The following is a 56,155-nucleotide window of genomic DNA, read 5'->3' on the forward strand; positions in this document are numbered from 1 at the left end:
CATGCCGATCCCGGAATCAGCGCGCGCCATCTGCAGCAGTTTTTCCGTCAGTCGGCTGAGATTGGCGAGCGAAGCCTCAACCTCTCTCGCCCGTGTCTTGACGGGTCCTTCAGACAGTTCGCGAACAAGCCGCTGTGTCTGCGCGAGCGCACCGGCGATCGGCGTGCGCAGTTCGTGGGCGCTGTTGGCGGCAAATTCACGCTCGCTTTCAAGCGCCGCGCGCAGTCGGTCGAGCAGGCGATCGACCGAGCTTTCCATGTCACGAAGTTCTGCCGGAAGGCCGGCAAGCGCGACCGGTGCGAGATTGCCTCCATCTCGCGTACTGATCGCCTCCCGAAACCGATCGAGCGGCGCGAGCGTACGGCGTACTATCCACCAGATCGCCAGCACACTCAAAGGAACGAGAGGTACCAGTGGCAGGAATAGCGCCGCTGCAGTCTCGGCCATCGCTTCGCGGCGATGGAAGAGCGGATCGGCAACCTGCAGAAAGAGCGAGCCGCTGACAGATTCGGTTGTCAGAACGCGATGATTGGGGGTGGTAAAATAGCCCGCTTGCAGCGGCACATCGAATGGCTCGGCTGGCGCATCGTGGGAGTGAACGAGCACTTGGCCGCTTTGATCACGAAGCTGATAGGTTAAGTAGCTTTCGCTGCCCGCACTGCTTGCCAATGTTTGGCGTGGCCCGCCGTCTGATGTCTGGGACATCAGATCCTCTACCAGAAGCGGCATCAATCGATCTGATGTTTGCTGCAGAGCGCTGTCGAAAACTTCGTCAAACTCGCCGCGCATGACAAGCGCACCGGCGGCGACGGCAGCGATCCAGAACAACATTGTCGCGACTGTCAGCCCGACAATGAGGCGGCGGGTCATGCTGGAAGGCTTTGCTCTCATGTTGCCAGCCTGTATCCGAGCCCACGCAATGTCGCGATTGCTTCCGGCCCGAGCTTCTTGCGCAGCCGGCTGACATAGACCTCAACCGCATTGCTCTCGATCTCGGCGCCGAACTCGTAAAGGGCGTCTTCGATCGTGGATTTCGAAACGACCGCCCCGGGGCGGCTTGTCAGGGCATCGAGCACGGCCCATTCCCTTGCCGTCAGTTCGACGGTGGCTCCGTTCAGCTTTGCGATCCGCTCGGCGGCAAGGAGCTCGACCGGGCCAATTTTCACTGCAAGGTCGGGACCGATAGCCCCTGCACGCCGTCCGACGGCATGGATGCGCGCCGACAGTTCGCCGAGATCGAAAGGCTTGACCAGATAGTCGTCGGCGCCGGCATTGAGACCGGCGATACGGTCGGTAATCTGGTCGCGTGCGGTTACGATGATGACGGGAGTTCGATCGGCGCGCGCCCGCATATCACGAAGATGGCCGACGCCTTGGCCGTCAGGCAACTGCAGGTCGAGAAGCACCAAACCGTAGCTGGCGACTTTGGCGAAAGCCCGTGCCTGTTCCAGCGTCTCGGCCCAATCGACGGCATGGCCGTCCGCGGCAATATGATCGCGAACCGCGCTGCCTATCCTTCGATCATCTTCCACCAGCAATATTCGCATGTACGTCCTGTTCGGAGGCGAAATGATCCTAGGCGACGATCCTGACAGCGCGCTGATTATCAAGCTGCTTTCAGCCTGGTGTCAGGTTGATCCGCCAACAAGGCGAAGTCATCCACTGTTTTTGGAGATCGCATGAAAACCGTCGCAGCCACCACATTGGTCGCCGGCATGACCTTGCCAGCGTTCGCGAAAGCCGCGTGCGACGTCCCCGTCGCTGAATGGCTACCGCGCGAAGCGAGGCCTACATCGATGAAAATGAACCTGAGCTGGCTCCATATTTGCCTGCTGCTGGCCCCTCTCGTCGGTGCCGTCTGCCTGATGGCGATCGCGTCCGGCTCGGTCGTGGCGCACGCACCCAGAGCGCTGTCCAGCCACGCATCAGCGGGCCAGCATCGTTTTGCCCCTGACCACATCAGCCGGCAGCGTCACCTTTGACGATCTCGAACAGCGCCGGCACATGACCATGACGCATTCACCACCGCTTGACCGAGGCTTTGCACAGCGGCTTGTGCCGCTCCGGTCGCTGTTGCTCACCTATCCAACCATACTGGCCGCCTGCGCGCTGGCGATCTTCGTCGCAACCCGGCTTGGGCTCTCGATCTATAGCAGTCGCGACATCGGCCTGTCGGACATGCCTTTCGTGCTTGTCCGTGGTCTCTGGTTCGATCTCGTCACACTGGGGGCTCTGCTGTCGCCGTTCCTTCTGGTGAACGCCGTTCTCCCGGATCGGCTTCGTCGCAGTCGGATATTTGCCTGGCTCAGTAGGGTAACTGTATGGCTCGTGGTCGCTCTTCTGCTATTTTCGGCGGTTGGAGAGTTCCTGTTCTGGGAAGAGTTCTCGGTCAGGTACAATTTTATCGCGGTCGACTACCTCGTCTATACGCAGGAAGTCATTGCCAACATTTTCGAGTCCTATCCTGTGACGCCCCTGCTGATTTCGATAGCCGGGACGGCGGCTGTGATCGTTTGGTGCCTTCGTCACTGGTTCCGCGCCGCCGAGACGATGCCCTATAGCGCGCGTACACGTCTCACGATGCTAGCGCTCGCTGTTGTCGGGCCGATGTTGTCGCTTGTAGCCAGTATCGACCAGACGCGGGGATCGGGCAACGCCTATGCGGACGAACTCTCCGGCAACGGCTTGTTCAGCCTCGTGTCAGCATTCTTCCTGAACGAGCTGGACTACGACCGGTTCTACGCGACGCTGCCGAACAAACAGGCTACCGAGATTCTTGCTGGCCTCGGCATGCCGCGCGCCACCCCAAAACCGGCCGATTCTGATGGCCAGCAGCAGGCCGAATTCCCCGCATACCTGACACGCCGGCCTAAGAATGTCGTCTTGATCACGGTAGAGAGCCTTTCGGCCGAATTTCTCGGCAGTTACGGCAATGCGAAGGGACTGACCCCCAACCTCGACCGCATCGCCTCCCAGGGGCTGGTGTTCGACCGCCTCTTTGCTACCGGCACACGCACGGTGCGCGGTCTCGAAGCAACATCGCTCGGGACACCACCGGTGCCAGGTCAGGCGATCGTGCGGCGACCCAAGAGCGACCACCTGACGACGCTCGGCGAAATCCTCCATCATGCGGGGTTCGCGACAACATTCGTCTACGGCGGCAACGCCTACTTCGACAACATGGCGGCCTATTTTGGTGGCAACGACTACACGGTTCTGGACCGCGGCGATTTTCCGGTCGAAACGGTCGCTTTCGAGAACGCGTGGGGAGCGGCCGACGAAAGCCTGTTCGACAATGCGGCGAAACGGCTCGACGATCACACCGCGGATGGCACGCCATTCTTCATGCATATCATGACGTCGTCGAACCATCGGCCGTACACCTATCCCGACGGGCGCATCGATATTGCCTCACCGGGAGGGCGTGATGGAGCGGTCAAATACACCGACTACGCGATCGGCCACTTTCTTGAGACGGCATCGACTAGGCCGTGGTTCGCCGACACGCTTTTCGTGATCACGGCCGACCACTGTGCATCGGTGGCGGGCAAGACCGAGCTCCCCATCGGCAGCTACCTGATCCCGATGATCTTCTACGCGCCGGGTATCGTAAAACCGGGACGCATCACGGCGATGACGAGCCAGATCGACATCCCGCCGACACTCCTTCGCGTACTTGATGCGCCGGGAGAGGAGATGTTTTTCGGTCGCGCCATCACCGGCGGGACACCTATCGACGAACGAGCCTTTATCAGCAATTATCAGTCACTTGGTTATCTGAAGAACGGCCTGTTGACCGTGCTGCGCCCGAAAGGCCTGGTGCAAAGCTTCGCAATCGATCCCGCCACTTTGGCTTCACGGCCGGCGCCCATCGATAAGCGTCTGCGCGACGAAGCCATCGCCTACTACCAGACGGCGTCACGCAGTTTCAAAACGGGAGCCTTGCGTGCGGCGTGGCCAGAAGAAGACGTCCGCGTCAAAACGGAGATCGAGCAGTGAACGAGGCAGCGCCAGCCGGACTCGGCTGCCGAAAGTTCGTGACGATGGTTTCAAGCCACCCCTACCCGACGACCCACAATCCGCTCCATTTTCGGCGGCACCGGCTTCTTCGAACTCATAGAGAAGGCCGGAAATCTGGCATGATCCCGGTACCATTTCGTGCGTTCTCAACGGATATCTCAAACGTCACCCGTAAGATCGAGGATTCCAATTATGCAAAGACATAAACGTGGATATTCCGGTTTGCAGATATCGCTGCACTGGATCTTGGCAGCGCTCGTGCTGTTCCAGTTGATCTTCGGCGAGAGCATGACAGCGGTCGTCGACGCCGCGGAGGACCGTCTGCAAGCTAGCGGGGCCGACCTCGCACTCGGCTCAGCGCATTACTGGATCGGAATCGCAATCCTCGTGTTCGTCGGCTTACGCATACTACTTCGATTGACGAGCGGCGTGCCCCGGCCAGCCGACAGTGGGCCGGTATGGATGAGTGCGGCTGCTCGTGCTTCGCATATTCTGTTCTATATTCTTCTGGCGGCGACACCGATCCTGGGGCTTCTGGCGTACTATGTTGGCGATCCCTTCGGCGAGATCCACTCGCTCGCCAAGCCTGTGTTCATCTTGCTCATCGTGCTCCACGCAGCGGCTGCCCTGCTCCATCATTTCTGGCTCAAGGACGATACGTTGAAGCGGATTTTCATACCCGGTGTCTAACGGCGGACGATAAACCGCCTACGCCAGATCTCTTCGAATGCGGCGGGACACCGAACCTGCAGACATTCAGGGATCTCGCTATCTGCGTTGATCGCCCCGGCATGCGATTGAGTGGATCGACGCGGCGACACATCCCCCTCGGTTTGCGCCACAGTTTTGGCATCATCTCATCTCTCCCAATCAGCTTGTCCGCGCGCCGCAATGATCCCGGGCGGATGATCCGATTGCTATCGTTGCTCGGCCTACTTGCGATCCGGTTCGACAAAAAACTCCAGGCCGACCAGCCGCTCGAGAAGAATGACCAGCAGCAGCGTCATCACGACGAGCACCGTCGAAATCGCGGCAACCACCGGCGTCCCGCTCTCCTGGATAAAGGAGTAGGTCTCGACAGGCAGGGTTGTTATGAACGGGCCGACGAGAAACATGGTCACTGTCACCTCATCGAAGGACAGGATGAAGCTGAACAGCAGCGCGGTGATGATCCCCGGGCGCACCAGCGGCAGGGTCACGTGGCGGAACGTATACCAGTTCCGTGCTCCCATGCTCATGGACGCCTCTTCCAGTTCCCTGTCCAGCTTGCGCAGGCTCACGGAAATGGGCCGGTAGGCATACGGCAAGGTGATGATGCAGTGGACGAGAAGCAGCCCGGCAAAAGTGCCGTAGCCGCCGATCATCATCAAGAGCGACAGCATGGCGACGCCCAGTGCTGCGTGCGGAAAAAGAAGCGGCGTCATCACCGCGACTTCGAAGTAGCGCGTGAAGGCAGTCTGACGACGCGAGACGGCCAGCGCAGCGAGGAAGGCCACCGTGGTACTCAATAAGGCGCCGGCGATCGCCAACCCCAGGCTCACCACCAGAGCGCGCAGCCAGCGTGCATCCGTCAGGAACTCCTGGTACCAGCGTAGCGACAGTTCACCTGGCGGGAATTGGATGTAGCCGTCATGGCTGAAGGACGCCGCAGCGACGATAATAATCGGCGCGGGCATGAACAGCAGGACCGCCCAGATGCCGATCGTATCCCATCTCTGCTTCAGCATCGCCTAGCTCCCCTTCTGATCCATGAAGCGCGACAGCTTGCGTTCGAGTGCCTGCAACGGGAGCACAACGGCCAGTCCGGCGAGCAGGAGAAGGAAGGCAAGCATGGAGGCTTTCGGGAAATTGAAGGTCTGGATGACCTCCTGATACATTTGTGTTCCCATCATCCTGTCGCGTACGCCGCCAAGCAGAATCGGCGTCACGATGGCACCGGTCGACATGAGATAGACGAGCATCGTTCCCGTGATGATCCCCGGAACGGTCAAAGGCAGGGTGACACGAAAGAAAGTGTGGTAGCTGCGCGCGCCCAGACTGGCGCTCGCTTCCTCCAGACGGCGGTCGAGATGCAGCATGACCGACAGGATGGAGATGATCATGAACGGGATCAGAATGTGAACCAGTCCGATGACGACACCCGTGGTGTTGAACATCATCCGTACCGGCCGTTCGATAAGCCCGGCCCAGGCAAGAAACTCGTTGATCAGGCCTTTGGGACCGAGGATGACCATCCAGCCGTAAGTGCGAACAACAATCGATACCAACCACGGCAGGATGATCAATATCATCAGGTGGCTGCGGTTGCCCTTGTAGCGCCACATCGCGTAGGCGATCGGATATCCAATCACGACGCACAGCGCGGCTACCAGCAGCGACACGCGAATTGTCCTGAAGAGGATGTCCCGGTAGTCGGCACGGGAAAAGAAGTCGGTATAGAGCGCCAGGCTCAGCCGGCCCTCATCGACGAAAGACGAGGCGATGAGCTGCACCACGCTCACGCCAAACAGGCCAAGCAACAAAACAGCGGGCGCTAGCAGCAACAACCTGCCCCACGCCTCGCGTCCGGGGCCGCGCAGCTTCTGCCTGAACGCCAAATCCGTTGAAGACATCCGCCCTCCTCCCGAGCCGACCGGCCCAATTCCATTTCAAAGACGCAGGAAACGCTTTGCGTTCTCGTACAGCCATTTGCGCTTTACCGTTTCGTCCAGCGGCAGGGCGTTGATTTCGTCCACGCACCATTCGACCGGCATCAGCGGAAACGAGGAGCCGAAAATGATGCGGTCCTGCAGGATGGATTTGCCGTAGGCCAAGAGCCCCTCATAGCCCGAACCCGGCGTGTTGAGATATTTGGGTCGAACCGCAACCAGGCCGATATGGACGTTGGCATGGCGCCAGGCGACACCGATCAGCTCATGGACCCACGGGAAGCCGGGAGGCCCGGCGCAGACGCGAAGCTCGGGAAAATGCACCATGACCTCGTCCAGCAGCGCCGGCCGGCCATACTCCATGAGTGTGGAGGTGGCGAAGTTGATCGACGTGTGGAGATTGACCGGAATGTCGAGCTCGATGCACTTGGCATAGAGCGGATACATACGCGGATCGTTGATCGCCAGCTTGTGCTCGAAACACTGTAGATTAAGGCCCTTGAGCCCGAGATCGCGCACCGCATGCTCAAGCTCACGAACCGCGGCTATCCCCTTGTGCGGATCGACACCCGCAAAGCCGATGAAACGCTCTCCCTGCTTGCGACAGAAGGCAGCGACGTCCTCGTTGGAAATCTTCCAGCCGAAGGTCGATTCGAGATCGCGCGCTTTGACCACGACATGCTGCGCGCCCGCGGCGTCATAGGCCGACAGATAATCTTCCAGCGTCGCCGGACGGGACTGTGCCGCATTCTCACTCGCGCCGTACACCGTTCTGTACCGGTGCAGATGACCTGTCGCAGTTTGCGTGAATTCTGGCACCGGCGGCCGGCTTGCGTAGTCGATGATCATTGCGGGTTTCCTTCAACGGCAAGAGCCGGCCAGCGGTCCGCCCAGGGCGAAAGCGACTCGATCGCAGCGGCGATCGACAAAAGAAGTGGTTCGGAATGCCACGGTCCGACGATCTGCAGTCCGACGGGCAGGCCCGCGCCGGAAAAACCGCATGGCACCGAGATGGCCGGGTTACCGGAGGGATTGAACGGGATTGTGTAGCAATACCAGGTTTCACGAAGTGGACCGAGCGTATTGCCGTCGATCACCAGCGGCTCGTTGGAGCATTGCTCGATGTCGAGCGAAGGTACGGAGACCGTCGGCGTGACAAGGACATCGGCATCCGCGAAAAGCGATTGCATGCTGCGGTAGTGCCGCGTGCGATCGGCGATGGCATGGGCGACTTCCTCACCGCTGAATGCGCGCCCCTGCTCCAGCCCTTCGACAAGGGCCGGATCCATCCTGTCGCGCCATCGATCAAGCAGATGGCCGAACCGGGCGGCCTGATAGGCGCGCATCAGCTTCAAGGCGGCAGCAAGGTTCCAGTCCCCGATCGGATCGTCGCCCCTAATCTCGGCACCTTCGCCTTCAAGGCGCGCCACCATACTGGCGCACAGCCGTTCGACCTCCGGGTCGAGATAGCTGTTTTGCGTCCTTGGAAGATAGCGGATGCGAAGTCCCTTCAGGACATTGATCGGATCGGACGGCAGATTTACGGGCCCGGCATTGCCCGCCAGAGACCAGGGGTCACGCGGGTCGGGCCCGTGCATGACGGAGTACAACAGGGCCGTATCCGACACCGAGCGCGCCATCGCGCCAATGCAGGTCAGCGAGCCGAAGAGATCGGAATTGGTCTCGTGCGGCACCGCGCCGATAGTTGGCTTCAATCCGACGATGCCACAGCAAGATGCCGGGATGCGGCCAGAGCCTGCACCGTCCGTTGAGACAGCAAGCGGCGAAAAGCCCATAGCCGCGCTGACAGCCGCGCCGCCGCTGGAACCGCCGGGGCTCTTCGACACATCCCAGGGATTGCGCGTGTAGCCGTAGGCGGGGCTGTCCGTCAAAACCTTGTGCCCGAGCTCCGGCGTCGTCGTCTTGCCAATAATGATGGCTCCCGCCGCCCGCAGTCGCGCCACCGCTTCCGCATCCTCGGCGGGAACATTGTCGGCAAATGCGTGCGAGCCGAAGGCCGTGACCATGCCTCTCGTCGCCACGAGGTCCTTTACCGATACGGGAACCCCGTGCAGCGATCCCACTGCGGCTCCCGACGCGAGCGCATTGTCCGCCGCATCGGCAGCCTTCAACGCCCCTTCTGCATCCAGCAGTGCGAACGCATTGACCTGGCCATCCAGTGCCTGGATGCGCGTCAAGAAGGCCTCGACGACATCACGGGAGGACACTTCCCGGGCGCGAATTCGCGATGCAAGTTCACCCGCCGGAAGGCGCCATATGCTGGTCATTGCGGTCTCTCCTTCAGCGCCACACCTTGTCGACGCGATCGAACGAACCCGTTCGAAGATCTTCCCTGGCCTTGATGAGTTCTCCCTTGGCAATTTTCTCCGATGGCGTTCGGGGAAGACTCTCGACGATCTCGTAATAACGCGGCACCTTGAACGCGGCGAGGTTGGCGGCACAATGCGCGATCGCGGCCTCCACAACCGCGTCGGCCTTGTCCTGGGGAACGGCCGGGACGATGTAGGCTTTCACCTCCTGACCGCGAAGATCGTCCGGAACGCCCACCACGGCGGCATCGAGAACGCCCGGCCCGTCGCGCAAAACCGCCTCGACCTCTCTCGCGGCAACGTTTTCGCCCGCACGCCGCACCATGTCCTTCTTGCGGCCGACGATGTAGAAAAAGCCCTTTTCATCCTGCCGGAAAAGATCGCCGGTGCGGAACCACTCGCCGAAGAAGCTCTCCTTGTTGGCCTCGGGCTTCTTGTAATAGCCCTGCATGATGCCGAGGCCCCGGACCACCAGTTCGCCCTCTTCCCCTCGCGCGACGTCGATACCCTCATCATCGACGATCCGGCACTCGCGAAACGGCGCGGGAAGGCCACATGAGCCGGAGCCGACCATCTCCGTGTGTTCAAGCGGCATATAAAGCGTCGGTCCGACTTCGGTCATGCCGAAGGCCTCCATAGCAGGCAGATTGAACCGGCGACGGAGATCGGCATGAATCTGCTTTCGCACCCCATAGATGTTGGCGCGACGCACGACCAGTTCGCCGTCCTGCGGTGATGGCGGCTGCTTGTAGGCGATCTCGGGAAACAGGCAAAAATGGATCCTGTGCTCGCGAAGCCAGCCCGCGAAGCGGCTGGAGCTTTGCCTGTTCGCCACGAACAGCGTCGCGCGCTGGTGAAAGGCCAGCAGCATCAGCCATTGAGGATCGAGATAGAAGAAGGGGGTCGACGCGAACACGCGCTCATAGCGGCGGCCGTCACGCAAACCGTTGACGAAACTTGCCATCACCCAATAGCGGTGCGTGAGCATGCAGCCCTTGGGAAAGCCGGTGGTGCCGGATGTGTACTGGATATTCATCAGGTCGTCCGGATCGACCTCGTAGTCGAGCGAGACGGCGATAGACTGGCCAGCCCCCAAATCGCTCCAGGAGCGATATGTTTCGGCCGCGCCGACGACGGCAATCCTGTCGGCCGTGACCTTGATCTCGCCAAATGAGGAAAGGTGCCCGGCCAGAGCAGCGTGGTCGGCGTGAACGATCAGGAATTCGGCTTCGGAGTCCGTGACCACGTAATGAAGCTCGCGCGCCGTATAGCGCGTGTTGACCGGCGCCATCACCGCCCCGATCCGGGCAAGCGCCAGCCATATGATCGGCATCTCAGGGATATTGGGAAGCATGACGGCTACATGCGTTCCGCGCGTCACACCCCAGCTCAGCAAGGTATTGACCGCCTGCCCGACCTTTTCGACCAGTTCGGAATAGGTCAGCGTTTCTCCCAACTCGAAGAAATTCAGCGCGTCACGCCCGCCCGCCTCCGCCGCCGCCTGATCGAGAAGAGCGCCGATGTTTCTTGGGAGCTGCGCCCCTCAAGCGCGTCCCGCCGACCTTGCGGGTTCATTCGGGAAAGCGCGTCGATAAATGTTTCAACAGGCAAAGGGGCATCAATAACAGGGGACATCGTCGCGCTGTTCCTCAATCTGGGTAGGGTTCTGGTCTTGATAGACGGCCGCGCCACGTCGCCATGGCGCGGCAAGCCGTTATTCGACAGCGCCGATGAGCTGTTCGAGCATGTTGATGCGATCGCGTTCCTGTTCGGCGATGTACTGCCAGTCGGGCTGATAAACGCTTCCATCAGCTCCTTGAACGTCATGCCCATCTGTTCTTCAGCCTCTGGAGGGAGGACCGCGTTGGAGTTGAGCGGAAGGTAGCCACCCAGGATCGAGCCGCGAAGCTGGGGTTCGGCCCTAGACACGAAGTCCAGAAACTTCTTCGTGTCCTCCAGCCGCTTCGCCCCTTTCGGAACGACCAGCATGTACGGGATCATCAAAACGCCTTCCTTCGGCGCGACCATGGTGACGTTTTCAGCGCCTTGCTGGCGCAGGTGCCAGACCCGGCCGGAATAATATGGCCCGGCGGCTATTTCGCCGCGCGTCAGAAGATTGTTCATATGCGCGATCGAGCTGTAGGTCGTCAGCGTGTTGGCGGCCACCTTCTTCAGCAGTTCGAGGCCCGGCTCCGGGTTGCGCTCGTCGCCACCCATCGCCTTGGCCATGATCGGCAGATCATAGGATGACAGATAGATCGGGCGCGTGATCGCCAGAAGATCACGCCATTTCTCGTCGCCGGATTGCTCCACGAACTGAACTCTTCCGGCTTGGCGAGGTCGGTGTTGACCGCGATTCCGTAATACATGAAATACGGGCTGACGCCTGCCAGCTTCCCGTCTTCGCTGCGCATCAGATAGTCGGGATTGGTTTCTGCGGCAGTGGGAATATCGGCGGGATCGAACAACTCGATCATGCCGTCCTTCAGCAGGTTGGCACCCTGCGGATAGGTCACCATGACCGCATGATATTGCGGGTCGCCTGCCTGTGTGCGCAATTGTGCTTCCGGCGTGGGCACCGGCACGATACGCACGTCGAGACCCGTTTCCTCCTTGAAGGGTTTTGCGAAGGCTTCCTCCCACACGGCTTCAACACCGCCACCCCATGTTGCGATGAGCAACTCTTCCGACGCAGCGGGGCCGATACCTGTAGCCAGCGCGAGAAACGAAACCCCGGCAATGCATTTTGCTTTCAGTAATTTCGGCATATCTTCCTCTCCCATTGTTAAGCATCGTTGCGATGTAGCGGCTGCATCTGCGGCCTGCTCGCAGAGATTCAGGCAAGCGGGACCAGCGCCATGCTGTCGTCGCTCCAACCGACATAGACGTCCTGGCCGGTTTCGAATTGCTGCGTTCCAACCTGGGTGTTGGGCGTCAGGACGATGAGTTCGCCAATCGTCGGCGCCTCTTTCAGTGTGACCACGTAACGCGTGTTGGCGCCGACGTAGGAACACTCCGTAACCAGGCCTGGAAGCGCAGTTGCACCCGCGGTTTCGTGCGCAATGGAAACGTGTTCGGGGCGCACCGAAATGCCGACCCGCTCGCCCGCGCTCAGGGAATAAGGGGTTCGCAACCGCGCCTCCCGGCAAAGTTCCGGGATCGAAACCTGCAAACCGCCATCGAACGCCGAAGCCACACTTCCCTCGAAAAAATTCGTATCGCCCACGAACCGGGCGACAAAAGGCGTCATCGGGCTTGCGTAGATCGCCTGTGGCTCCCCCAGTTGCTCGACCTTCCCGTTATTCATCACGGCGATGCGGTCCGACATCGCCAGCGCTTCCTCCTGATCGTGCGTGACAAAAATGAAGGTCGTGCCGATGCGTCTCTGGATCTGCTTGAGTTCCTGCTGCATTTGCCGTCTCAGCTTGAGATCCAGGGCACTCAGAGGCTCATCCAGAAGCAGGACCTCCGGCCGGATTACAATCGCCCGCGCAAGCGCGACGCGCTGCTTCTGGCCTCCGCTGAGTTCATGAATCTTGCGGCTTTCGAACCCCTGGAGTCCGACGAGTTGCAGTGCCTCGTCCACACGCCTGACGATTTCCGCTTTGTCGACAGATCGAACCCGCAGCCCGTAGGCGACGTTTTCACCGACCGAGATGTGGGGAAACAGGGCGAGGTTCTGGAACACCATCCCTATGGGGCGGGCATAAGGAGGCCGCTCGTTGACACGAGAGCCAGCAATGCGGATTTCGCCAGATGTCGGCCTCTCGAAGCCGGCAATCATGCGCAGCAGTGTTGTCTTGCCGCATCCGCTGGGACCGAGAAGCGAGAGAAACTCCCCGCGCCGGACCGTGAACGAGACGCCGTCCACAGCCCGAAATCCTCCGAATGTTTTGTGAACATTCTCGATTTCAAGCGCAAAGCTTATATCTCCGCCCGACGATCTCAACAGCACTCCTCCCGCTGCATGGCCCTGAATTCGGTTCATAATCTGCCCTCAAAGCCACTTTCATCCAACAGAACACGCCGCAAGGGTGCCTGCAAATTTCAAGTGAGCGTATCTTCATAATCAAAAGTAATGTTAGATGCGACCTGACACTCGGGGACCCAGTCATGCCGATCACCCATCGTCAACTCGAAGCGTTTCGCATGTTCATGGAAACGGGCAGCGTTACCGCCGCGGCTGAAAGAATGCGGGTCACACAACCTGCGGTCAGCAAGATTCTCGCCGGCCTGGAGATGGACCTGAAACTGCAGCTTTTCATCCGCGAGAAGAAGCGGCTGGTACCAACCGACGAGGCCGAGCTTCTTCACCAGGAGGTTCTGCGCATTATGTCGTCGCTGGCCGAGGTCGAGAATTTCGCCGACGATCTGCGCAACCTGCGCGCCGGCGAGCTACGCATCGCGACGGCCGCCTCGGTCGGGCAAACGCTGATCGCCGATACGATCGCGCATTTCTCCGCTCAGCACCCCAAGACCCGAATGCTCTTCTACATCACCAGCGGCGTTGGCCATTCGGTGATGACCCAACAGGTGGATATCGGCTTTTCGTTCCTGAGGTTCCAGCACCCCCTCCTCCACACGCAGCCACTCTTCTATTCCCGCGCGGTGTGCATCGTTCCCGCCGGTCACCGTCTTGCGGAGAAGGAAGTGGTGAGCCCGGAAGACCTGAGGGATGAGCAGTTCATCTCCTTCATGCGTGACAGCCGGATGCGGCACATCATCGACGCGCTGTTTGAAAGCAGGGGCGTGGCACGCCAGACGCAATACGATGTCTATTCCTCCGGAGAGGCCTGCGCTCTCGTCGAGCGGGGCGTGGGTGTGAGCATCGTCGAGCCGCTTGGGGTTGCCTACCGGCAGCCACCTGGCATCACCGTTTGCAGGCTGGAGCCGGCCATCCACTTCACGTTCAACATGCTGCTGCCGCGGTTCAAAAGGCATCGCAGCTCACAAGCAAGTTTGTCGCTGACCTGAAGGGGCGTATCGTGCAGTTCGGTGCCCTTGAGGATCCAAGAGGACTGCGCGAAATCAAACTCGCGGAAGACACCGAAAAGTAGCGCTTACGATTGACGGGGACCACAAGCGGCCGAAAAGCCAACTCATCGCTGGGTACGCTCGCCCTTGCGCGGACCGCCGCAGGCTGCCAGATCGAGTATCTTCACCAACCCCTGGCCCTTCACCAACGGCGGATCAACGACCGCAGCTGGGTTCCGGCAATTCTTCTTTTAGGAGCACCTGCTCAGACCGAATGACTTGCACGGTGCCGACTGGAGAACCGTCAATACGGACTGTGCGGGAAGTTTGTCTTCGCCTCCGCCCGCCGCACTGGACGCATGAAAATGCAAACGCAATCCAAGGCGGTCGGGCAACGCTCCCATGTGCGCCTCAAGTCCCTCACAAAACGGGGATCACAATGATCACGGGCTTCAGCCGCCATCTTGAGCCCGGTGGCGGCACCCCGCATCAATCGGTTTGCTGACCGACAAATCCTCTTTTGCTCATGGACCCAAAGTCGCTGGTTCCGCGTTTTAGAAACTCGGATCTGGGCGCATGAGGAAATGATGGCCGGACTTCTTGCGAGCTACGAGGCTCCAATTGCCCTCGGGCTTGTTTTTTTGCTCTTTGTCATGTTCGTCTGGGAGAAGTATCCGGCCAACGTCACCGCATCCGCCGGCGCTGCCCTTTTCCTCGTCCTCGGCTTTGTGCCAACTGATAAGGCAATGGCGGTATTCTCTAATTCCGCACCTTTGACAATTGGTGCCATGTTCGTTCTCACCGGTGCCCTGGTGCGTACAGGCGTCCTGGAGAATGTCGCCGGAATGGTGCTCGACCGCTCCAAGAAGTACCCCAGGCTGGCGCTGGGTGTATTTTTGCTGGCCGCGCTCGCGGCCTCGGCCTTCATGAACAATACGCCCGTCGTCCTGGTGTTGATCCCGATCGTCATCCGTCTGGCCGCTGCGCTCGACATTGCATCAACACGGCTTCTGATACCCATATCATATGCGGCCATTCTCGGCGGAACGCTGACTTTGATCGGCACGTCGACCAATCTTCTGGTCGATGGCGTTGCCCGCGAACAGGGACTGGCGTCTTTCTCGATCTTTGAGATCACACCCGTCGGACTTGTCGCCGCCGCGACGGGCATTGTTACCATGCTTGTGCTCGGCAAATTCCTATTGCCGGACCGACGCGAAGAAAATGGAGACCTGTTCGCCGATGGCGACGGCGAATTTCTCTCGGAGGTTACGGTCCTAGCTGACGGCATCTATACCGAAAAGCCCATCGAGGAGATTGCAGACTTCAACCAGCCGGGCGTCCGCATCACGGGAGTTCGCACCGACGGCAACGTGGTGCGGAAAAATTACCAAGACATCGTCCTTAAAAGGGCGATCCCTCATAGTCGTCGCCAAGTCGCAGGAGCTGTTGACGCTAAACGAGCGCGAAGGCCTACGGGTAGGGCAACGTCGCGGCGCGGCGGGCGAAGGAGAGCGGATTGCTGTGGAGGCTGTGGTCGCGCCCGGCCGGATGAGCCAAGGCACGCCCCTTTCAAGCCTGACACTGGGTCGTCGCTTCGGCGTGCGGGTTCTGGGCGTCCACCGTCATAAGCATGTCGCCGGTCCCGATCTTGGCACTACGCGACTGCGGCCTGCGGACAAGCTGTTGCTCGAAGGCACGCCTGAAGCACTCGACGAGCTTTCAGACCAGAGCGAGCTCGTCTCCGTCACCCGCTCGACGGCACGTGCGTTCCGACGCACCAAGGCTCCTTTGGCGCTGCTGGCACTCGGTCTGGTCGTCGTCCTGGCAGCGTTCAATGTAATGGATATCGGGATTCTTGCGATGATCGCAGTAGCCGCTATTCTCGTGCTGCGCTGCATCGATGAAGACGAGGCATGGGGCTCGATCGACGGCGGGATCCTTATCCTCATTTTCGCAATGCTGATCGTCGGCCAAGGCCTGCAGGAGACCGGTGCCGTGATGCTTGTCGTCGAGACGGTCACGCCCCTCATGTCGATGGTCTCACCTTTCGTCGCCCTGCTCATTGTCTATGCGCTCGCCTCAACGTTGACCGAATGTGTGACGAACAACGCAGTCGCGGTCATCTTTACGCCCATCGTAATTGGGCTTGGCCAACAAACGGGGATCGAGCCAAGGGCGCTCGTTGTAGCCGTCATGTTTGGCGCAAGCGCGAGCTTTGCGACGCCCATTGGCTATCAGACCAACACGCTTGTCTACGGCGCGGGCAATTACAGGTTCAGCGACTTCGTGAAGATCGGACTGCCAATGAACATCGTCGTTGGACTGGCGTCATGTTACGCGATCTATCTTTACTATGGTATGTAAGGCCGCACGCCGCCCGGATAAGTCCATCGCGCCCGGCTTCGACCAAGCTTCCTGATATACCCGGCGTGGCTTCGGCTTTCGATGCGAAGCTGAAATGTCCTCAGCCGAAGGACAGCTTGGTCAGTCCTCAAGTCGGAAGCGGGTGGGCCGCTTCCGGTTCCTGCCCCGGGCCTGCATTAAATGCGCGCGAGCCAGCTTGCGACCACCAACGCGGTGACCGTTGCATCCTCAATATGCGGGCAGTGGCCCGAGCCGGATATTTCCACATAGTCGGAACGTCCAGGCAGCTTCGATAAGGCTTGCATCTCCGAGGCCGTGCGCGTCCTGTCGCGCGAACCTCTCAGCAGCAGAAGCGGGATTGCAGGAAAACGCGAAACCTCTCCCGACAGATCATGTTTGCGGATTGCTGCCAGCATGCCAGCAAAAGTCTCTGCGTTCACACGACCGGCATCGCGGATCAGAGGCTCCAGGTCGATATGTTGGGGTTCCGAAAACCAGCTTTCGACGATCGTGCGTACAGTTTGACCAACGGGTGGTGCGCTTAGGTCACCCACGATTGAACCTATCGAAACTTCACCCTGTGACTGACCGAGACCGCTGTCCATGACAACCATCCCGTTGAGCACTTCCCGCGGTCGCGAAGCATGGTGAGTGCGATGCCGCCTCCCATCGAGTGGCCAACGACAACCAGCTTCCCCGAAGCTGTGCGAAGCTGAGAGACGAGAGTCGCCAGCCGCTCCGCCATCTCCCCGTAGTCGTCCCATGGCTCGTCCGGCGCAAGCCCGAAACCGGGCAGGTCGACGGCTACAGTCGTCCACGATGGGGCATGGACACCCAATGCCTTCTGGAACGGTTCCCAGGAGGCCGCCGACAACATCGCGCCATGCACCAGCAAGGCGATATGCCTACCCTGACCGTAACGGCGCACGCGAAAGCCGGCGAGTATTTGCTCAACGGCCGCCGGAGACATCGAGCAATGCGCCAGTGACGTAGGACGCCGCATCACTCGCCAGCCAAAGGATCGAGGCAGCGACCTCTTGCGGATCCCCGGCGCGTTTCATGGGAATGTTCGGCGCCACCCTTTCCAGCCTGTCCACTAGGCCGGCGCGGGCATGGATCTCAGTGTCGATGAGGCCGGGCCGCACCGCGTTGACGCGGATGCCCTCGTGGGCAACCTCACGAGCGAGGCCGATAGCAAGCGTGTCGGTCGCACCTTTGCTGGCAGCGTAATGCACCCACTCCCCTGCCCCGCCGAGGGCTGCCGCGCGTGAGGAGACGATCACGATCGCCCCTCCCGGCCCGCCTCGCTCCGTGGACATGGCCCGTACCCCTGCCCGTGCGACCAGGAAAGCGCCGAGAATGTTGGTGTCGAACACATTTCTCAGGTCCGCCACAGTCGCATCGGCCAGCCGACCCACCCTCCCGCTTATGCCTGCGTTGACCACGACCGCACTCGGGGCGCCAAACATTGCGTCGGATGCGGCGAAAAGGTCTGCCACCCCGCTCTCGTCCGTCATGTCCGCCTTTACGGCAGTAGCGCGCCCGCCCGCCGCTTCGATTGCAGCCGCGACACGATCGGCAGCGCCTTGGTCTGAAGCGAAGGAAAAACACACATCATAGCCTGCCGCAGCGCCTGCTATGGCGGTAGCCGCCCCTATGCCACGGCTGCCGCCACTGATCACCAGTCCCTTGCGCGCCTCAGCCATCAATGCGTTCTCCCCTTTCGTCACCAAATACCGCCTTCTGGTCAACCCCGAGCGCCGCGTGGCGGAAAGATCGTTTCGTCCCGCTGTCGTCCAGCTGACGCAGCACATGCCCCGGAACGGCGATCTGCCGGCCCGACGGCAAGGTGGCTGGCTGCACATCACCACGGGCGCGAAAATAGGGATCGCGCGCAATGCTCAGTCCGTCGTGAACAGGTGCAACTTCCAAGCCCGACGCCCGTAGCGCCTCGCCAGCTTCATCGACGCTTCTGGCCGCGCCCCATGCACGCAGGGCGGAGAGCGGGTCGCCTTCCTCGCCCACGAGCTTCCCCAAGCGCTGACGCGCTTCATCATCGACTAGAACGGAAAGTTCCGTCCCGTCCGCGCAAGATACGCCAACCAGATGTGTCCCATCATCCGCTGCCCCCATCCGTAAGGGTTGTTGGTCCCGTTGCGAAGCGGCACCCTGCCTTCCTCTGCCAGCATCGCCGACTGCAGTTCGACCATTCGGTGCAACGGTTCGTAGAGCGCGATATCGATCTGGGCCCCCTCTGCGCCGTTGCAATCGCGCGCCCACAATGCCGTTGCCGCACCCAGCAGGCCGAAGAGGCTGGCGGACGCGTCGGCAAGGCTGAAGCCCACATGCAGCGGAATGTCGTCGGGGTCACCCGTCAGCGGCACGATCCCACTGAAGGCTTCGGCGATCTTCCCGAACCCGGGAATGGCGGCCATCGGGCCGGTCTGGCCGAACCCTGAGATGCTGACCATCACCAGCTCCGGATTGACCTGACGCAGGTCCCGCCAGCCGATCCCCAGCCGATCGAGCGCGCCGGGGCGGTTGTTCTCGATCAGTACGTCGGCATCACGGAGGAGTGTCAGCAGCCGCTCCCTATCATCCGCGTCCTTCAGGTCGAGGGTCACGCATTGCTTGTCGCGTACGCCGACGCCCCACCACACAGACAGCCCATCGACCTCAAGTCCGAGTTGGCGTCCCGCATCGCCGCCGTCCGGCCGCTCGATCTTCACGATGTCGGCGCCGAAATCGGCCAGAAGGCTGCCGCAGAGGGGTCCGGCGATGACGTTGCCGAGTTCGACGACCCGCAAGCCTTCGAACGGAAGGCCGTATCCGGTAGCATGGTCTGCGCTCATTGCGTGGTGACGCCGTTGCGGCGGCCCTCTTCCACCACCTCCCGCGCGAGCGGAAGCATGGCGTAGTCCACCATCGAGCCCCGATAGCTGACGGCTGCATCGCCACGCGCGAGTGCGTCTTCCATTGCCGCAATCATTCCTGCGAAGTAGCGAATCTCGTCTTCCGTGGGCCGGAAAACCTTCTGTGCGATCGCGACATGACTCGGATGGATCAGCACCGCGCCGGTGAAGCCGAGGCTCTTGGCTCGCTTTACGAGCATTTCGACCGCCGCATGGTCGTCGAGCTTCGTTCCGATGATGCTGGCCATTGGATACACCGCCCCGCCGGCCCGGCTGTCCAGCACCATCTTGGAGGCGAGATAAAGCTGTTCAGTACCCTCCAGCGACGGGCTGAACCCCACAGCACGCGCAACGTCGCCTGAGATCGGACCGCCGGTGACGCCGATTATACCGCGGCAGCGGTTGCTCGCCGCAGCGAGATCGCGCGCGGCCCACAGCCCTTCAGCCGTTTCCGGCAGTGGCATGATCGCGACCTGCCCGTGCGGCAGCCCCGCGCGTCCTTCCTCGTAGCCGAGAAGCCGGTCAAGCGCCCTGATTTCCTCGACCGTGCGTGACTTCGGCGGCATGATGCCCGCAAGGCCATCGCACACGATCGCCGAAACATCTTCAGCACCGGTTTCCGACATGGCATTGATGCGTACGAAGGCGGGAATGCCTTTCTCCTTCATAAGGCCGATCATGTCACGGGCCATCGCCCGCCCCTCGAACTTCAGCTCCAGCGGAAGCGCGTCCTCCAGGTCGATCACCACAGAATCCGGTGCGAAGCGATCGACCCGTTCTGCCCAGTCGCGCTTGTGTGCCGGGATGAAGAGCATGGTACGAAGTGGCCACATGGTTCAGCTTTCCTCTCGCGTCTTGGATTGTGAAGATCGTTCGCTCTCGCGCGCGGCGGCCACGAACTCCCAGCAGAGCAGCGCGGTAATCGCTGCCGCCGCGACGGCCACATACCCGAGAAAGAGCAGCGGCCGGATGAAGTGGAGGTTGGTACGGGCAGCCGTCCAGTAGAGGATGACGCACACGGCCACCGTTCCCACCCAGACGATCATATTGCGGGTTGAGCGCTTCATTGCGAACTCTCCGAAGATGCAGGTTGGGTACCACCCAAATCTCGCACGGCCTCGCTCGCGCCAGAGGTTTTTGCCCGCCGCCAAAGAACCGCAACTAGTGCAAGGGCGATTGCCAGCCCCGCCAGTTCGGTGACCCGGCTGCTCCAGATCATCATCAACGCCGCCACTGCCAAAAGTGCCCTCTCGTAATGTCGGGCGGTCACGAGGAACCAGCCTTCTATGGCGATCGCCAGCAGGAAGACTCCGCAAGCGGCGGTCGCCGTCGCGATCAGGATCTGCGGCCATGCGCCGTCAAGCAGGAGCGACGTGTCGTAGATGAAGCAGAACGGAACGATGAACCCGGCCATCGCCAGTTTGAAGGCTTGATAGCCGGTCCGGTTGAGATCCGCCTTCGCGATGCTTGCTGCCGCGTAGGCAGCTAAAGCTACCGGCGGTGTCACGTTGGCGAGGATACCAAAGTAGAATGCGAAGAGATGGCTGGCGAGTTCCGGGGCCCCCATCTGCACAAGGCCCGGCACGACCAGCACCGCGACCGTCAGGTAGACCGCCGGCGTCGGCAGACCCATGCCTAGAACCAGGGCAATGATGGCCGTCAGCACCAGTGCGACAGGAAGAACTCCGTTTGACGTCTGAACCACAAAATCCGCAAGCAGATTACCCGCCCCAGACACCCACACCGTCCCCATCAGGATGCCTGCACCGGCGACCGCCACCGCAACTGCGAGGTTGTTCGCGATGCCGTCCACGACCGACTCGACATATGAAACCATTGTCACGCGGGTACTGGCGCGCAGGAGTGAAAGCACAAGCAACGCACCCAGCCCGATCAGGGCCGATCGCTGCGGCGACATGCCGAAGAAGAACGGCGCAACAAGCGCGGCGATCGCAAGCAGGAAATGACCACCGCTGAGCAGAACCGGCCACAGGCGCGGCAGAGCACCCTCAACCTGGCTTAGTTTGTTGCGATGCGCGCGTAATCCGATCTGCGCGAAGATGGCGAAGAAGTAGAGCCCGGCAGGGATGATCGCCGCGATGACGATGTCCCAGTAATTTCGGCCGAGAAATCCCGCCATTAGGAATGCGGCCGAGCCGAGGATTGGCGGCATGATCTGGGCCCCGGAGGAGGCGACGGCCTCCACCGCACCGGCATATTCCGGACGGAAACCGGAGCGCTTCATCAGCGGGATGGTAAAGCTGCCAGTGCCCGCCACGTTGCCGACTACCGAGCCCGAGGCAGTGCCCAGCATGGCGCTCGACGCCACCGCAACATGGGCCGGTCCGCCGGGCCTTCGCCCCATGATGGCCAGCGAAAGATCCTGGAAGAACAAGACCGCGTTGGTGCGGACCAACATGGCTCCGAAGATCAGAAAGATCATAAGATAGGTGGCGGCCACCGCGGTGGTGGGGCCGAATATACCCTGGTCCTGCATGAACAGGATTTCCACCAATGTACGCCAGTTGACGTTCGGCGCGCTGAAGGCGCCGGGGAAATACTCTCCGAACAGGGCCTGTACGATGAAGAGCACAATGATCGCGATCATCGGCCAGCCGAGATAGCGCCGCGTGGCTTCCAGCACCGCCACGAGGTAAGTGACGCCGAAAAACATATCCGCGCCGTTGGGGAATCCGATCCTGCGCGCAAAGCTGGTATAGTCGCCGAAGACATAGATCATTCCGGCAAACATCAGCCCCATCAGGACCACATCCGGCAGAAGGCCTGCGATACCGCGTGCCTGCCAGTGCCGGCCGGTTGCCGACTTCGCAAGCAAGGCGAGCGAAATGGAAGCAAACACGAAGGCTATTCTCTGCAGATAGCCAGTGATGGTGCCGAAGGCCGCGGTGTAGATCAGCAGGATGGCAATCGACAGGCTGAAGAACATGATCGTCACGGCCAGCGCCCGCTGAAGCGGTGTTCCCGCGACAATCACAGTTCGCAGTGGCGCCGTGACCGCGTCGTCGCTTGCAAGCGCGGCCACCCTGTCCGGCACTTCATCCATGGTAGACGAAGACATGCGCAGTCCTCCCTTTCATGAAGGCGCGGCGGACGCCAGCCCGCCACGCCGTCATGTTTACGTCAGGGTGTGTCGTTGCCTGCGGCGATGTAGTTGATATCGATCCCGGCCTCCTCAAAGCAGCGCTTCGCACCGGGATGGAGTGGGATGAACACCGTTGCAGCCGCGCGCGGCGCCATCGTCTCGGCGCCGGCCCAGCCTGGCACCACATCGCCCCAAACCTTGGCGCCGTCGCCTACATAGAGCTGCTTGCACAGCTCGTAGACCGTCTCTTCCGGCACATCCTTGTGCACGATGTAACCGATCGAAAGCTGGATGCCGCTGACCTCTTCCTTCTGCCAGTCATAGGTTTGGGCGGGCATGTCGTTGCGCGAGAAAGTCGGATAGTTCTCCATCAAGGCGTTGAGCACCGGTTCGTCCATCGTGACGAGCCGTGGCGAGTTGTTGGCTGCGAACTGAGTAATGATCGGCCGGATGGTCACCAGTGAAGAAGACCGCGTCCAGCTGGCCATCGCCCATCATTTCGAACTGCTGATTCCAGTCGCCGGTCATCACCAGCCCACCGTTCGCGGCGATCTTGTCGTAGGAAAGATCAACGCCGCCGAGCGCCACCTCCACCATCGTCGCGGTCAAGCTGTCGGCGGGACCGACGCCGATACGCTTGTCGGCGAGATCCGCCCAGCTCTTGATGTCGCTGTCTTCGGTGGTGACGAAAGTCGGGCTCGCCGAGGGACGCTTGAGGAAGCCAAGGTAGCCGCCGAGATAGCGCATGTCGCGCATCTTATCCCGTCCCTCGAAAGTCCGCGTTCCAGTCCACGCATCAAGAACGTTTTCACCGACGCCGTGGCCGAACTGAGCCTCGCCGGTCTGGACACGCGGCGGCGCGGCGGCTGCCGTGCCCGGCAGCCTACGGATCTGAACCGTATCTTCCGGGAAAGTCCGCTTCAGCGCCTCCTCCAGCACCGTGAAGGCCAGGTCGCTCGTCGATCCCGCCGACCCTCGACCAATGATGACGAACGATTTCGTTTCGGCATGCACCGGTGCCAGTGTCACAAAGCTCGCCGCGGCGACGACCGCGGACATGACCAGTGTTCTTATCCTCATTGCACTTTCCTCCCTAGTTGATCCTGTGTGTCAGCCCTTTTTGACGGCTCCCGTCTCCAGCAGCGCCTGTGCTTCCTCCGGCTCGAAACCGATCGCCTCCAACACGGCTTTGCTATGCTCACCGATACGCGGCGCATGGCGCGGCACAGATTGGTCGCGACCTACCTGACGTGGCGTGATCGCCGGCATGCGTCGCCCATCCACCGCAATGACATTGGCGCGCGCGACAACCTGCGGATGTTCCTCAATGTCTCCGGCGTCGTGCACTGGGCCGACAACCACGTCACACTCCCTCGCCATGCGGAGCACGTCCGCAGCGGGGCGTGCGCCAATCCAGGTTGCGATCTCCGCGTCCAGAGCGTCCATATTCTCGCGCCTGGCAGCGGGGGTGGCGAAACGGGGGTCCTGCGCGAGTGCCGGCCCTCCGATCATTGCCAGGAAGCGCGCCGCAACCGGCTGCGTCGCAGCCGAGACCGTGATCAGGCGTCCGTCGCTGGTCTTGAAAATGTTTCCAATGTTGGAGTTCATCGGAAAGCGGTTGCCATTGCGGCGTTCGGCCCGGTCGAGGCCCGAGGCGATGGCAACCTGCCATTCGTTCATTCGCATCAACGCCTCATGCAGTGCAAAGCGTAAGGGGCGTGGGGTACGATCCGCCAGTCTGGCAGCGCGCAGCTCGGCGAGAGCTGCCGAAAGCGCAAGCGTGCCGGCACAGTAGTCTGCGAGCGGCAGTTCGGGCGCGACGCCGAAACCGTCTGCGGCGCCCGTCAGCGCCATGACACCCGACGCGGCCGCGGCGAATTCGCTGCGCGTGCTCCAGGGCCACAAATCGCGACGGTCCGCGCCCGTTGCATGCAGGCAAACGTCGAGCAGCTGCGGCCCCAATCGGTCTGACAGACAATGGGCGAATGCCCACTCGTCGCGAAACAGGATGCCACTCCGCCCTTCCAGTCGGCTGAGGACGGCGGCAAATTCAGGCTTATGCTCATCGAGGCAAAGCGACAGCTTTCCGCGGCCCAGCGCGGCCCACCAGTGTGCCTGCACAGATTCCGGACCCAACCGGCGCAGCGGCGATCCTGCGGCGGGCTCGCATACGATGACCGTCGCGCCGTGGTCTGCAGCCAGCGCCGCCGCAAAAGCAGCCGCGGGCGTAGCGGTGATCTCGACAACGATAAGGCCGGCCAGTGGACGCGCAACATCGGCGCGGACAGCTTCTTGAGGCACCGTATGCACTTCCTCCCGATCGCATAAAGTGTGTGTGGCAACACTCTGGCGATAGGAAAGACTTGTCAAACGAGGACATCTCATCAATAGATTGGGATAAATGATCAATGTGACGCTTAGTCAGCTGGAAACGTTTATCGCCGTGGCCGAGCGGCAAGGGTTTCACGCTGCCGCTCGGCACCTCCACCTTTCTCAATCCGCGGTGAGTCTACGCGTGAGCCTTCTGGAGCAGAGGCTCGGGCTGCGCCTTTTCGAGCGCACCACGCGAAGCGTATCGCTCACGCCGGAAGGGGAACGCCTGCTCAACACCGCACGCCACACACTGCACGATATCGAGCAGCTCATTTTTCAGCTTTCTGATGAAGGTGCCCTCAACAGGGGGCGCTTCCGCATGGCCGCACTTCCGTCCACCGCAGCAACGATTGTGCCGGTCGCTCTTGCCGGGTTCCACGAACGCCATCCAAATATTCAGATCCATGTGATCGATACGGTTGCTGATAGGGCGGTCTCGGCCGTTCTTACGGGTGATGTCGAGTTTGCATTGACGACCGGGGTGCAGCAGCCGCCCGGCCTCGTCTTCGAGCAACTGTTTACCGACGAGTGCCTCGTCGTTGTCCCTCACGACCATCCATTCGCGAAGGATAGCTCGGTCGACATTACGCGGCTGGCCGACGTACCATTGCTGTTACCAGTTGTCGGCTCGGCGTTCCGCGCGGAGATCGATATTGCTTTCGCGACAGCCGGCCTGAAGCCGGTGGCCGAACGTGAGGCGATCAACCTCGCGACCTTGATGGCCTATGCCGAGGTCGGGATGGGTATCACCTTCGTTCCTTCGATGATGAGCCATCGGCTCGATCTGTCGCGCTGCCGCGCACTGCGCCTTGCGCCGGCCCCGCTGATGCGCGACTTCGGGATTCTGAAGAGGGAGGGACGCCCGCTTGCGCCAGCGGCATCCGCCTTCGCGACGTTTCTGAAAACGATGATGAACTCGTCCTGATCGCACGATCGGAGCGCGTCGCCTGAAGTGCGCTGCCTCGGGAGTTAGCTTGGTGCACCGCTGGACGAAGTAGCATCCATCTATGACAACGAGGGGGCGTCAATGAGAAGGGGGATAGAGGCAACCCAGAGCTGGACAGCCCGACCTGACGTCTTGGCACCGGCCGCACACTTGCTGAACCAGATCGGAGATGTATCGGCTTCGGCTCGGCTCGCACCTACCTTTCCCGCATCTTCAGCAAGACGGGCGCCAATCAACAGAGCCAGCTTGTTGCCTTGCTCAAGTCGACGCAGCCGATGCTTCCGTAGGCACATCGGACAGCGCGGAACGCGAAGACATGCAGTGCACATTGTCCAGCGGAACGAAAATCAGAATGCCTTGTGTCAAACGGTTATGGCTCTTCGTCCAGGAATTCATTTCCGATCAAAGCTGCTATGAAGGGCGCTGATTGATTCCCACCCCTGAAGACGATGCCCGCCGACGCCCTCGAAATCCTCAAGACTGTTTACGGTTACGATGCTTTCAGGGGACTGCAGGCGCGTATTGTCGAGCATGTCATAGACGGCGGGAACGCCTTCGTGCTGATGCCGACGGGCGGGGGAAAGTCACTCTGCTACCAGATCCCGGCGATCGTCCGGCCCGGCATGGGCCTCGTCGTTTCGCCGCTGCTGGCGTTGATGGCCGATCAGGTCGCGGCCTTGCGGCAGGCGGGCGTGAGGGCCGCGGCACTCAATTCGGACCTGCCCGCCGACGAACGCAGCGCATTGTGGCGCGACATCCAAGATGGCGCCCTGGACCTGCTTTACGTGGCACCCGAAACGCTGCTGCGTACTGACGTACTGAGGCGGCTCGAACAGGTACACCTATCGCTGATCGCCATCGACGAGGCGCACTGCCTGTCGCAGTGGGGACACGACTTCCGCCCCTCCTACCGTCAGCTCGACGCGCTTGTGAGGCAGTTCCCCGACACGCCACGCATGGCGCTGACGGCGACCGCCGACGAACCGACGCGCGCCGAAATCCTCTCTCATCTGAAGATCGCGGAAGCCGACGCCTTCATCGCCGGCTTCGACCGTCCCAACATCCGCTACGCAATCGAGGAGAAGGACAGTCCGCGCGCGCAACTGAAGGAGTTCCTCAAACGCCACGAAGGCGAGAGCGGCATCGTCTACTGCCTGTCAAAGCGCAAGACCGACGAAACCGCAATCTGGCTGCGCGATCAGGGTTACGATGCCCTCTCATATCACGCAGGCATGGACAAGGCGGCGCGCGAGGCCAACCAGACGCGGTTCCAGCATGGCGATGCGGTGATCATGGTCGCCACCATTGCCTTCGGCATGGGCATCGACAAGCCGGATGTGCGCTTCGTCGCTCATCTCGACCTGCCGGGCAGCATCGAGGCCTATTACCAGGAGACGGGCCGCGCCGGGCGCGACGGCCTGCCGGCCGATGCTCTCATGCTTTACGGCTATGAGGACATCGCGCTGCGCAGCCGGTTCATCGAGGAATCGGACGCGCCCGATCCGCGAAAGCGCATGGAGCGTCAGAAGCTGGATGCGCTGCTCGGGCTGGCGGAGACTGCCGGCTGCCGCCGGCAGGCGCTTCTGTCCTATTTCGGCGACACGGGCGAGCCGTGCGGCAATTGCGACACCTGCGCCGATCCACCAAAGCTTTTCGACGGCACCGTCGCCGCGCAGAAGGCGCTATCCTGCATCTACCGCACCGGCGAACGTTTCGGTCAGGCCTATATCGTCGACGTGCTGCTTGGGGTGCATAACGATCGCATCGCTCAGTTCGGACACGACCGGATTTCCACATTCGGCATCGGCACAGAGCACGATAGCCGCACCTGGCGGGCGATCGTGCGCCAGTTGATCGCTCTGCGCCTGGTTGACGTCGATCTCGCCGGCCATGGTGGGCTATCGATTGCGCAGGCAGGCCGCGACTTCCTGCGGGAGAAATCAGCCCTCATGCTGCGTGTGCCCGCGCCGCCGCGCGCCCGACGCGGCAAGGTATCGCGCATGACGGCGCAGGCGGCCGTATCCGAGGGCGATCGCGACCTGTTCGAGGCGCTCCGACAGAAGCGTACGGAAATGGCCCGCGCGCAGAACGTACCGCCCTACGTGATCTTCCATGACAAGACCCTGATCGAAATCGCGGCTGCGAAGCCTTCGTCCCGCGCCGAAATGGCGAACGTGCCGGGCGTCGGCGAGGCCAAGCTCGATCGCTACGGTCCGGCTTTCCTGACCGTAATTGCCCAGCACGCGTGAAGGAGCTTCGGCGCTCTTCCACATGAAACTCCCAACACCAGACTGCCTCCGCGCGGATATAGTCCGCACGGAGGCAACAGCGTGCCTTCAAGCAGCTATTCGCCGCTGCAGGCTCCGGGGAAACGCACGCAATAGGTCTCGCCCAGTTCCGGATCGGCATTGAGCACCGCATGGGTGATCGCACGCGCATAGACATCGGCCGCTACTGAAAGGATGTCGCGGAACTGCGATGCCTCGACGAAATTCGACTGCGCGACCGTCGACGGATCGTCGCCGAGCGTCACGGCAAACACGGTGTCGCCGTCGCTGGTCGAGTGCGCCGGACGAATGGCCCGGGCCATTCCGTCATTGGCGACGATGGCAAGCCGCTCGGTCTGGCCAGCCGTGAGCGGCGCGCTCGTGGCAACCACGCCGATCGTCGTGTTCTCGCCGGGGCGGATCAGTTCCATGTCCTTCGGCGACGTCGAACAGCCCTGCGGCGGCACCTTGATGTCACCAAACTCGTCGTCGAGCTCGAGCCACAGCGTGTAGAGTTCGCAATTGGCATTGACGTTGTAGACGCGCCCGGCCGGGTTGACGACGACCAGTGCGCCGACGATGGTGCCGTCTGCCATCACGGCGCTGGCAGTGCCGAGGCCGCTTTTCATGCCGGCTGCGCGCGCGCCCGTGCCCGCCCCGACGCTGCCCTGCTCAACAGGGCCGTCCTTGGCGTTGCTGGCGGCAACGTAGCCGTCCTCGCATGGCTTGTCGCCGCGTCCGGGAGGGGCATCGACATCGCTGCGTCCGAGATCGAAGATGATCGCCCCGGGCACATGCGCCCGCCCGCCATAGGTCCATCCCTTTTCGTCGAGGAACTTGACCACGCCGCAGGCCGTGTCGAGGCCGTAGATGCTGCCCCCGCTCAACGTGAGGCCGTGCATGACGACACGTTGAGCGTCCTGATGCTGAGCGGTCAGAAGCGCGGCCAGGCGCGTGCCCGGAGCACCGCCGCTTGGCGACATGCCCATCAGTGCGCCTTCCGGAAAGAGCAGCGCCGTGGTGCCAGTCTGCGCATCCTTGCGGGTGCTGTGCCCGACGAGAATGCCCGGCACGTCCGTGATGGCGTTATTGGGGCCTGTCTTCAGGTCCACAACCGGAATGGGTGCCTGTGCGTGGGCAAGGCCGGCCGCTAGCATCCCGCCCGCGACGAGCGCCGATTTGAGGGTGATTTTAAACGACATTCTTGTCCTCCTTTGTCGTTGAAACCCGCCGGCGAAGCCTCGCCGAACCTACGTGAAGAGCGCTTCGGCCTCCGTCGCCACCTGCAACAAGGCAAGGTCGCGATACCAGGGCGCGCAGATATGCAGCCCGAGCGGCAGGCCGGAAGCCGTCTTGCCGCAGGGAATGGTGATGGCCGGATGGCCGGAGAGGTTTTGCGGAAATGTGAATGGATACCACGCGCCGCGTATCGTCCCGCAATTGACGCCGTCGATCTCGATGTCGCCTGTCGGGTCGACGTCGATCGGCAGGGGCGGCGCGGTCAACGTCGGCGACACCAGTATATCGAAGCGCTCGAACAGCGCCTGAAGCTCGCGAAATAGCCGCGTGCGTGCAGAATTGGCGTTCGAAAGCTCGACGGCGGAATAGCCGTTGCCGAACACGATGGTATCGATCAGCGTCTGGCTCGCCAGTTCCTCTCTTCCCTTGAGAAACGGGCCGGTGCGTGCCGCAAGGCCAACGCGCAGGATGGTGAGGAACACAGGCTCATACGACTTGAAGTCGATGACGGCTTCATCCACCAGCGCGCCGGCGTCTTCCAGCTTCTTCACCGCCGCGGCGGTGATTGCGGCGGTCTCGCGTTCGACCCGCGCGCCACCTTCCGCGATGTAGCCGACGCGCAGGCCAGAAAGCGACGCGCCGCCCTTATGCAGCAGCTTTTCCGCCTGCCCGTAGGTGTCGTGAAAATCCGGCCCGCAAATCGCGCTGAACATCACCGCAACATCGTCAACCGTGCGCGCCATCGGCCCGACATAGGAGTTGGCGCCGAACAGGTCCGGCAGTTGCAGGTGGGGGATCGTGCCAAGCGACGGCTTGAAGCCGACGACGCCGCAGCAGGCCGCCGGAATGCGGCTTGATCCCCCGCCGTCGGTGCCAAGCGACAGCGGCCCCATGCCCGTGGCGACCGCGACGGCCGACCCGGAACTCGACGCGCCGGGCGTCACTTTCGGGTCGATCGGATTGAGCGTGCGGCCGAACAGTGGAGAGGTCGCCGCCTGCAGATGGCCGAATTCCGGCGTGGTCGTCTTGCCGACGAGGATCGCGCCCGCAGCCTTCGAGCGCGCGACGGAAACGGCATCGGTGGTTGGTACGTTGTCCTCGAACAGCCGCGAGCCCATCGTCGTGCGCACGCCGGCGGTGTTGAGCAGGTCCTTGACCGAATAGGGCACACCGTGCAGCGGCGGCAGCTCGCCACCCGTCATGACCTTGTCCTCCGCCAGCCGGGCCTGCGCCCGCGCTTCCTCATGTGTCACCGTGATGAACGCATTCAGATCGCTGCGGTCGTCGATGCGCTGGAGCACGGCGTCGACCAGCTCCACCGGCGAAACCTCCTTTGCCCGCACGGCGGAGGCCATCTGCGTGGCGGTGAGGTCGGCGAGGTGAGACATAGGCGTTCTCCGATAATCGATCGTTTCGGGTGTGGTGCGTCCTTCGAGGCTCGCTGCGCTCCCACCTCAGGATGAGGGAGGTTGGCGCTCTCTTCCCTCATCCTGAGGTGCGACCCTGAGCTTGTCGAAGGGAGCCTCGAAAGACACACAATCTCTCCCGCCATCAGATCATCCAGCGCCCGCCATCGATCAGCAGGCTCTGACCCGTGATGAACCGGGCTTCGTCGCTGGCGAGAAACGCAACAGCGGCGGCAACATCCTCCGGCTCGCCGACGATGCCGGCGGGCGTATCGGCCTTGATGCGGTCGATGACATCTTTCGGCATGGTGTCGTGCGCGCGGGTGCGGATCGCGCCGGGCGCAACCGCGTTGACCGTAACGCCGAACGGCGCCAGCTCGCGCGCCAGCGAGCGGGTGAAACCGATCAGCCCCATCTTGGCCGACGCGTAGTCGACCAGCCCGGCATCGCCCACAAAGGCTGCGTCGCTCGACATGTTGACGATGCGCCCGCCGCGTTCGCGCATGGCCGGCGCGACGAGGCGCGACATGCGCATGGCGCTGAACAGCGAGATTTCGAGCACGAAGCGCCAAACCACTTCGCGGGATTCGTGAAAGTGCGCGCTGCGCGCCCGCCCGCTCTGGCCGACATTGTTGACGAGCACGTCTATCGGACCGAGCTCGCCGGTCACCTGCGCGTGAAACGCTTCAAGCGTCCCGAGATCGGTGCAGTCACCCTCGATTGCAAACAGCCGCGCAGCCATGTCGTCGGCAAGCTGCGCCTTGAGTGGATCGGCGTTGAGATCGAGCACGCCAACCTTCGCGCCTTCGGCAAGCAGCCGCTCGGCAATCCCCGCGCCGATGCCACCACCACCGCCAGTCACGATGGCGACCTTGTCGGTGAAGCGGGCAGGCGTCTGCATATCGGTTTTCCTCAGTGAAACGTTCGGCCGCCGTCGACCGCGAGCGCTACGCCGGTGACGTAGGAAGCTTCGGCACTCGACAGGAAGGCTATGCCGGCGGCGATTTCGTCTGGATCGGCGATGCGGGCCAGTGCATAGCGGGCGCGCACGGCATCGAGCTGCGCCTCGCCCGTCTCACCTTCTGCGATCGATGAACGAAAAAGCGGCGTCTCGACAGCACCCGGACACACGACGTTGACACGGATACCCGCCTCGGCCAGCTCCATTGCGAGCGACTTGGAAAACATCTGCAAGCCTGCCTTGGAGGCGGAATAGGCGCTGCGGAACTTCAGCGGCTGCAGGCCGGCGCCCGACGAGACGTTGACGATGGTGCCGCCGCCGGCCGCCTTAAGGAACGGCAACGCCGCCCTGCAGACTTTCATCGGCCCGGTGAGGTTCACGGCGATCAGCCGCTCCCATGCCGCATCGGTCATGTCTTCCAGACTGGACTCCAGGTCGACACCGGCGGAATTCACGACGCCGTCGAGCCCGCCCATCCGTGCCGCCGCCTCGGCTATTGCCGTCTCGACCGAAGCCGTATCGGTCACATCGGCGTTGAGCGCCACAAATCCGGGCTCCAGTTCCGCGAGCGCGGTTTCGTCCATGTCCAGACACGCGACCTGCGCGCCGCCGGCCAGGAAACGCAAGGCAGCGGCCTTGCCGATGCCTTTGGCCCCACCGGTGACGAGCATACGGCGTCCGGTGAAGTCGGCTGTCATGCTGTTGCTCCGGTGAGGCGCGGCCGCATGTCCTCGACCATCTCGTCGCAGCGCCCCATCCAGACGTCGCCATGCTCAAGCGCGTGCTTGATGAGCCCTTCGAGAACGCCGATGCGCGACGGCTGGCCGATCATTTCGGGATGCATGCCGACCATCATCATGCGCTTCTCGGCATAAAGCACGTCGAACTCGGCCTTCCATGCTTCCAGAACCGCCGACGGCGCCTGCATCGTGCGGCCCGGCAGAACGATCGAATATTGGAAGAACGGCGCGTCATCGAGCACCCACCGGAAAGGCAGCTCGACGAGCTTCGTCTGCTTGCCATCGACCGAATGGATGTAGGGTGAGTCGTCGTCGAAGAAGTTGGACGAATAATCAAAGCCGTAGTCCAGCATGAGCTGCATGGAAATGTCGCTGAGTTCGGCAGCGGGCGACCGCCACCCGCGCGGGGCGCGGCCCGAAACGCGCTTGATCGTCTCGAAGCCCTTCTCCATCTCCTCACGCTCCCGTTCGTGCGTGAGGTTGAGGATCCACGAATGGGTGTAGCTGTGATGCGCCAGTTCGTGCCCCGCCTCGAGGATCCGCTCAACCAGTTCGGGACGCTGGTCGATGATGATGCCGGGGATGAAGAAGGTCGTCTTGAGGCCGTAGCGGGCCAGCAGATTGAGCACGCGATCGGTGCCGACCTTCCAGCCATAGGCCCCCTGCGACATCAGGATGGGACGCTTGGCGTAGTCGGGATCGCGCGCCGTCCACATCGTCTCGGCATCGAGGTCGAAGGTCAGGAAGAGGGGAAAGCCGTTGCTGGTAAGATGCATGTAGGTGTCCGTCAGACGAAGCGGTGGAAACCGGTCCAGCGCTCGGCGGCAAGCAGCACGATCGCCGTCGCGATGATGAGGAGCGTGGACACTGCGGCCACGCTCGGGTTCACACCCATTTCCACCGAGGTGAAGATGAGAATGGGCAAGGTGGTGTCGCGCGGACCGGCCAGGAAGATCGTCACCGGGACGTTCTCCATCGACGTGACGAAGGAGAACAGCGCGCCGGCGACCAGGCCGGGTTTGATCAGCGGCAGCGTCACCAGCCGGAATGTCGTGAAACCGTTGGCGCCCAGCACGCGCGCCGCCTCCTCCACCGCAAGGTCGATACCCGACAGGCTCGCGAGCGCGGACCGCACGATGTAGGGCACGGTGATGACGACATGCGCGATCAGCAGCACCCAAAAGCTGCCACGCATGCCGACAAGCGTGAAATATTGCAGAAGCGCGACGCCGATCACCACCGACGGGATGATGAGCGGCGCCATAAGCAGCGAGGTCAGGGCTTCCGAGCCCGGCACCAGCTTACGGAAGATTGCGTAGGAGGCAGCCACACCCAGCACCAGCGAGATGGTCGTGGAGCCTACCGCCAGAATCAGGCTGTTCTTGATGGCGTCTATATAGGTGCGATCGGTCAGCACCGCCTCGAACCATTTCAAGGTCCAGCCCTGTGGCGGGATCGTCAGATAGGAGGTCTCGCTGAACGAGGCGAGCATCACGACGATAACCGGGATCTGCAGGAACAGGACGACCAGCAGCGCCACGCTCGATATGGTCAGTCCGGGCCGTTGCTCGTTCATGCCAGCCCCGCCCAGCGTTTGGTCATCCGGCTGGAAATCCAGATGATGAATATGGTGGCGATCGCCAGCGCGAAGGAGAGCGCCGAACCGCTCGGCCAGTCGAGCAGCAGCATGAACTCGTCATAGATCAGCGTCGCCATGACCTGGTAGGTCGGCCCGCCAAGCATACGCGGCGTGACCAGCGCGCTGATGGTCAGCACGAAGACGAGGATCGAGCCCGAGATGATGCCCGGGGCCGTCAGCGGCAACGTCACCGCACGGAAGATGTGGAACCGGCTGGATCCCAGCGTCGCGGCAGCGGATTCGACGTCGCGCGGCACGTTCTGCAAGGCGGCGACGAGCATCAGCACCATGAACGGCAGGTAGATGTGCGTAAGTCCGATCATCAGCCCGGTCATGTTGAACATCAGCCGCAGCGGACGGTCGATCAGCCCGATGTCGATCAGCAGGTTGTTGACGACACCGCGATTGGTCAGCAGCACGATCCAGCCGAACGAACGCACGACGAGATTGAGCATCAGCGGAAAGATCACCAGCAGCGTCAGTGGCAACCGCCAGCGTGGATTGCCGCGCACGATCAGGTAGGCCACCGGATAGCCAAGCAGGAGACAGGACAGCGTGACCGCGATCCCGAGACCGATCGTGCGCAGCACGACCTCGCGATAGAACTCGTCGGCGCCGATGCGCACGAAGTTCTGCAGCGTCCAAACGTCGGTCGCGATGCCCTCGCCGGGCCGGTATTCCTGAAAGCTGGTCGGCACCAACAGCAGCAACGGCACGACGAAGGCCGCCAGCAGCACGAACAGCAGCGGTGACAGCAGCAGCGCTCCGGTTCGCAGCGATTTCATGCGCCGGTCCCGCTGCGAAGAATGATCGTGTCCTGCGGGCGGATGGTGAGGAAGACTTCCCTGCCCTGCTCGAGATTGGCACCCTCGCCGGACGAAGCCACTTCGACCACGACTTCAAAGCGATTGCCGAGCCGGACGACGTACTGCACCTGCGCGCCGGAGAAGGAGCGCAAGACGATGGTGCCGGGGAGGCCTGTTCCCTTTCCATCCGGGGAAGCAGAAAGCGTCACCGCTTCCTGCCGGATGAAGACGTCGACCGGCGTCCCGTCGTCAAGCGAGGCGGCGCCGCTCGATTGCAGCACAAGCCCGTCGCCGAGATCGACCGCGCCGTCCTTCACCGTGCCGGCAAGGCGGTTCGGCTTCCCGATGAAGCTTGCCACGAAGGCGGTCGCCGGACGGTGGTAGATTTCTTCCGGCGTATCGAACTGCTGGATGACCCCATCGTTCATGACGCAGACGCGATCCGACAGCGACAGCGCCTCGGCCTGATCGTGCGTTACGAACAGCGTCGTGATGTTGAGGTCGCGCTGGAGCCGCTTCAACTCGATCTGCATCTCGTCACGCAGCTTGGCGTCGAGATTGGAGAGCGGTTCGTCGAAAAGCAGAACGCTCGGTCGCGGCGCGATGGCCCGCGCCATGGCAACACGCTGCTGCTGGCCGCCGGACAACTGGCGAGGATAGCGATCGCCATAGCCTTCGAGGCGCACGAGCGCGAGCGCTTCCCGCACCCTTTCATCGAGTGCGGCCCCGCTCTCGCCCTTGCGGCGCAGGCCGAACGCCACGTTCTCGAACACGGTCATGTGCGGGAAAAGCGCATAGGACTGGAACACAAGCCCCACATTGCGCTTGTTGGGAGGCAGGCGCGTGATGTCACGCCCGCCAACGGTAATCGCGCCATCGCTCGGCTCGATGAGCCCGGCAACCATGCGAAGGATGGTCGTCTTTCCGCAGCCGGACGGCCCCAGCAGCGAGACGAACTCACCTTCGGCGATTTCCAGCGACACGTCCTTGACCACGGCAACCTTGCCGTAGCGCTTCGCGAGATGCCGCAGGGAAACGTTGCTCATTTGACCTCACAGATAGCCCGGACGAACGCCGACCGTAAAAGCCTGGCGCCATCAGGCGATGCGATGACCCGCCCACCGACGACTGGATGCCGCCGGTGGATTGCCGCGTTCAGACCAGCTGCCTAGCGCAGAACCTCGCGCTGCCAGCGACGGGTCCACTCAGGCAAACGCTTGGCCATGTCGTTGGGATCGAGGAACAGCATCTTGTCCAGCGCCTCGCCGGTCGGGACGATTGCCGAAACCTCGTCCGACAGGGTCACGTTCTTGTTGACCGAACCGATGAATTGGACCTCCGAAAAGCACTTCTGGTTGTCCGCATCGAGAACGGTGTCGATGAATTTGTGCGCGAGATCCTCCTGGGCGGTACCCTTGGGGATCGAAATGGTCGGGCGGATGCCGACGGCGCCCTCGGCGGGATAGGCCGCGGCAAGCGGCAGGCCATTCTTTGCTGCGACACCGGCGCGGTCGGGATACCAGACGGCAATGTCGATCTCGCCGCGCTCGAACAGAGCGACGACCTGATCGGCCTGCGAGTACAGCAGCACGGAAGATTTCACCAGCGGCTTCACCTTCTCGATACCGGGCGTGATGTCGTCGAGCGTGCCGCCTTCCATCTGATTGAGCGCTGCGAGGAACTGCCAGCCGGTCGTACCGGAAATGTCGCCGATCGTTACGCGCCCCTCATATTTGGGATCGAACAGGTCGTTCCAGGAGGTCGGCGGCGTAGTCACCGTATCCTTGTTGTAGATGATGGTGGTCGCGCCGAGCATGGCGGCAACATAGGCATCTTCGGCGCCCCAGGCACCGTCGATGATTTCCGGCGCATTGCTCAGCTTCGAGCGGTCGAGCTGCACCAGAAGGCCTTCATTGGCCATCTGCACCGCAAAGGCGTCGTCGGCGAAGACGACATCCATGTCGGACTGTCCCGCGGTGGCACGCACGGCTGCCGCGTGCTGTGAAGAGCTGCCGAGCTTGAGGATCACATCCGCCCCGGTGGCGGCCTTGAAGGGCTCGATGTAGCAGGCCGTGACGTTGTCGGCGAACGAGCCGCCGAACGAGCCGAGCACGAGTTCGTCGGCCGCGGCAACGCCGGGCGCGGACGCAAGGGCGAGACTGGCCGTTGCGGCTGCAAGCAAGGATTTCTTGATCATGTGATGGCTCCCATTGTGACGCGGTTTAGGCCTCTTCCCTTTCCGCATCGTTCGAGAAGCGTAACATCGCAGATATTATCTTTCAAGAAAGATATATTGAAGGTAAATTATCTTTTGCCAAGGCTTGTTGCCCTGCGGTAGCGATTCCGCAGAGCATGGAACTCCACAGCCAAGCGCCTCGAGGAGGACGGTATTTGAACACGGCCGAGATACGATACTGGGAGCTCGACCGCGTCGGTCGCGGCATGGAAAGCTGGAAGCGGGAACGGCCCGACATCGACTGCAGCGGCAAGGCCGTGGTCGGACGGATTCTGCACCTGCACGATATCATCCTGCGCGCGGTGGACCGGGCGTTGGCGCAGCACGGGCTCAAATATCCCACCTATGCGGTGCTGGCGACCATCCGGGTTTCGGGCCATCCCTATCGCATGTCACCGGGCGAGCTGCTGTCCACTTTGCTCCTGTCCTCCGGCGGCCTGTCGAACCTGCTGCGTCGCATGGAGAAGGATGGCCTGATCCGGCGCATGGCGGACAAGCGCGACGGGCGCGGCGTCATCGTGGAACTGACCGAAGCGGGCATTGCCGCCGCCGATGCCAGCATGGCCGATCATGCAGCCGTGGAGCGCGAACTCTGCGCGTGCCTGCCGCCCGAACTGCATGAAACGATCGCGCGAGGGCTGGGAACCATGATCGCCGTCGCCGAGCGCTAGTTACGGGTCCCGTTGAGGCAAATCACTCGCGGAAAATCTTCTCCATCGATTTTCCCTTTGCCAGCTCGTCGATCAGCTTGTCCATGTAGCGGATCTCCTGCATCAGAGGCTCTTCGATATTCTCGACGCGGACACCGCAAACGACGCCCTTGATGGATCTTCGCGACGGATTCGGCCGGGGCGCTTCAGCGATGAAGGCTTCGAAATCCGCTCGTCTTTCAATCTGGGATTCCAGCCCCTCCTGGGTGTAGCCGGTCAGCCAGCGGATGATCTCGTCGACTTCCGCTTTCGTGCGCCCCTTCTTCTCGGCCTTGGCGACATAGTGCGGATATACGCTGGCGAAACTCATCGTGTAGATTCGCGGTTTCGTCATCGTGCGGTCTCCATCCGGCATCAGCGCCCCGCACATACTAGCTCAGCCGATGATCAATTGCAGGCTAGGCCGTTATGCGCTCAACGGCTCCACCTCGGGCCACGCAGATGCGTTTGCAGCGTATTGCCGTGAGAGCCGTTCCTCCGTGGCGATTGCAGGCAGACGCGGGACGGCGGAAAGCAGTCGGCGCGTATAGGGGTCCCGCGGCGCGCGGAGCACGTCGTTCGTTCGCCCCGTTTCGACGATTCGTCCGGCATGCATCACAGCAATGCGATGGCTGACGCGTTCGACCACGGCGATGTCGTGGCTTATGAACAGGAACGAGAGCCCTTCGCGCTGCTGCAGGTCGAGCATCAGGTCCGTCACCTGCCGCGCGATCGAAACGTCCAGCGCCGACACGGCCTCATCGGCGATGATCAGCTTAGGCCGCACCGAGAGCGCGCGCGCGATTGCCAGCCTCTGACGCTGACCTCCCGAGAACTGATGCGGGAAGCGGTCGACACAATCGGCTTCCAGCCCGACCTTTTCGACGAGGCTGACGGCAAGGTCGCGGGCGTCGCGAGCAGAAACGAGGCCGTGGATACGCGCCGGCTCGGTGATCGCTTCGCGCACCGCCATGCGGGGATTGAGCGACGCATAAGGGTCCTGGAACACCATTTGCGCGTCGCGGCGCGCCTTCATAAGCCGATCGCCTGAAAGTGCCATCCAGTCGCGGCCTCCAATCTCGACGCTTCCACGGTCCGGCTCCACCAGTCGGAGGATCGAGCGCGCCAGGGTCGACTTGCCGCATCCCGATTCGCCGACCAGACCAAGCGTTTCGCCCCTGCCGACGGACAGCGAAACGCCGTCGACGATCGTCCGTCGGGACGCCTTCGAAGCAAACCCGCCAGCCCCGAAGCTGGTGATCAGGTTCTCGACCCGCAGCACGGTTGCGCCTTCAGCCGGCGCTTCTGGACCACCCGCTCCGAGCCTCGGCGTTGCCGCCAGCAATGCCTTGGAATAGTCGGCGAAAGGCCTGCTGAAGAAACGCTCGACGGAAGCCTTCTCCACCAACGCGCCCTTGCGCATCACGACGATCCGGTCTGCGATCTCGCCCACCACGCCCATGTCGTGCGTGATGAAGAGCACGGCCATGCCGGTTTCCGCCTGCAGCGAACGGATAAGCTGGAGAATTTCGGCCTGCGTGGTCACGTCGAGCGCCGTGGTCGGCTCGTCGGCGATCAGCAGTTGCGGTCGGCAGGCAAGCGCCATCGCGATCATCACCCGCTGCCGCAGGCCACCGGACAGCTCGTGCGTGCGGGAACTGACCAAGCCGTCGCTTCGGCTCGGGTATGCACACGCGCTCGAAGGCCTGCTCTGCCTCTTCCAGCGCATGTGCCCGCGACAGCCCGCGATGGCGCATGATGGCCTCCGCAACCTGTCCCCCCACCCGCATCACCGGATTGAGCGAGGTCATGGGCTCCTGGAAGACCATGGCGATGCGGTTGCCGCGCACCCGCCGCATCTGCGCATCGCTGGCCCGTGCCAGATCGGACGGTGCGTCGGCGCCAAACAATATGCTCCCGTCGGCAATGCGGCCTCCCTCGCGTTCGATCAGCCGCATGATCGCCAGCGCCGTCGCCGATTTGCCGGAACCCGACTCCCCGACGATGACGACCGTCTCGCCCGCCTCAACCTCGAAGCTGAGGCGCTCGACGGCCATATGCGAGCCGAAGGCGATGGAAAGGTCACGGACCGACAGGAGCACGCTCATGCCGTCTCGCCCTCCATGCGCGCAGCCACTTCGGCGATCTTATGAAAGGGCGGTACCGGCGGGGTCCACCGCGTCGCGGCAGGCCGGAAGGAGAAGTTCACCGGGTCGCGCCCCTCGACACGCCAGGTAACGGTGTCGCCGAGCTCAATGAGACCCATCGCGCCTGCAGGCTCGCCATCGGTGGTGAAGCTCTCTGTCAGCGACTGCTGCGTGAGGTGCACTGTGCCGTCGACCGGTGTGATCGTGTTCCAGTGTACGTGGCCCGAGACGCACACGACAGGGTGACGCGCCTGCGCGATCATGGCGCGCGCCCGGTCGGCCTGCGGGTAGGTCGAGACCGCCGGATTGTTCTCGAAATAGTAATTGCCGACCTGCGCGTGACCCGAGACGGGCACGTGGCTGGCGATCAGCATGGGACGGTCGGCATTGCGCACCGTGCGGGACAACCACAGAAGATCGGCCTCCGGCAGATGGAAGGAGCCATGGTTACCACCCCGGCGGATGAGCGTGTCCGCGCGCCACAGAACGATGCGCCAGCCACCGATGTCGATCGTATGGTGACCGAGCGCTTGCCCCAGGATGCGTTCATTGTCCTCGACGGCGAGGTGGTCGCGGTCGTGGTTGCCGTTGATGTGGCAGATGGGCGCCTCAAGCGCGCGGAACGCTTCGGCGACTTCCGCCTCGAGTTCGAGATCGCGGTCTCGCGCGATGTCGGAGATGCGGTCGCCGAGATCGATGACGAGTTCCGGGCGGGCATCGTTGGAAAACCGGGCGAAGTCGGTCATCAGGTCGAGCGCGCAGTCGCCGCGCTTGGTGAGCGATGGGGCGCCGTGATGAATGTCGGCGACGAGCGCGATGCGCACGGACATGGTCAGCTCCTTAGGCAAGATGGGGATTCCGGCGGGTGCATCGCACCCGCCGGAAGAGAGGTTCACGATCAGTTGCTGGCGAACTCGATCGAACCGGCGCGGAAGTCGAGCACGTAGGGGATATGCCCCGGCTTGGGCGCCCATTCGAGATCGGTGCGCATGGCCCAGCTCTCATACGGACGGTAGAGCGGCAGGAACGGCGCGTCCGCCTTGATGCGCTCCATCAGCTCGGCATAGGCCTGCTTGCGCGCCTCGATGTCGGTCGAGAAGCGGAACCGCTCCCAGATTTCGGCATACTCGGCATCTGTGTTGAAACGCCCTTCCGATTCCGAGGGACCGTTGGGTGCCCACATCACGCCGAACGACCCGAACGGATCAGCGAAATACATCGGGTTGGACCAGGAACGCACCATCATCGCGGGCGAACCGCCGGTCCATTCCTCGATCACGTTGACGCGGCCGTTGACGCCGACATTGGCCCACATCTCCATGATCGCCTGCGCGGCAAGGAGGCCGTTCGTGTAGTAGGTCGACTGGCTGTCGTAGACGATCTCCTCGCCATTGTAGCCGGCTTCGGCGAGCAGTTCCTTCGCCCGCTCGGGATTGTATTCGAAGGTCTCCAGTTCCGGCATGTAGAGTTCGCCGAACTCTTCCATCGTATGCGAGGCCGGCACGACGGCCTTGCCCAGCCACAGCGCCTCGTTGAGCGCGTCGCGATCGATCGCCATGCTCAACGCCTGGCGAATGCGGGCGTCCTTCATGACCTCGTGGTTCTGGTTCATGATCATGACGTGGAAGAGCGCGGTCGCGGAGCCAACGGCTTTCATGGTCGGCTCGGCTTCGATGAGCGAAAGCTGGTCGGGCGCGATGTTGGTCGCCAGGTCGATCTCGCCGGTGCGCAGTGCCGTGATCCGCGAGGCGGTCTCGGGAATACGGCGCACGGTTGCGCGTTCGAGCGGGGCTGCCTCGCCCCAGAACTCGCCGAAGCGTTCATAGACGATGCGCTCGTTGGGAACGAACTCGGCAATCTTGTAAGGGCCCGTGCCGACGGGCGCGAGCGAGAAGGCCTCGAAGTCGCTGTCTTCGGCGACATCCGGATCACCCGACAGCGCCATCGTGTAGGCGGCCGGAATGATCATGCCCTGTTGCAGGTTGATCAGCGTCTCCCACAGCGGCTCCTCGCGCTTGGCGTGGATGCGGATCGTGTAATCGTCGACCTTTTCGGCACGGTCGAAATTGCCGAGGCGGTCACGGGCGCGGACCTGATAGGGCGGGAACGTCGCCTGGTACATGCGGTTGAGCGAGAAGACGACATCGTCGGCTGTCATCGGGTCGCCATTGTGGAAGACGACGTCCTCGCGCAGCTTGAGCTCCATGACGGTCGGCTCGAGGAGCGTCCATTCGGTGGCAAGCGCGGGGAGCCACTCGACTTCGCGCTTGTTGTAGTCGCGGTCGATCAGCACGTCGAAGGCGTTGTAGTAGAACTGCGAGCCGACATTGGAGTGGTCGCGGCCCGGATCGAGATAGGGCGCGACATTTGCGGCGCCAACCGTGATTTCCTGGGCGAGTGCAGGCGTGGCGACGAGCATTGCGAGCGCCGTGGTCTGGAGAAGTCGTTTCATGGCTTTGAAGCCTCCGTAAGGGTGTTGAGCCAGATGTCTTGCGGACCGGCGATCCCGGCCTCTCTTTATGAATTTCAGGTCAGCGCGCCCTCAGGCGCACGTCGGCGCGGTCGCGCAGCCAGTCGCCGAGGATCTGCACGGCGAAGGTGACAAGCAGGATCGCGAGCGCCGGCACGATCACCACCCACGGCGCCGTCGGCATGTAGTCGCGCCCGAAGCCGACCATCGAGCCGAGGGTCGCCGTTGGCGGCTGCACCCCGAGACCGAGGAACGAGAGCGTGGATTCTAGAAGCACGATGTTGGAGAAGGAGAGCGTGAACTGGACGACCAGCGGCGAGACCACGTTCGGCAGGACATGCCGGGTCGCGATGCGGAAGTTGGATGCGCCGGCCGCCCGCGCGGCCTCGACGAACGGCATCGCCTTCAGCTTCTTCACCTCGCCGCGCACGATCCGCGCATATTGCTCCCAGCCGTAGACGCCCAGAACGCAGACCATGACGGTGAGGCTGGAGCCGAAGATGGCAAGGAACAGCAGCGCGATCAGCGTGAACGGGATGGCGATCTGCGCATCGACGGCGCCCATGACGACGTCTTCGAACAGTCCCCCGCGAAGACCGGATAGAAGGCCGAGCAGCCCGCCGATCAGCAGACCGATGATGGAACCCAACAGCGCAAGCGACAGCGTCAGCCGCAGGCCGTAGAGCGTCCGCGAAAGGATGTCCCGTCCAAGCTCGTCGGTGCCGAGAAGGAAGCCGTCCCGGTAACGCTCGAAACCGATCGGCGGCGACAGCCGCGACAGGAGGCTCTGGTCAAGCGGTCCGTGCGGCGCGATCAGCGGAGCTGCGAGCGCCGCCGCCAGCAACGCGAACGCGGTGACGATCGCCACACGCTGGACGGCATCGGCGGACTGCCAGAGCGACAGCGCACCTGCGACCAGCGAGGGCTTGTCGTCGAGACCGGAACGCAACGAAATGTCGGCCATGGCTCAGGCCTCCCCGAGACGGATGCGCGGATCGGCCCAGGTGTAGGCGAGGTCGACCACTGCGTTGATGATGAGGACCGCGATGGAAACGGCGATGACGCCGAACTGAAGCACCGGGTAGTCGCGCTGGATCGCCGAGCGCACCAGCAGTTCGCCGATACCCGGCCATGCGAAGATCGATTCAACGACCACCGAGCCCGCCGCCGCGAGGCTCGCGACCTGCAGCCCGATCACGGATAGGATGGTGATGGAGGCGTTGCGCAGGCCGTGCCGCAGGATGACCTCCGTCTCCGCGAGGCCTTTGGCGCGGGCGGTGCGGATGAAATCCTGGCCGAGCACGTCGAGCATGGCGTTGCGCGTGAACCGCGTCAGCCCGGCGATGAGCAGTCCCGACATTGCGATCGTCGGCATCAGGAAGTGCGCCCAGGTGCCGTTTCCGACAACCGGCAGCCAGTTCAGCCAGTAGGAGAAGACCAGGATCATGAAGACCGCGAGCACGAAGTTCGGGACGGCGTAGAACAGGAAGGCGAGCGTCATGACGGCGCTGCCCACCCACGACTTGCGCCAGACCGCCGCCACGATGCCGAGCGGTATCGCCAGCGCCAGCGTCAGCGCCGTGCTCGCCAGAAGGAGCTGCAGTGACGGCCATATGCGCTCGGCGATCACCACCGAGACGGGCCGCCGCTCGACGAAGGACAATCCGAACTCGCCGTCGAAGAACGAGCCCATGAAGGCGAGGTATTGTTCGAGGATCGAGCGGTCGAGCCCGTAATAGGTGACGAGAAGATCGCGATCGGCCTGGGTGAGCCCCTGCCCGGCTATGTAGTTGATCGGGTCGCCGGAAAGCCTGGTGGCCGCAAACGCCAGCGTGACGATTGCCAGAAAGGTGATAGCGATCTTGAGGCCGGCCCGCGTCATGTATTTCAGCATGACACGCTCTCCCTGCCGTTGAGATGGGAGGCGATGCTGAGCTTTGGCGCGATTGCGGGATGCAGGATGCGCAGGAAGTCGATCCCGGCTGCGCGTGCGGCCACACCGTCGGTAGCGTCGTTGTCGCCAACGAAGAGAGCCTGGCCACGATCGGCCCCGCTGCGTTCGAGCGCGATCTCGATCAGGTCCGAGGACGGCTTGCCGATGGACTTGACGGACAACGGACCGGTACAGGCTTCGATGGCGGCAACCAGCGCGCCGGTCTCCGGCACCGGCCGGCCATGGGCCGTCGGGTGCGTCAAGTCGAGATTGGTCGCCCACAGCACCGCCCCATCGACGATATGCGAGGCGATCTCCTCGGCGAGTTCCAGGCTGAAGCGCGAATCCCGGCCAAGAAGCAGGACCTCCGGCACGTCACTGCTGTCTGCAATGCCGAGACTGGTCGCGAGCGCCCGTAAGGGCGCATCGGCATAGACAAGTGCTGCCTTCGCCTGCGGATCGTCGGCGAGCCTGCGAACCGACTCTTCGCCGGCCAGCAGTATCCGGCCCGCATCCACGCTGACGCCAAGCTCATCGAGGCGGGCGGCAAGCGTCCCGGCCGTATCGGAAGAATTGTTGGAGACGATCCACAGCCGGTCGCCGCATGCATCGACGAACGCGCGCGCCCCCTCGTGCACATGGCGGCCGGAGATCAGGCACCCGTCGAGATCGCACAGCACGATCGATCGTGCCGCGACGTCGATCTCGGCAAAACTCCTGACTGTCTCCACATGGCGCATCGTCGGTCCTCGTCGCTTGTTCATGCGAGCGGGACCATGTGGGCGGCGTGTGACACGCCCGTAACAAACCAAGGCTAGACCTTGCGAAATCGAAGGTTTCACCTTGAGGACAGCGATGTCGCTTACACTTGCGCGCATCCGCGCCATCAATGCCGTCGCGCAGAACGGCTCCTATGCCGCTGCGGCACGCCAGCTTGGCGTCTCCCAGCCAACGGTTTCGCAGCATATTCGCGAAGCGGAAGCACTCTATTCGGTCAGGCTTTTCATGCGCCGCGGCGGCGCGCTGCACCCCACGCCGCTCTGCACGCAGCTCTGCGACATTGCCGAACGCATGGCGGAAAGCGAACGCGAGGCCGAACGCATCATGACCCGTCATGCCACGCTGAAGGACGGCCGCATCACCATCGGCCTCGGCAATTCCATGCCCGGCATGGCCGTTATCGCGCTGTTTCGGCAACGCCACCCCGGTGTCGGCATCGCGGTCGAGACCGGCTCGCATGAACGCATCATCAAGGCGGTCCTGTCGCGCAGCGTCGATGTCGGCGTGCTGCCGGACATCCCGCGCGACGGACGGTTTCGCGCACAGGCCCTTGTCAGCCAGGAGGTCGTCGCGATGCTTCACGCCAGCCATCCGCTCGCGTCGCGCAAGCAATTGAACTGCGCTGAGCTGATGCGCCAGCCGCTGATCTTCCGCGCTCGCGGTTCTTCAACCCAACGCGTGGTCGATCGCGCGTTCGCGCAGGCCGGCCTCACGCCAAAGCCGCTTCTCGTGCTCGACGCGCGTGACGCGGCCTACGAGGCGGTCGCCAACAATATCGGCATCGGCTTCATATGGCGCCACGGAACGGGCCGGCACGATGCCGTCAAGCGCGTGCCGGTCGCCGAGATGAACACGCGCTACAATGAAGTTGCCTTCGCGCTGGCCGGGGAAACATCCGTCGTGACGGACGCATTCCTGGCGGTCGGCGCAGACTACGGCAGGATGCAGGAAGGGATGGCGTAGCGGCCGGATGGCCGCTGTCGCGACAGACTGAGACGCCCCCAGGATTGCTCCCCGCTTCGGTTGACCCGAAACATATGGTCATACATACTATTGATCATTTGGTTGGGACAGCGGAGGAGCGTCGCCCCATGATGAAGTTTCTGGACGGCGTAAAGGTTGTCGAGATCGGCCATATTCTCATGGCCCCCTACGCGACCCAGTTCCTGGGTGATTTCGGCGCCGACGTCGTCAAGGTCGAGTCGCTTGAAGGCGATTATTACCGGAATCTCGGCCTCGGCCGGAAGCGGGGCATGACCGCGCAATGGATGTCGGTGAACCGCAACAAGCGCAGCATTTCGCTCGACCTCAAGGACCCCGAGGCGCGCGAGACCCTCAATGCCCTTCTGAAGGACGCCGACATCGTCGTCCACAACATGCGGGTCAAGGCGATCGAGCGGCTTGGCCTGGGATACGAGGCGGTCAAGGCGCTCAACCCGAAGGTCGTCTACTGCGCTGCAATCGGTTTCGGCCAAGACGGACCCTATGCCGACTTTCCAGCCTTCGACGACATCATCCAGGCCTATTCCGGCCTTGCCGCGGTCAACGGCGTCGGCTCCGGCAAGCCCACCTTCCTGCCGATCGCGATTGCCGACAAGGTCGTTGCGCTGATGCTTGGACAGGCGATGCTCGCCGGGCTCCACCGCCAGCGCGCCACCGGCAAGGGCTGCTATATCGAGACGCCGATGTTCGAGGCCGCGGTCACCGTGGTACTGAACCAGCATCTCAACGGCCACACCTTCGTCCCGCCAGAGGCGGGCTTGGGCTACAAGCGCGTCATGAGCCCCTATCGTCAGCCGGCACCGACTCAGGACGGCTACATCGTCCATGGCGTATACAAATACGAGCACTGGCAGCGCTTCCTCGCGGAAACCGGCAGGCAGGACGTGCTCGACGGCCCGTTGATGGCCGACCAGCATGCGATGGCCAACAACATCGCGGGCCTGTACGAAATCGCTTCGAACGAAATCCTGCCGACCCGCACCACGGCCGAATGGCGCGAACTATTCGATCGCCTCGACATCCCATGCGCGCCGGTCCTGCAGATGGAGGATCTGGAGCAAGACCCGCACCTCAAGGCCGTGAAGCTTTTCGAGGAATACGACCACCCGTCGCAAGGGCGCCTGCGCCGGACCCGCGCACCGTTCTCGGTTCGTGACGTCGATGTCGGCTCAGACCGCCATCCGCCGGAAATCGGGGAACACACCCTGGAGGTGCTGCGCGAAGTCGGGCTTTCGGACGACCAGATCGCAATGCTACAGGCGCGCGGCGTTGTCCGTACCTTCTCGGATGAAGACAAGCCAGCAGCAGCCCGGAAGGCCGGATAGCGATGGCAACGGCACCAGACAGCCAAATATCTGTGGCCCGCGACGGTCATGTCGGCGTCGTGACCTTTTCCCGTCCGCCGCACAACTATTTCGACAGCGCATCGGTCGAAGGGCTGCTTTCCGCCTTTCGCGAACTCGAGGCCGACCGGCAATGCCGGGCCATCGTGCTTCGGGCCGAAGGTAAGACCTTCTGCGCCGGCGCGCAGTTCGGCAGCGACGGCAACGGTGTCGATGCCGACGTGGCGATGCGCATCTATCGCAGCGCCATCGCGCTATTCGAAGTGTCGAAACCGATCATCGCCGCAGTGCAGGGGCCTGCTGTTGGCGGCGGTCTCGGCGTCGCGCTGGTTGCGGATTTCCGGGTCGCCAGCGACACGGCATGGTTCTCCGCGAATTTCGCGCGGCTGGGCGTTCATTCGGGCTTCGGCATCAGCGCGACCTTGCCGCGGATAGTCGGCCTTCAGGCCGCATCGCTGATGCTGCAGACCGGCCGCCGGCTCTCCGCCGAGGAAGCGAACCGCATCGGCCTTGTCGAAAAAGTGGTGCCGCAGTCCGCGCTCGACGACGAGGCAATGGCCCTTGCCCGCGAGATCGCCTCGGGCGCGCCGATAGCCGTGCAATCCATGCGACAGACATTGCTTGGGGATCGTGCGGCTCTCGTGCGTCAGGCGATCGAGCGCGAGATTGCCGAACAGCGCATTCACTTCCAGACTGACGATTTCCGTGAAGGCATCAAGGCCGCGCACGAGCGCCGGCCGCCGGTCTTCACGGGTCGTTGAAACGGAGGGGCAGGCGGTGACCAGAGGCAGTGCTTTCAGCCAGGACGACGGCATCCCGCTTTACATCAAGCTCGCCAGCCTGTTCCGCGACATGATCGGACAGGGCGAGTGGGCTGTCGGCGCGCAGATCCCGCCGCTTCCCGCGTTGCAGGACGCCTACGGCGTTGCGCGGGCGACGATCCGACAGGCTATCGGCATCCTGCAGGACGAGGGCTATCTATCGAGCCAGCGCGGGCGAGGCACCTATGTTCTCAAGGCGCCACCCGTGCGTAGCGCCAATCCGCAGGCCCCCGGGCACGACCAGCTCAATCTCGATCCGCGGTTCTCCATCAGGATCATCGGCCACGCGGAATGTACCCGCAACCACGGCCCGGCGCGCTTCATTCCCGAGGCCGAAGGCCCACTGGTAAACGCCCGCAAGCTGCATCTCTTCGAGGAGATGCCGTATTCGATCGTCGATTTCATCATGCCGCGCCGCTACTTCGAGATGATCCCCGAAGGGCTCGATCGCACGCGCCTCTATGCGCAGCTCGTCCGCGACCACACAGGTCTCAGCCATCTGGTGGGCGACCAGGTGATGACCGTCAACCTCGCCGGCCACGAGGTGGCGAAGCTTCTGGAGATACCGCTCGCGACGCCGACCGTGCAGCTCGACTCGACGCTGACAGAGACGGGAGCGGCCACCCCGGTGATGGCGCACCGCAGCGTGATCCGCAGCGATCTCTTCCTGCTACGCCGACGCATCGCCAACGTCTTCGAGCGCGCGGCGGACGACTGGCGTCCGACTGTGCGTCCCGACAACTGAAAGAACCACGGAGACAGGCAATGGACTTCGCCCTAAGCGAGGAGCAGCGCGCGATACAGGAAGCGGTGCGACGCATCTGCGAGCCGTACGACGACGGCTACTGGCTCGACCGTGACCGCGACGGCCGGTTCCCGCACGAGTTCGCAGCGGCGGTCGCCCGCAACGGCTGGTTCGGCATCACGACTCCGGAGGCTTATGGCGGGGCGGGCCTCGGCATCACGGAGGCCGCGATCGTGATGAAGGAAATCGGCCGGCTGGGGCTGGCCGCGACCTCATCGGTCCACATCAACATTTTCGGGCTCAAGCCGGTGGTCGGCTTCGGCACGGAGGAGCAGAAGCAGCGCATGCTGCCGCCGCTGATCGCCGGCGAGGAGCGTGCCTGTTTCGGCGTGACGGAGCCTGACGCGGGGCTCGACACCACGCATATCACCACCTTCGCCAGACGGGCCCACAATGGCTATGTCGTCAACGGGCGCAAGGTCTGGACTTCCACCGCGCAGCACGCCGACCGTATCCTTCTGGTGACACGCACGACGGCGCTCGCCGACTGCGCCAGTCCGACGGACGGCATGACCGTCTTCTACACGCGCTTCGACCGCGACCGGATCGAGGTGCGCGAGATCGAGAAGATGGCCCGCAAGGCGGTCGATTCCAACGCCATCTTCATCGACAGTCTCGAAGTGCCGGAGGAAGACCGCATCGGCAAGGAGGGCGAGGGTTTTCGGGTGCTGCTGCACGGTCTCAACGCCGAGCGCATCGTCGCGGCCGCAAGCGCCATCGGCGCGGGACAGGCGGTGCTGGAAAAGGCCGCGGCCTATGCCGGAGAGCGCAACGTGTTCGGCCGGCCGATCGGCATGAACCAGGCCATCCAGCATCCGCTTGCCGACATATGGATGCGGCTACAGGCGGCGGAACTGATGCTGTTCAAGGCGGCACACCTCTACGACAGCGGCCAACCCTGCGGGCTGGAAGCCAACAGCGCCAAATATCTCGCCAGCCAGGCGTCGTTCGACGCAGCGTTCCGCGCGGTACGAACCCATGGCGGCTTCGGCTTCGCCAGGGAATACCACGTCGAGCGCTATTTCCGCGAAAGCATCCTCAACTTCATCGCGCCCGTCAGCGAGGAACTGATCCTCTGCCACGTTGCGGAGAAGGCTCTCGGCCTGCCAAAATCCTACTGACCCGCGTCGCGGGTGCCGAACACCCTGGCGTTGTCCTCGCCGAGCGAGGGCGCGTCCTTCCTATAGGCAGGCCTTTCGCCATCGAATGAGATCGGCATGCCGACGAGGCTGAGATTGATGCCGGGCGACTGCTGAAGAATACCCAGCGCTTCCGTCTGCGGATGCGCCAGGACCTCGTCGACGGTATGGATCGGCGCGCAGGGTATGCCGGCCGCATCGAGCTTCTCGGCAAGGTCTTCCTTCGCCGTGCCCGCTGCAATCTCGGCCACCATCGGCAGCAGAATCGCGCGGTTGCGGCTGCGATCCTCATTGGTCACGAAGCGCGGATCCGTGCCCCACTCCGGATGACCGAGAACCTGCGCCAGCCGCGCGAAAAGCCGGTCGTTGCCGGCTGCGATCACCAGCGGCCCGGTCGATGTTTCGAACGCCTGGTATGGCACCAGCAGAGGATGTCCCGTCCCGTGACGCACGGGCAGGCCGCCGCCCGTCATGTATGTGACCATGTGGAACCCGCACCACAGCAACGCGGTCTCGAACAGCGACGTGTTGACGACGCAGCCCTTGCCGGTCGTCCCCCTGCGGAACAGCGCCGCAAGCGCGCCGATCGCCGCCCACATGCCGGTACCGAGATCGACCACTGACGCACCGATCCGCGCAGGTGGGCCGTCGGGATGGCCGTTGGCGCTGATGAGCCCGGAAAACGCCTGCATCAGCGGTTCGTATCCGGGCCGGTTCGTCATAGGGCCGAGATGACCGAAGGCACCCATGTCGCAATAGATCAGGCGCGGGTGCCGTGCCGTCGTTTCCTCCGGCCCCAGACCCATCTTCTCCATCACGCCCGGCCGCAGATTGTGGACCAGTACGTCGCTGTCGGCCAGCAGGCCGTCGAGTTTCCCCTGTCTTCGGCTTGCGAGAGATCGAGCACCACGGACAGCTTGTTGCGGTTCATCGCGTGAAACGCGGCCGACGCATCGGCTGAGACGGGCGGCCCCCAGCGGCGCGCGTCGTCGCCACCATCCGGCTTTTCGATCTTGACCACGGTCGCGCCGAGATCGGCAAGTATTTCGCCGGCAAAAGGACCGGCGAGATTCTGGCCAAGCTCGACGACCTTGACCCCTTCCAGCAGCGACGCCGTCATCACATTCTCCCCGGGAGCCAGAGCGAAATCGCGGGGAACGCGATCAGGACGGCTAGCACGATCAGTTCCGCGATCACGAAGGGCCATACGCCGCGGAAGACCTTGCCGACGGGAACCTTTGTGGTGCTCGCGACGACGAAGACATTGATGCCCATCGGTGGTGTGATGAGCCCGATCTCGGCAGCCTTCACGAAGAGTATTCCGAGCCACACCGGCTCGTAGCCGAGGCCAGCGAGCAGGGGAAAGGTCAACGGCAGGGTCAGGACGAGGATCGCCAACTGATCCAGGAAGAAACCGAGTACGAGCAGCATGAGCAGAACGCACAGCAGCACCACGAAGGGCGGCACGTCGGCGGCCTGGATCGCCATCAGCAGGTTCTGCGTCACGCCGGTCAGCGTCAGGAAAATGCCGAACACCGCCGAGCATGCGATGATGGCAAGGATCATCGCGGAATTGCGCGTGGCCGTCGACAAGGCACGCAGGAAATCGCTCCAACCCATGCGGCGCATGGCAACGGCGATCACCAGCGCGGCGAGCGCCCCACTGCACCGACTTCCGTCGGCGTGATGGCACCGGAATAGATCGCCGCGATCATCGATCCCATAAGCAGCAGGATCGGCCATACGGGCATAAGCCCCGCGATCTTCTCGCGCATGGGAACCGGCTCCGCGACCGTCGGCGCTGCTTCCGGGTTGCGTCTGACGATGAAGGCGATCGTGAGCGCGTAGCTGACAGCAGTCAGCGCCCCCGGCAGCAGGCCGGCCATCAACAACGCACCCACGGACGTTTCCGTGAAGACGCCGAAGAGGACGAGGCCGATGGAGGGTGGGATCATGATGGCGAGCGTGCCGATCACCGCCAGCGCGCCGGTCGAGAAGCTGTCGTTGTAGCCGTAGCGACGCATCTCAGGATGGGCGGCCGCGGCAAGGGTGCCGGCGGCAGCCGTGCTCGATCCCGAGACGGCGGAGAGCATCACACCTCCGGCAACCGCGGCATAGGCGATACCGCCGCGCATATGACCCAGCCATTTGTGCGAGGCCGCGAACAGGTCGCGTGTGAAGCGGCCAGCCGTCAGGAACTCCGCCATCAGTACGAACATCGGCAGCGTCGACAGCGTGTAGCTTGTTACGTGCTCGTACGGAGCGGTCTTGATAACGCCGATCAGCGGATAGATGCCACCAGTCAGGTAAAGCCCCAGCGCACCGGTAGTCAGCATTGTGAAGGCGACCGGCATGCCCGCGAGCAGCAGCACGAAAAGAAGCAGGGTCATTCCGACGGCAACGGAAACCATCACTCGTCTCCCTCAAGGTCGGAGCGCGGGAAGACGATCTCGACGGCAAGCCGCAATGCAAGCAGTCCGCAACCGAGAGGAACCCATACATAGCTCCAGTAGAGCGGAAACTGGATGACGCCGAAGCTGGTGTCCCGGTCTATGAATTTCGACACGGCCTCGATGCCGGAATGCCAGGCAAGAAAGCCGAAGATGCCGGCGGCGATCAGCGCGTTCACACGTTCGACCGGGTTGCCCGGAATGCGAGCCAGCCAGGGCTTCAGCACGTCGAGCCGGATGTGGCCGCCACTCGCATATGTCGCCGGCAAGCCCAGAAAAGTCAGGATGACCATCAGATACAGCGTCGTGAACTCGAAGCTGCCCTGCAGCGGACGATTGAAGAGATAGCGTCCGAGTGCGTCGATACTGATCGACAACATCATGACAAAGATCGCCAACTGCGCGATCGCCATGAAACTCCGATCGAAGAAAGACAGCGCGCGCTCCAGCGGTCTGGGCATGGCATGCTCCGGAGGTAGGGCGCTCCCGGACTGCTCGTCCGGGAGCATCGATCTCGATTATTCCTGAAGGTATGAGCGATAGGCGTCGAGGGTCGCCTGGCCGGGCAGTCCACGCCCTTCCATCTGCTTCACCCATTCGGCCTCGACCGACTGCAGCTTATCCGTAAACTGGGCCTGCGTTTCCGGCGAGAGTTCGATTAGCTTGATGCCAAGCCCTTCCAGTTTTTCGTAGGCGGATCCGGTCTGCTCCTTGAACCCGGCGGCCATCGTTTCGCCGATCTCGGTGGCAACCTCGGAAACCACCTTCCGGGCGTCTTCCGGCAGGCCCTGCCATACGTCCTCGTTCACCAGGGCCGCGAAGGCCACGGTGCCGAGGCTCGCATTGGTCGTGATGGAGGAAAGCACCTCCTCGATCTTGTAGGCAAAAAGGCTCGGCGGATTGTAGATCGCGCCATCGACGGTGCCACGCTCCAGGGCGAGGTAGAGGTCCGAGGCCGGCACACGCACCGGCACGGCGCCGAGCGAACTGGCGATGAGTTCGCCGGTCGCGCCGGCGGCACGCATCTTCACGCCCTCAAGCTCGCTCACATCATTGAGTTCGGTCTTCTTGGCAAACATCGCCTGATAGGGCGGTGTCACCATGGTGAAAAGCGGACGCACGCCGTTGCGCAGATATTCGCTATCCAGCAGATCATTCTGGGCAAGTTTGGTGAACGCGGCGGACCCGGCGACGGAATCGGTGAAGAGCCCCGGCAGTTCGACGGCGCTGGTCAGCGGCATGCGGTCGCTGACATAGACGACGCCGACCATGGCGATGTCGGTGACACGGTTGCGAACCGCGTCCAGCAACCCGGCGGCCTTTGCAAGCTGCTCGGCCGGATAGAGCTGAACCTCGATGCGCCCCTCGCTGCGCTCCTCGACCATCTGCTTGAACGGCTGCGCCGAAAGCTTCGAGCCGGCATGAGTTAGCGGAAACTGGTCCGCATATTTCAGGACGATCTTTTCCTGCGCGTAGAGCGCGGTCGATGCAAGCGAGGCGGCCAGCGCGATGCCGGCCACTTTAAGGGCATTGGTGATCTTCATGCTTTCCTCCATCAGAATTTTTCTGGTTCTTGGTGCTGGCAACGTTCACGCCGGATCGGCCTGCCAGCGGAAGCGCGGCGGCTTTCCGTCGAGGAAGCGTTGGGCCGCTTCCTTGTGGTAAGTCGTCTCAAGACAGGCTGCCTGGGCGAGGCTCTCTGCTTCCACCGTCTGCCGCAGGTCGAGCCCGTAGCTCTGGTTGAGAAGGTTCTTCGACAGGGCGAATGCTGTTGAGGACGCCTCGACGAAACTCTTCGCCATAGTCGTTGCGGTCTCCATCAGCCGGTCTTCTGCGACGACCCGCGAGGCGATGCCCAGCGCCAATGCCTCCTCCGCATCGACTTCCCGCGCACTGAGGATGAGTTCCCTCGCCCGTCCCATCCCGACCCGTCGCGGTAGCGAGTGGTGGAGCGCAAAATCCGGCACTAGCCCGATACGCGCAAACGATGCGCAGAACCGCGCCCGCGGCGTCGCCACGACAAAATCAGCGCGGCAGCCAGGCCAAAGCCCGCGCCGTAGGCAGGACCGTCGACAGCCGCGATCAATGGCTTTTCAAGAGAAAGGAGCGCGAGCACGGTTTCGCCGGTCTGGCGCATCCGCTCGCGCGCATCTTCGATGCCGGGCTTCCTGTCGCGCATCGACGTGATGTCGCCGCCCGCGCAGAAGCTGCCTCCGGATCCGGTTAAGACACAGGCGCGGATGGCAGCGTCGCGAACCAGTCGATCGACGGCTTCGCGCAGCTCGGCGCGCATGGTCATGTCGATGGCGTTGCGGCGCTCGGGTCGCTTCAGCGTCAGCGTTGCCACGCCACCGTCGACATCAAGCGCTATCGTTTCGAAACCTGCCACGCTGGATCGCTCCTCCCGATTGATCGCGTGCTAAAGTACGTAATAGTGTACTATAGAACTATCTGGGTGCAAGCGGTCATTCGAGCGCATCGCCCCAGCCCGCGAGAACGCCACCCTTGTCCAGCCACGCCGACGGCACCTCGACGGGCAGGTCGAGGAACATCTGCGCGTAGGTCTTGGCCTGCGGGTCATAGCGCAGCGAGGCGGTGCCGCCGCCGCCCAGCACGTTCTCCAGCAGGAAATTGAGCGCGTGGAACCCGGGCATCACGTAGCGGTGCACCGGACCTTCCAGATAATGCGCGAAGAACTGCGCCATGCGCTCCTCTGTGACCTGCTCCGCGATCACCGAAAAGAATTCCCGACGGCGCGCGATCACCCCGATATTGGCGTGGTTGCCCTTGTCGCCGCTGCGACCCCAGGCCAAGGCGCGCAGAGGAACCGTTGCGGTCGGGCCGCTTGCGGCTTCCGACTGGGGAGCGGGATGTGCAGCGGGCGCATCGGCGCTCTGGCCTGGCATCGCAGGCAGGCGCGTCGCCTCTTCGCCCCGGTGGATCGTTACCGGCACCTTGTCCTTCGGCCAGAGGAAGGAATGGACACGCAGGACCGGCGTCGGCTTCGGGCGGCCATGAAGTACCCCGGTCAGCCCCTGCGCCATGGCGACACCCGGATGGGCGAACTCACGCGCAAAGATCTCCAGCGCCTTCATGTCTTCATGCTTGAGGCCGATCTTGACGATCACCTCGCGCGCCTCGAAAGCGCGCGCGTTCGCGCCGTAAGTGTCTTCTGCGCCGATCACCTCGATGGAGACCTCCCGGTAGGGAGCGAACCCCTTGGCTGCCATCAGCCGTCCGGTCCGCTCCACCAGCGCGCCTCGGCCGTCCGGCGGCCTTTTCTGCCGGCCTGCCAGCCCGCGACCATGTAGGTCGTGACAATGCGGAAACCGTCGACATGGGTGCCGCAGACCTTGTAGTCCGGCCCGGGCGCCCTGCCCTTCGCGTTCGACACGCGCACCCGATCCTCCGCCACCTGTTCGAGCGTCACCTCGGAGAAGTCGCAGACGACGTCGGGCAGATGATAGGATTGCGGGTCGCCGATCTCGTAGACGATCTGCTCCGCCACGGTGCCGGTCGTCACCTTGCCCCCGGCACCCGCGGCCTTGGTCACGACGAAGCTGCCGTCCTTCGCGCATTCGACGATGGGAAAGCCCATGTCGCTCCAGC

General features: G+C 62.8%; 57 protein-coding genes and 3 pseudogenes (2 of these 60 cut by a window edge). 14 read left to right on the forward strand and 46 right to left on the reverse strand.

The genetic code is table 11. The annotated features are described in order from the left end of the window. Together HK436_RS27015 and HK436_RS27020 are read right to left on the reverse strand one after the other, a co-directional pair. On the reverse strand, positions 1-891 hold the 5' portion of the coding sequence (locus tag HK436_RS27015) for a sensor histidine kinase (protein ID WP_173194738.1). 486 nt of this gene lie to the left of the window's left edge; 891 of the gene's 1,377 nt are visible here — the first part of the coding sequence; the start codon lies at positions 889-891; the stop codon falls past the left edge of the window. Continuing rightward, positions 888-1,547, reverse strand: coding sequence for a response regulator transcription factor (locus HK436_RS27020; protein WP_173194739.1), 660 nt, complete (start codon positions 1,545-1,547; stop codon positions 888-890). Before HK436_RS27020 ends, HK436_RS27015 begins: the two co-directional genes overlap by 4 nt. A 132-nt stretch (positions 1,548-1,679) precedes the next feature. On the opposite strand from HK436_RS27020, the gene HK436_RS27025 reads away from it, so the two are divergent. From HK436_RS27025 to HK436_RS27035, 3 genes are all read left to right on the forward strand, one after another. After that, entirely contained in the window at positions 1,680-1,982 is a 303-nt protein-coding gene (locus HK436_RS27025; protein WP_173194740.1) for a PepSY domain-containing protein, read from the forward strand. Between the two features lie 22 nt (positions 1,983-2,004). Beyond that, on the forward strand, positions 2,005-3,999 hold the full coding sequence (locus tag HK436_RS27030) for an LTA synthase family protein (protein WP_206680593.1): 1,995 nt from the start codon (positions 2,005-2,007) through the stop codon (positions 3,997-3,999). Between the two features lie 213 nt (positions 4,000-4,212). Then, on the forward strand, positions 4,213-4,710 hold the full coding sequence (locus tag HK436_RS27035; protein ID WP_173194741.1) for a cytochrome b: 498 nt from the start codon (positions 4,213-4,215) through the stop codon (positions 4,708-4,710). Between the two features lie 242 nt (positions 4,711-4,952). Here the strand turns inward: HK436_RS27035 and HK436_RS27040 are convergent, their stop codons facing one another. The 8 genes from HK436_RS27040 to HK436_RS27075 form a co-directional block, all read right to left on the reverse strand. After that, the gene (locus HK436_RS27040; protein ID WP_173194742.1) at positions 4,953-5,747 is read right to left on the reverse strand and encodes an ABC transporter permease; all 795 of its coding nucleotides are present in this window, start codon (positions 5,745-5,747) and stop codon (positions 4,953-4,955) included. Between the two features lie 3 nt (positions 5,748-5,750). Continuing rightward, positions 5,751-6,632 carry an ABC transporter permease gene (locus HK436_RS27045; RefSeq protein WP_173194743.1) on the reverse strand — a complete coding sequence of 294 codons (882 nt, stop codon included), beginning with the start codon at positions 6,630-6,632 and terminating at the stop codon, positions 5,751-5,753. Positions 6,633-6,668: 36 nt separating this feature from the next. Beyond that, positions 6,669-7,517, reverse strand: a complete 849-nt coding sequence (locus tag HK436_RS27050; protein WP_173194744.1) for an amidohydrolase family protein — start codon at positions 7,515-7,517, stop codon at positions 6,669-6,671. Continuing rightward, a complete protein-coding gene (locus HK436_RS27055; protein WP_173194745.1) occupies positions 7,514-8,956 on the reverse strand; it encodes an amidase in 1,443 nt (480 codons plus the stop codon). Before HK436_RS27055 ends, HK436_RS27050 begins: the two co-directional genes overlap by 4 nt. Before the next feature lie 13 nt (positions 8,957-8,969). Beyond that, positions 8,970-10,454 (reverse strand): class I adenylate-forming enzyme family protein, encoded by a 1,485-nt coding sequence (locus HK436_RS27060; protein ID WP_173194746.1) that lies wholly within the window; start codon positions 10,452-10,454, stop codon positions 8,970-8,972. An 11-nt stretch (positions 10,455-10,465) separates the two neighbouring features. Then, entirely contained in the window at positions 10,466-11,227 is a 762-nt protein-coding gene (locus tag HK436_RS27065) for an extracellular solute-binding protein (RefSeq protein WP_173194747.1), read from the reverse strand. Beyond that, the gene (locus tag HK436_RS27070) at positions 11,170-11,766 is read right to left on the reverse strand and encodes an extracellular solute-binding protein (RefSeq protein WP_173194748.1); all 597 of its coding nucleotides are present in this window, start codon (positions 11,764-11,766) and stop codon (positions 11,170-11,172) included. The genes HK436_RS27065 and HK436_RS27070 overlap by 58 nt, the downstream gene beginning before the upstream one ends. 68 nt (positions 11,767-11,834) lie before the next feature. Then, on the reverse strand, positions 11,835-12,869 hold the full coding sequence (locus HK436_RS27075) for an ABC transporter ATP-binding protein (RefSeq protein ID WP_376769223.1): 1,035 nt from the start codon (positions 12,867-12,869) through the stop codon (positions 11,835-11,837). 242 nt (positions 12,870-13,111) lie between these two features. On the opposite strand from HK436_RS27075, the gene HK436_RS27080 reads away from it, so the two are divergent. The 3 genes from HK436_RS27080 to HK436_RS31940 all read left to right on the forward strand — a co-directional run bounded on the left by HK436_RS27080 (position 13,112) and on the right by HK436_RS31940 (position 16,339). Then, entirely contained in the window at positions 13,112-13,972 is an 861-nt protein-coding gene (locus HK436_RS27080; protein ID WP_280515866.1) for a LysR substrate-binding domain-containing protein, read from the forward strand. Positions 13,973-14,556: 584 nt separating this feature from the next. After that, positions 14,557-15,603, forward strand: coding sequence for a sodium:proton antiporter (locus tag HK436_RS31935; RefSeq protein WP_244649463.1), 1,047 nt, complete (start codon positions 14,557-14,559; stop codon positions 15,601-15,603). Next, positions 15,524-16,339, forward strand: coding sequence for an SLC13 family permease (locus tag HK436_RS31940; RefSeq protein WP_244649464.1), 816 nt, complete (start codon positions 15,524-15,526; stop codon positions 16,337-16,339). Before HK436_RS31935 ends, HK436_RS31940 begins: the two co-directional genes overlap by 80 nt. 176 nt (positions 16,340-16,515) lie before the next feature. Here the strand turns inward: HK436_RS31940 and HK436_RS27090 are convergent, their stop codons facing one another. From HK436_RS27090 to HK436_RS27140, 11 genes are all read right to left on the reverse strand, one after another. Next, positions 16,516-16,944: an alpha/beta fold hydrolase gene (locus HK436_RS27090; protein WP_173194751.1), complete on the reverse strand. Its 429-nt coding sequence runs from the start codon at positions 16,942-16,944 to the stop codon at positions 16,516-16,518. Next, positions 16,902-17,309, reverse strand: a complete 408-nt coding sequence (locus HK436_RS27095) for an alpha/beta fold hydrolase (RefSeq protein ID WP_173194752.1) — start codon at positions 17,307-17,309, stop codon at positions 16,902-16,904. The genes HK436_RS27090 and HK436_RS27095 overlap by 43 nt, the downstream gene beginning before the upstream one ends. Beyond that, the gene (locus HK436_RS27100) at positions 17,290-18,045 is read right to left on the reverse strand and encodes an SDR family oxidoreductase (RefSeq protein ID WP_173194753.1); all 756 of its coding nucleotides are present in this window, start codon (positions 18,043-18,045) and stop codon (positions 17,290-17,292) included. Before HK436_RS27100 ends, HK436_RS27095 begins: the two co-directional genes overlap by 20 nt. Beyond that, positions 18,038-18,364, reverse strand: coding sequence for a CoA-transferase family III protein (locus HK436_RS27105; protein WP_173194754.1), 327 nt, complete (start codon positions 18,362-18,364; stop codon positions 18,038-18,040). The genes HK436_RS27100 and HK436_RS27105 overlap by 8 nt, the downstream gene beginning before the upstream one ends. Positions 18,365-18,399: 35 nt before the next feature. Next, positions 18,400-19,191: a CaiB/BaiF CoA transferase family protein gene (locus tag HK436_RS27110; protein WP_173194755.1), complete on the reverse strand. Its 792-nt coding sequence runs from the start codon at positions 19,189-19,191 to the stop codon at positions 18,400-18,402. Continuing rightward, a complete protein-coding gene (locus HK436_RS27115; RefSeq protein ID WP_173194756.1) occupies positions 19,188-20,084 on the reverse strand; it encodes an HpcH/HpaI aldolase/citrate lyase family protein in 897 nt (298 codons plus the stop codon). Before HK436_RS27115 ends, HK436_RS27110 begins: the two co-directional genes overlap by 4 nt. 3 nt (positions 20,085-20,087) lie before the next feature. Further along, entirely contained in the window at positions 20,088-20,318 is a 231-nt protein-coding gene (locus tag HK436_RS27120) for a hypothetical protein (RefSeq protein WP_173194757.1), read from the reverse strand. Continuing rightward, positions 20,315-22,330 (reverse strand): TRAP transporter permease, encoded by a 2,016-nt coding sequence (locus HK436_RS27125; protein WP_173194758.1) that lies wholly within the window; start codon positions 22,328-22,330, stop codon positions 20,315-20,317. The genes HK436_RS27120 and HK436_RS27125 overlap by 4 nt, the downstream gene beginning before the upstream one ends. Positions 22,331-22,392: 62 nt before the next feature. Beyond that, positions 22,393-22,752, reverse strand: coding sequence for a TAXI family TRAP transporter solute-binding subunit (locus tag HK436_RS32600; protein WP_280515867.1), 360 nt, complete (start codon positions 22,750-22,752; stop codon positions 22,393-22,395). Beyond that, positions 22,673-23,413, reverse strand: a complete 741-nt coding sequence (locus tag HK436_RS27135; RefSeq protein ID WP_173194759.1) for a TAXI family TRAP transporter solute-binding subunit — start codon at positions 23,411-23,413, stop codon at positions 22,673-22,675. Before HK436_RS27135 ends, HK436_RS32600 begins: the two co-directional genes overlap by 80 nt. Before the next feature lie 51 nt (positions 23,414-23,464). Further along, the gene (locus tag HK436_RS27140) at positions 23,465-24,655 is read right to left on the reverse strand and encodes a CoA transferase (RefSeq protein ID WP_173194760.1); all 1,191 of its coding nucleotides are present in this window, start codon (positions 24,653-24,655) and stop codon (positions 23,465-23,467) included. A 100-nt stretch (positions 24,656-24,755) separates the two neighbouring features. On the opposite strand from HK436_RS27140, the gene HK436_RS27145 reads away from it, so the two are divergent. Next, entirely contained in the window at positions 24,756-25,652 is an 897-nt protein-coding gene (locus HK436_RS27145; RefSeq protein ID WP_173194761.1) for a LysR family transcriptional regulator, read from the forward strand. A gap of 470 nt (positions 25,653-26,122) precedes the next feature. Beyond that, positions 26,123-27,922, forward strand: coding sequence for a DNA helicase RecQ (gene recQ, locus HK436_RS27150; protein ID WP_173194762.1), 1,800 nt, complete (start codon positions 26,123-26,125; stop codon positions 27,920-27,922). Between the two features lie 95 nt (positions 27,923-28,017). Here recQ and HK436_RS27155 read toward each other — a convergent pair whose 3' ends face one another. From HK436_RS27155 to HK436_RS27195, 9 genes are all read right to left on the reverse strand, one after another. After that, positions 28,018-29,142: a P1 family peptidase gene (locus HK436_RS27155; RefSeq protein ID WP_173194763.1), complete on the reverse strand. Its 1,125-nt coding sequence runs from the start codon at positions 29,140-29,142 to the stop codon at positions 28,018-28,020. A gap of 48 nt (positions 29,143-29,190) precedes the next feature. Beyond that, positions 29,191-30,567 carry an amidase gene (locus HK436_RS27160; protein ID WP_173194764.1) on the reverse strand — a complete coding sequence of 459 codons (1,377 nt, stop codon included), beginning with the start codon at positions 30,565-30,567 and terminating at the stop codon, positions 29,191-29,193. Between the two features lie 163 nt (positions 30,568-30,730). Next, complete coding sequence (locus HK436_RS27165) at positions 30,731-31,486, reverse strand: SDR family NAD(P)-dependent oxidoreductase (protein WP_173194765.1); 756 nt, start codon at positions 31,484-31,486, stop codon at positions 30,731-30,733. An 11-nt stretch (positions 31,487-31,497) separates the two neighbouring features. Further along, complete coding sequence (locus HK436_RS27170) at positions 31,498-32,244, reverse strand: SDR family NAD(P)-dependent oxidoreductase (RefSeq protein WP_173194766.1); 747 nt, start codon at positions 32,242-32,244, stop codon at positions 31,498-31,500. Further along, complete coding sequence (locus HK436_RS27175; protein ID WP_173194767.1) at positions 32,241-33,062, reverse strand: polysaccharide deacetylase family protein; 822 nt, start codon at positions 33,060-33,062, stop codon at positions 32,241-32,243. Before HK436_RS27175 ends, HK436_RS27170 begins: the two co-directional genes overlap by 4 nt. A gap of 11 nt (positions 33,063-33,073) precedes the next feature. Then, a complete protein-coding gene (locus HK436_RS27180) occupies positions 33,074-33,862 on the reverse strand; it encodes an ABC transporter permease (RefSeq protein ID WP_039710423.1) in 789 nt (262 codons plus the stop codon). Next, entirely contained in the window at positions 33,859-34,710 is an 852-nt protein-coding gene (locus HK436_RS27185) for an ABC transporter permease (RefSeq protein WP_173194768.1), read from the reverse strand. The genes HK436_RS27180 and HK436_RS27185 overlap by 4 nt, the downstream gene beginning before the upstream one ends. Then, on the reverse strand, positions 34,707-35,777 hold the full coding sequence (locus tag HK436_RS27190) for an ABC transporter ATP-binding protein (RefSeq protein WP_173194769.1): 1,071 nt from the start codon (positions 35,775-35,777) through the stop codon (positions 34,707-34,709). Before HK436_RS27190 ends, HK436_RS27185 begins: the two co-directional genes overlap by 4 nt. Positions 35,778-35,899: 122 nt before the next feature. Further along, the gene (locus HK436_RS27195) at positions 35,900-36,928 is read right to left on the reverse strand and encodes an ABC transporter substrate-binding protein (protein ID WP_173194770.1); all 1,029 of its coding nucleotides are present in this window, start codon (positions 36,926-36,928) and stop codon (positions 35,900-35,902) included. A gap of 194 nt (positions 36,929-37,122) precedes the next feature. Between HK436_RS27195 and HK436_RS27200 the strand changes: the two genes are divergently transcribed. Beyond that, the gene (locus HK436_RS27200) at positions 37,123-37,638 is read left to right on the forward strand and encodes a MarR family winged helix-turn-helix transcriptional regulator (protein ID WP_244649466.1); all 516 of its coding nucleotides are present in this window, start codon (positions 37,123-37,125) and stop codon (positions 37,636-37,638) included. A 22-nt stretch (positions 37,639-37,660) separates the two neighbouring features. Here HK436_RS27200 and HK436_RS27205 read toward each other — a convergent pair whose 3' ends face one another. From HK436_RS27205 to HK436_RS27235, 8 genes and pseudogenes are all read right to left on the reverse strand, one after another. Next, positions 37,661-38,011: a DUF2200 domain-containing protein gene (locus HK436_RS27205; protein ID WP_173194772.1), complete on the reverse strand. Its 351-nt coding sequence runs from the start codon at positions 38,009-38,011 to the stop codon at positions 37,661-37,663. 72 nt (positions 38,012-38,083) lie between these two features. Further along, the gene (locus HK436_RS27210) at positions 38,084-39,322 is read right to left on the reverse strand and encodes an ATP-binding cassette domain-containing protein (protein ID WP_244649467.1); all 1,239 of its coding nucleotides are present in this window, start codon (positions 39,320-39,322) and stop codon (positions 38,084-38,086) included. 58 nt (positions 39,323-39,380) lie between these two features. After that, positions 39,381-39,764 (reverse strand): annotated as a pseudogene (locus tag HK436_RS31945) (ATP-binding cassette domain-containing protein); the annotation flags it as partial. Beyond that, positions 39,761-40,633, reverse strand: a complete 873-nt coding sequence (locus tag HK436_RS27215) for a metallophosphoesterase family protein (RefSeq protein ID WP_173194773.1) — start codon at positions 40,631-40,633, stop codon at positions 39,761-39,763. The pseudogene HK436_RS31945 and the gene HK436_RS27215, both read right to left, overlap by 4 nt. Before the next feature lie 68 nt (positions 40,634-40,701). Then, positions 40,702-42,255 carry an ABC transporter substrate-binding protein gene (locus tag HK436_RS27220; RefSeq protein WP_173194774.1) on the reverse strand — a complete coding sequence of 518 codons (1,554 nt, stop codon included), beginning with the start codon at positions 42,253-42,255 and terminating at the stop codon, positions 40,702-40,704. A gap of 79 nt (positions 42,256-42,334) precedes the next feature. Beyond that, positions 42,335-43,237: an ABC transporter permease gene (locus tag HK436_RS27225; protein WP_173194775.1), complete on the reverse strand. Its 903-nt coding sequence runs from the start codon at positions 43,235-43,237 to the stop codon at positions 42,335-42,337. A 3-nt stretch (positions 43,238-43,240) separates the two neighbouring features. Further along, a complete protein-coding gene (locus HK436_RS27230) occupies positions 43,241-44,167 on the reverse strand; it encodes an ABC transporter permease (protein ID WP_173194776.1) in 927 nt (308 codons plus the stop codon). Beyond that, positions 44,161-44,970: an HAD-IIA family hydrolase gene (locus HK436_RS27235; RefSeq protein WP_244649468.1), complete on the reverse strand. Its 810-nt coding sequence runs from the start codon at positions 44,968-44,970 to the stop codon at positions 44,161-44,163. The genes HK436_RS27230 and HK436_RS27235 overlap by 7 nt, the downstream gene beginning before the upstream one ends. Positions 44,971-45,061: 91 nt before the next feature. On the opposite strand from HK436_RS27235, the gene HK436_RS27240 reads away from it, so the two are divergent. The 5 genes from HK436_RS27240 to HK436_RS27260 all read left to right on the forward strand — a co-directional run bounded on the left by HK436_RS27240 (position 45,062) and on the right by HK436_RS27260 (position 50,078). After that, entirely contained in the window at positions 45,062-45,949 is an 888-nt protein-coding gene (locus HK436_RS27240) for a LysR family transcriptional regulator (protein WP_173194777.1), read from the forward strand. Between the two features lie 128 nt (positions 45,950-46,077). Further along, positions 46,078-47,313, forward strand: a complete 1,236-nt coding sequence (locus HK436_RS27245; RefSeq protein WP_173194778.1) for a CaiB/BaiF CoA transferase family protein — start codon at positions 46,078-46,080, stop codon at positions 47,311-47,313. A gap of 2 nt (positions 47,314-47,315) precedes the next feature. Beyond that, entirely contained in the window at positions 47,316-48,092 is a 777-nt protein-coding gene (locus HK436_RS27250) for an enoyl-CoA hydratase/isomerase family protein (protein ID WP_173194779.1), read from the forward strand. A gap of 16 nt (positions 48,093-48,108) precedes the next feature. After that, on the forward strand, positions 48,109-48,897 hold the full coding sequence (locus tag HK436_RS27255; protein WP_173194780.1) for a GntR family transcriptional regulator: 789 nt from the start codon (positions 48,109-48,111) through the stop codon (positions 48,895-48,897). Between the two features lie 20 nt (positions 48,898-48,917). Beyond that, positions 48,918-50,078, forward strand: coding sequence for an acyl-CoA dehydrogenase family protein (locus HK436_RS27260; RefSeq protein WP_173194781.1), 1,161 nt, complete (start codon positions 48,918-48,920; stop codon positions 50,076-50,078). Here the strand turns inward: HK436_RS27260 and HK436_RS27265 are convergent. The 8 genes and pseudogenes from HK436_RS27265 to HK436_RS30700 all read right to left on the reverse strand — a co-directional run. Further along, positions 50,072-50,911 (reverse strand): CaiB/BaiF CoA transferase family protein, encoded by an 840-nt coding sequence (locus tag HK436_RS27265; protein WP_280515869.1) that lies wholly within the window; start codon positions 50,909-50,911, stop codon positions 50,072-50,074. The two genes, HK436_RS27260 and HK436_RS27265, sit on opposite strands and share 7 nt — an antisense overlap. After that, on the reverse strand, positions 50,911-51,216 hold the full coding sequence (locus HK436_RS32605) for a CoA transferase (protein WP_280515870.1): 306 nt from the start codon (positions 51,214-51,216) through the stop codon (positions 50,911-50,913). Before HK436_RS32605 ends, HK436_RS27265 begins: the two co-directional genes overlap by 1 nt. Beyond that, positions 51,216-52,507: pseudogene (locus tag HK436_RS33845) on the reverse strand (TRAP transporter large permease). The gene HK436_RS32605 and the pseudogene HK436_RS33845 overlap by 1 nt, the downstream one beginning before the upstream one ends. Next, complete coding sequence (locus HK436_RS27280) at positions 52,507-53,007, reverse strand: TRAP transporter small permease (RefSeq protein WP_173194784.1); 501 nt, start codon at positions 53,005-53,007, stop codon at positions 52,507-52,509. The pseudogene HK436_RS33845 and the gene HK436_RS27280 overlap by 1 nt, the downstream one beginning before the upstream one ends. A 57-nt stretch (positions 53,008-53,064) precedes the next feature. Continuing rightward, complete coding sequence (locus HK436_RS27285) at positions 53,065-54,090, reverse strand: TRAP transporter substrate-binding protein (protein ID WP_173194785.1); 1,026 nt, start codon at positions 54,088-54,090, stop codon at positions 53,065-53,067. 45 nt (positions 54,091-54,135) lie between these two features. Next, positions 54,136-54,845: pseudogene (locus tag HK436_RS31950) on the reverse strand (enoyl-CoA hydratase/isomerase family protein). Between the two features lie 166 nt (positions 54,846-55,011). Next, the gene (locus HK436_RS30695) at positions 55,012-55,776 is read right to left on the reverse strand and encodes an AtuA-related protein (RefSeq protein WP_206680595.1); all 765 of its coding nucleotides are present in this window, start codon (positions 55,774-55,776) and stop codon (positions 55,012-55,014) included. Further along, positions 55,776-56,155 carry the 3' portion of an acyclic terpene utilization AtuA family protein gene (locus tag HK436_RS30700; RefSeq protein WP_206680596.1) on the reverse strand. The gene runs 676 nt beyond the window's last position, so only the last 380 of its 1,056 coding nucleotides appear in the window; the start codon falls outside the window, past its right edge; it ends in the stop codon at positions 55,776-55,778. The genes HK436_RS30695 and HK436_RS30700 overlap by 1 nt, the downstream gene beginning before the upstream one ends.

This window comes from Neoaquamicrobium sediminum, from assembly GCF_013240295.1.
GTDB classification, from domain to species: domain Bacteria; phylum Pseudomonadota; class Alphaproteobacteria; order Rhizobiales; family Rhizobiaceae; genus Aerobium; species Aerobium sediminum.

Bases quoted from the DNA above. Each gene is read 5' to 3' on its own strand.
- HK436_RS27020 (WP_173194739.1), bottom strand. From the start codon at position 1,547: ATGCGAATATTGCTGGTGGAAGATGATCGAAGGATAGGCAGCGCGGTT.
- HK436_RS27025 (WP_173194740.1), top strand. From the start codon at position 1,680: ATGAAAACCGTCGCAGCCACCACATTGGTCGCCGGCATGACCTTGCCA.
- HK436_RS27030 (WP_206680593.1), top strand. From the start codon at position 2,005: ATGACCATGACGCATTCACCACCGCTTGACCGAGGCTTTGCACAGCGG.
- HK436_RS27035 (WP_173194741.1), top strand. From the start codon at position 4,213: ATGCAAAGACATAAACGTGGATATTCCGGTTTGCAGATATCGCTGCAC.
- HK436_RS27040 (WP_173194742.1), bottom strand. From the start codon at position 5,747: ATGCTGAAGCAGAGATGGGATACGATCGGCATCTGGGCGGTCCTGCTG.
- HK436_RS27045 (WP_173194743.1), bottom strand. From the start codon at position 6,632: ATGTCTTCAACGGATTTGGCGTTCAGGCAGAAGCTGCGCGGCCCCGGA.
- HK436_RS27050 (WP_173194744.1), bottom strand. From the start codon at position 7,517: ATGATCATCGACTACGCAAGCCGGCCGCCGGTGCCAGAATTCACGCAA.
- HK436_RS27055 (WP_173194745.1), bottom strand. From the start codon at position 8,956: ATGACCAGCATATGGCGCCTTCCGGCGGGTGAACTTGCATCGCGAATT.
- HK436_RS27065 (WP_173194747.1), bottom strand. From the start codon at position 11,227: ATGGCCAAGGCGATGGGTGGCGACGAGCGCAACCCGGAGCCGGGCCTC.
- HK436_RS27070 (WP_173194748.1), bottom strand. From the start codon at position 11,766: ATGCCGAAATTACTGAAAGCAAAATGCATTGCCGGGGTTTCGTTTCTC.
- HK436_RS27080 (WP_280515866.1), top strand. From the start codon at position 13,112: ATGCCGATCACCCATCGTCAACTCGAAGCGTTTCGCATGTTCATGGAA.
- HK436_RS31935 (WP_244649463.1), top strand. From the start codon at position 14,557: ATGATGGCCGGACTTCTTGCGAGCTACGAGGCTCCAATTGCCCTCGGG.
- HK436_RS31940 (WP_244649464.1), top strand. From the start codon at position 15,524: ATGAGCCAAGGCACGCCCCTTTCAAGCCTGACACTGGGTCGTCGCTTC.
- HK436_RS27090 (WP_173194751.1), bottom strand. From the start codon at position 16,944: ATGGACAGCGGTCTCGGTCAGTCACAGGGTGAAGTTTCGATAGGTTCA.
- HK436_RS27095 (WP_173194752.1), bottom strand. From the start codon at position 17,309: ATGTCTCCGGCGGCCGTTGAGCAAATACTCGCCGGCTTTCGCGTGCGC.
- HK436_RS27100 (WP_173194753.1), bottom strand. From the start codon at position 18,045: ATGGCTGAGGCGCGCAAGGGACTGGTGATCAGTGGCGGCAGCCGTGGC.
- HK436_RS27110 (WP_173194755.1), bottom strand. From the start codon at position 19,191: ATGAGCGCAGACCATGCTACCGGATACGGCCTTCCGTTCGAAGGCTTG.
- HK436_RS27115 (WP_173194756.1), bottom strand. From the start codon at position 20,084: ATGTGGCCACTTCGTACCATGCTCTTCATCCCGGCACACAAGCGCGAC.
- HK436_RS27120 (WP_173194757.1), bottom strand. From the start codon at position 20,318: ATGAAGCGCTCAACCCGCAATATGATCGTCTGGGTGGGAACGGTGGCC.
- HK436_RS27125 (WP_173194758.1), bottom strand. From the start codon at position 22,330: ATGTCTTCGTCTACCATGGATGAAGTGCCGGACAGGGTGGCCGCGCTT.
- HK436_RS32600 (WP_280515867.1), bottom strand. From the start codon at position 22,752: ATGGACGAACCGGTGCTCAACGCCTTGATGGAGAACTATCCGACTTTC.
- HK436_RS27135 (WP_173194759.1), bottom strand. From the start codon at position 23,413: ATGTCCGCGGTCGTCGCCGCGGCGAGCTTTGTGACACTGGCACCGGTG.
- HK436_RS27145 (WP_173194761.1), top strand. From the start codon at position 24,756: ATGATCAATGTGACGCTTAGTCAGCTGGAAACGTTTATCGCCGTGGCC.
- recQ (WP_173194762.1), top strand. From the start codon at position 26,123: ATGCCCGCCGACGCCCTCGAAATCCTCAAGACTGTTTACGGTTACGAT.
- HK436_RS27155 (WP_173194763.1), bottom strand. From the start codon at position 29,142: ATGTCGTTTAAAATCACCCTCAAATCGGCGCTCGTCGCGGGCGGGATG.
- HK436_RS27160 (WP_173194764.1), bottom strand. From the start codon at position 30,567: ATGTCTCACCTCGCCGACCTCACCGCCACGCAGATGGCCTCCGCCGTG.
- HK436_RS27165 (WP_173194765.1), bottom strand. From the start codon at position 31,486: ATGCAGACGCCTGCCCGCTTCACCGACAAGGTCGCCATCGTGACTGGC.
- HK436_RS27170 (WP_173194766.1), bottom strand. From the start codon at position 32,244: ATGACAGCCGACTTCACCGGACGCCGTATGCTCGTCACCGGTGGGGCC.
- HK436_RS27175 (WP_173194767.1), bottom strand. From the start codon at position 33,062: ATGCATCTTACCAGCAACGGCTTTCCCCTCTTCCTGACCTTCGACCTC.
- HK436_RS27180 (WP_039710423.1), bottom strand. From the start codon at position 33,862: ATGAACGAGCAACGGCCCGGACTGACCATATCGAGCGTGGCGCTGCTG.
- HK436_RS27185 (WP_173194768.1), bottom strand. From the start codon at position 34,710: ATGAAATCGCTGCGAACCGGAGCGCTGCTGCTGTCACCGCTGCTGTTC.
- HK436_RS27190 (WP_173194769.1), bottom strand. From the start codon at position 35,777: ATGAGCAACGTTTCCCTGCGGCATCTCGCGAAGCGCTACGGCAAGGTT.
- HK436_RS27195 (WP_173194770.1), bottom strand. From the start codon at position 36,928: ATGATCAAGAAATCCTTGCTTGCAGCCGCAACGGCCAGTCTCGCCCTT.
- HK436_RS27205 (WP_173194772.1), bottom strand. From the start codon at position 38,011: ATGACGAAACCGCGAATCTACACGATGAGTTTCGCCAGCGTATATCCG.
- HK436_RS27215 (WP_173194773.1), bottom strand. From the start codon at position 40,633: ATGTCCGTGCGCATCGCGCTCGTCGCCGACATTCATCACGGCGCCCCA.
- HK436_RS27220 (WP_173194774.1), bottom strand. From the start codon at position 42,255: ATGAAACGACTTCTCCAGACCACGGCGCTCGCAATGCTCGTCGCCACG.
- HK436_RS27225 (WP_173194775.1), bottom strand. From the start codon at position 43,237: ATGGCCGACATTTCGTTGCGTTCCGGTCTCGACGACAAGCCCTCGCTG.
- HK436_RS27230 (WP_173194776.1), bottom strand. From the start codon at position 44,167: ATGCTGAAATACATGACGCGGGCCGGCCTCAAGATCGCTATCACCTTT.
- HK436_RS27235 (WP_244649468.1), bottom strand. From the start codon at position 44,970: ATGAACAAGCGACGAGGACCGACGATGCGCCATGTGGAGACAGTCAGG.
- HK436_RS27240 (WP_173194777.1), top strand. From the start codon at position 45,062: ATGTCGCTTACACTTGCGCGCATCCGCGCCATCAATGCCGTCGCGCAG.
- HK436_RS27245 (WP_173194778.1), top strand. From the start codon at position 46,078: ATGATGAAGTTTCTGGACGGCGTAAAGGTTGTCGAGATCGGCCATATT.
- HK436_RS27250 (WP_173194779.1), top strand. From the start codon at position 47,316: ATGGCAACGGCACCAGACAGCCAAATATCTGTGGCCCGCGACGGTCAT.
- HK436_RS27260 (WP_173194781.1), top strand. From the start codon at position 48,918: ATGGACTTCGCCCTAAGCGAGGAGCAGCGCGCGATACAGGAAGCGGTG.
- HK436_RS27265 (WP_280515869.1), bottom strand. From the start codon at position 50,911: ATGGAGAAGATGGGTCTGGGGCCGGAGGAAACGACGGCACGGCACCCG.
- HK436_RS32605 (WP_280515870.1), bottom strand. From the start codon at position 51,216: ATGACGGCGTCGCTGCTGGAAGGGGTCAAGGTCGTCGAGCTTGGCCAG.
- HK436_RS27280 (WP_173194784.1), bottom strand. From the start codon at position 53,007: ATGCCCAGACCGCTGGAGCGCGCGCTGTCTTTCTTCGATCGGAGTTTC.
- HK436_RS27285 (WP_173194785.1), bottom strand. From the start codon at position 54,090: ATGAAGATCACCAATGCCCTTAAAGTGGCCGGCATCGCGCTGGCCGCC.
- HK436_RS30695 (WP_206680595.1), bottom strand. From the start codon at position 55,776: ATGGCAGCCAAGGGGTTCGCTCCCTACCGGGAGGTCTCCATCGAGGTG.